The sequence below is a fragment of the Nonomuraea sp. NPDC050022 genome, from assembly GCF_044460705.1.
Lineage (GTDB): Bacteria > Actinomycetota > Actinomycetes > Streptosporangiales > Streptosporangiaceae > Nonomuraea.
This window is the reverse complement of record NZ_JBITKE010000006.1, coordinates 621,039-678,709: the sequence shown is the minus strand read 5'-3', so window position 1 is coordinate 678,709 and position 57,671 is coordinate 621,039. Positions and strand designations below refer to the sequence as shown.

40 protein-coding genes and 1 pseudogene (2 of these 41 cut by a window edge) are annotated in these 57,671 nt (G+C 69.0%); 22 read left to right on the top strand and 19 right to left on the bottom strand.

The annotated features are described in order from the left end of the window. Both ACIBO2_RS28905 and ACIBO2_RS28900 read left to right on the top strand, forming a co-directional pair. Positions 1-229 carry the final stretch of an alpha/beta fold hydrolase gene (locus tag ACIBO2_RS28905; protein ID WP_358555403.1) on the top strand. The gene continues 545 nt to the left of window position 1, outside the view, so the window shows 229 of its 774 coding nt (coding positions 546-774); its start codon lies off the left edge, out of view; its stop codon occupies positions 227-229. Between the two features lie 55 nt (positions 230-284). Further along, a complete protein-coding gene (locus tag ACIBO2_RS28900; RefSeq protein WP_358555400.1) occupies positions 285-722 on the top strand; it encodes an NUDIX domain-containing protein in 438 nt (145 codons plus the stop codon). Positions 723-2,257: 1,535 nt separating this feature from the next. Here ACIBO2_RS28900 and ACIBO2_RS28895 read toward each other — a convergent pair. After that, positions 2,258-2,686 carry an ATP-binding protein gene (locus tag ACIBO2_RS28895; RefSeq protein WP_358555397.1) on the bottom strand — a complete coding sequence of 143 codons (429 nt, stop codon included), beginning with the start codon at positions 2,684-2,686 and terminating at the stop codon, positions 2,258-2,260. A gap of 174 nt (positions 2,687-2,860) precedes the next feature. Between ACIBO2_RS28895 and ACIBO2_RS28890 the strand changes: the two genes are divergently transcribed. Together ACIBO2_RS28890 and ACIBO2_RS28885 are read left to right on the top strand one after the other, a co-directional pair. Then, on the top strand, positions 2,861-3,169 hold the full coding sequence (locus ACIBO2_RS28890) for a putative quinol monooxygenase (protein ID WP_397300771.1): 309 nt from the start codon (positions 2,861-2,863) through the stop codon (positions 3,167-3,169). A gap of 2 nt (positions 3,170-3,171) precedes the next feature. Further along, entirely contained in the window at positions 3,172-4,368 is a 1,197-nt protein-coding gene (locus tag ACIBO2_RS28885; RefSeq protein ID WP_358555498.1) for a helix-turn-helix transcriptional regulator, read from the top strand. 414 nt (positions 4,369-4,782) lie between these two features. Here the strand turns inward: ACIBO2_RS28885 and ACIBO2_RS28880 are convergent, their stop codons facing one another. The 3 genes from ACIBO2_RS28880 to ACIBO2_RS28870 all read right to left on the bottom strand — a co-directional run bounded on the left by ACIBO2_RS28880 (position 4,783) and on the right by ACIBO2_RS28870 (position 10,439). Further along, complete coding sequence (locus ACIBO2_RS28880; protein WP_397300769.1) at positions 4,783-5,028, bottom strand: hypothetical protein; 246 nt, start codon at positions 5,026-5,028, stop codon at positions 4,783-4,785. 634 nt (positions 5,029-5,662) lie between these two features. Beyond that, complete coding sequence (locus ACIBO2_RS28875) at positions 5,663-6,802, bottom strand: acyl-CoA dehydrogenase family protein (RefSeq protein ID WP_358555389.1); 1,140 nt, start codon at positions 6,800-6,802, stop codon at positions 5,663-5,665. Between the two features lie 37 nt (positions 6,803-6,839). Continuing rightward, positions 6,840-10,439, bottom strand: coding sequence for an indolepyruvate ferredoxin oxidoreductase family protein (locus ACIBO2_RS28870; protein WP_397300765.1), 3,600 nt, complete (start codon positions 10,437-10,439; stop codon positions 6,840-6,842). Positions 10,440-10,534: 95 nt separating this feature from the next. Here ACIBO2_RS28870 and ACIBO2_RS28865 point away from each other — a divergent pair, with 95 nt between their 5' ends. Together ACIBO2_RS28865 and ACIBO2_RS28860 are read left to right on the top strand one after the other, a co-directional pair. Further along, on the top strand, positions 10,535-11,011 hold the full coding sequence (locus tag ACIBO2_RS28865; protein WP_357952786.1) for an Lrp/AsnC family transcriptional regulator: 477 nt from the start codon (positions 10,535-10,537) through the stop codon (positions 11,009-11,011). 124 nt (positions 11,012-11,135) lie between these two features. Then, the gene (locus ACIBO2_RS28860) at positions 11,136-11,480 is read left to right on the top strand and encodes an Lsr2 family protein (RefSeq protein WP_214643165.1); all 345 of its coding nucleotides are present in this window, start codon (positions 11,136-11,138) and stop codon (positions 11,478-11,480) included. Positions 11,481-11,742: 262 nt separating this feature from the next. Here the strand turns inward: ACIBO2_RS28860 and ACIBO2_RS28855 are convergent, their stop codons facing one another. Continuing rightward, positions 11,743-12,732: a LacI family DNA-binding transcriptional regulator gene (locus ACIBO2_RS28855; protein ID WP_358555383.1), complete on the bottom strand. Its 990-nt coding sequence runs from the start codon at positions 12,730-12,732 to the stop codon at positions 11,743-11,745. A gap of 141 nt (positions 12,733-12,873) precedes the next feature. Here ACIBO2_RS28855 and ACIBO2_RS28850 point away from each other — a divergent pair, with 141 nt between their 5' ends. From ACIBO2_RS28850 to ACIBO2_RS28820, 7 genes and pseudogenes are all read left to right on the top strand, one after another. Further along, a complete protein-coding gene (locus tag ACIBO2_RS28850; protein WP_397300762.1) occupies positions 12,874-14,781 on the top strand; it encodes a glycoside hydrolase family 127 protein in 1,908 nt (635 codons plus the stop codon). Between the two features lie 12 nt (positions 14,782-14,793). After that, positions 14,794-16,161, top strand: coding sequence for an extracellular solute-binding protein (locus tag ACIBO2_RS28845; RefSeq protein WP_358555376.1), 1,368 nt, complete (start codon positions 14,794-14,796; stop codon positions 16,159-16,161). Beyond that, entirely contained in the window at positions 16,161-17,042 is an 882-nt protein-coding gene (locus tag ACIBO2_RS28840; RefSeq protein WP_358555373.1) for a sugar ABC transporter permease, read from the top strand. The genes ACIBO2_RS28845 and ACIBO2_RS28840 overlap by 1 nt, the downstream gene beginning before the upstream one ends. After that, positions 17,039-17,941: a carbohydrate ABC transporter permease gene (locus tag ACIBO2_RS28835; RefSeq protein ID WP_358555370.1), complete on the top strand. Its 903-nt coding sequence runs from the start codon at positions 17,039-17,041 to the stop codon at positions 17,939-17,941. Before ACIBO2_RS28840 ends, ACIBO2_RS28835 begins: the two co-directional genes overlap by 4 nt. Before the next feature lie 27 nt (positions 17,942-17,968). Continuing rightward, positions 17,969-19,882 (top strand): Ig domain-containing protein, encoded by a 1,914-nt coding sequence (locus tag ACIBO2_RS28830; protein WP_397300757.1) that lies wholly within the window; start codon positions 17,969-17,971, stop codon positions 19,880-19,882. 292 nt (positions 19,883-20,174) lie between these two features. Beyond that, positions 20,175-20,327, top strand: a pseudogene (locus tag ACIBO2_RS28825) (Ig domain-containing protein); the annotation flags it as partial. Positions 20,328-20,669: 342 nt separating this feature from the next. Next, a complete protein-coding gene (locus tag ACIBO2_RS28820; RefSeq protein WP_397300754.1) occupies positions 20,670-21,899 on the top strand; it encodes an RNA-guided endonuclease InsQ/TnpB family protein in 1,230 nt (409 codons plus the stop codon). Here ACIBO2_RS28820 and ACIBO2_RS28815 read toward each other — a convergent pair. Together ACIBO2_RS28815 and ACIBO2_RS28810 are read right to left on the bottom strand one after the other, a co-directional pair. Then, the gene (locus ACIBO2_RS28815) at positions 21,832-22,206 is read right to left on the bottom strand and encodes a hypothetical protein (protein ID WP_358555361.1); all 375 of its coding nucleotides are present in this window, start codon (positions 22,204-22,206) and stop codon (positions 21,832-21,834) included. The two genes, ACIBO2_RS28820 and ACIBO2_RS28815, sit on opposite strands and share 68 nt — an antisense overlap. Positions 22,207-22,231: 25 nt before the next feature. Beyond that, positions 22,232-23,620, bottom strand: a complete 1,389-nt coding sequence (locus ACIBO2_RS28810; protein WP_397300750.1) for a glycoside hydrolase family 43 protein — start codon at positions 23,618-23,620, stop codon at positions 22,232-22,234. A gap of 215 nt (positions 23,621-23,835) precedes the next feature. Here ACIBO2_RS28810 and ACIBO2_RS28805 point away from each other — a divergent pair, with 215 nt between their 5' ends. Beyond that, the gene (locus ACIBO2_RS28805; RefSeq protein ID WP_358555355.1) at positions 23,836-25,023 is read left to right on the top strand and encodes a cytochrome P450; all 1,188 of its coding nucleotides are present in this window, start codon (positions 23,836-23,838) and stop codon (positions 25,021-25,023) included. Positions 25,024-25,067: 44 nt separating this feature from the next. Next, positions 25,068-25,748, top strand: coding sequence for a TetR/AcrR family transcriptional regulator (locus tag ACIBO2_RS28800; RefSeq protein ID WP_397300746.1), 681 nt, complete (start codon positions 25,068-25,070; stop codon positions 25,746-25,748). A gap of 84 nt (positions 25,749-25,832) precedes the next feature. On the opposite strand, the gene ACIBO2_RS28795 is transcribed toward ACIBO2_RS28800, so the two are convergent. From ACIBO2_RS28795 to ACIBO2_RS28785, 3 genes are all read right to left on the bottom strand, one after another. Continuing rightward, positions 25,833-26,981 carry a LacI family DNA-binding transcriptional regulator gene (locus ACIBO2_RS28795; RefSeq protein WP_397300743.1) on the bottom strand — a complete coding sequence of 383 codons (1,149 nt, stop codon included), beginning with the start codon at positions 26,979-26,981 and terminating at the stop codon, positions 25,833-25,835. Next, positions 26,978-29,845: a glycoside hydrolase family 3 C-terminal domain-containing protein gene (locus tag ACIBO2_RS28790; RefSeq protein ID WP_397300740.1), complete on the bottom strand. Its 2,868-nt coding sequence runs from the start codon at positions 29,843-29,845 to the stop codon at positions 26,978-26,980. Before ACIBO2_RS28790 ends, ACIBO2_RS28795 begins: the two co-directional genes overlap by 4 nt. A 161-nt stretch (positions 29,846-30,006) precedes the next feature. Beyond that, a complete protein-coding gene (locus ACIBO2_RS28785) occupies positions 30,007-31,191 on the bottom strand; it encodes an ROK family transcriptional regulator (protein ID WP_358555344.1) in 1,185 nt (394 codons plus the stop codon). A 294-nt stretch (positions 31,192-31,485) separates the two neighbouring features. On the opposite strand from ACIBO2_RS28785, the gene ACIBO2_RS28780 reads away from it, so the two are divergent. Genes ACIBO2_RS28780 through ACIBO2_RS28770 form a run of 3 tightly spaced genes read left to right on the top strand, consistent with a single transcriptional unit; the run spans position 31,486 to position 35,043 of the window. Further along, complete coding sequence (locus tag ACIBO2_RS28780; protein ID WP_397300737.1) at positions 31,486-33,141, top strand: sugar ABC transporter substrate-binding protein; 1,656 nt, start codon at positions 31,486-31,488, stop codon at positions 33,139-33,141. Next, positions 33,128-34,150 (top strand): ABC transporter permease subunit, encoded by a 1,023-nt coding sequence (locus tag ACIBO2_RS28775; RefSeq protein WP_358555338.1) that lies wholly within the window; start codon positions 33,128-33,130, stop codon positions 34,148-34,150. Before ACIBO2_RS28780 ends, ACIBO2_RS28775 begins: the two co-directional genes overlap by 14 nt. Beyond that, complete coding sequence (locus ACIBO2_RS28770; RefSeq protein ID WP_358184503.1) at positions 34,147-35,043, top strand: carbohydrate ABC transporter permease; 897 nt, start codon at positions 34,147-34,149, stop codon at positions 35,041-35,043. The genes ACIBO2_RS28775 and ACIBO2_RS28770 overlap by 4 nt, the downstream gene beginning before the upstream one ends. Before the next feature lie 59 nt (positions 35,044-35,102). On the opposite strand, the gene ACIBO2_RS28765 is transcribed toward ACIBO2_RS28770, so the two are convergent. From ACIBO2_RS28765 to ACIBO2_RS28725, 9 genes are all read right to left on the bottom strand, one after another. After that, complete coding sequence (locus tag ACIBO2_RS28765) at positions 35,103-37,808, bottom strand: cellulose binding domain-containing protein (RefSeq protein ID WP_397300732.1); 2,706 nt, start codon at positions 37,806-37,808, stop codon at positions 35,103-35,105. A gap of 177 nt (positions 37,809-37,985) precedes the next feature. Next, entirely contained in the window at positions 37,986-40,919 is a 2,934-nt protein-coding gene (locus tag ACIBO2_RS28760; RefSeq protein ID WP_397300729.1) for a glycoside hydrolase family 3 C-terminal domain-containing protein, read from the bottom strand. 10 nt (positions 40,920-40,929) lie between these two features. Beyond that, positions 40,930-41,742 (bottom strand): carbohydrate ABC transporter permease, encoded by an 813-nt coding sequence (locus ACIBO2_RS28755; RefSeq protein WP_357952766.1) that lies wholly within the window; start codon positions 41,740-41,742, stop codon positions 40,930-40,932. Further along, positions 41,739-42,554, bottom strand: a complete 816-nt coding sequence (locus tag ACIBO2_RS28750; protein WP_358555326.1) for a sugar ABC transporter permease — start codon at positions 42,552-42,554, stop codon at positions 41,739-41,741. The genes ACIBO2_RS28755 and ACIBO2_RS28750 overlap by 4 nt, the downstream gene beginning before the upstream one ends. A gap of 85 nt (positions 42,555-42,639) precedes the next feature. Continuing rightward, a complete protein-coding gene (locus ACIBO2_RS28745; protein ID WP_358555323.1) occupies positions 42,640-43,947 on the bottom strand; it encodes an extracellular solute-binding protein in 1,308 nt (435 codons plus the stop codon). Then, on the bottom strand, positions 43,944-46,241 hold the full coding sequence (locus tag ACIBO2_RS28740; RefSeq protein ID WP_397300725.1) for a TIM-barrel domain-containing protein: 2,298 nt from the start codon (positions 46,239-46,241) through the stop codon (positions 43,944-43,946). The genes ACIBO2_RS28745 and ACIBO2_RS28740 overlap by 4 nt, the downstream gene beginning before the upstream one ends. A gap of 154 nt (positions 46,242-46,395) precedes the next feature. After that, entirely contained in the window at positions 46,396-47,331 is a 936-nt protein-coding gene (locus ACIBO2_RS28735; RefSeq protein ID WP_397300723.1) for a hypothetical protein, read from the bottom strand. A 251-nt stretch (positions 47,332-47,582) separates the two neighbouring features. Continuing rightward, positions 47,583-50,756, bottom strand: coding sequence for a S8 family serine peptidase (locus ACIBO2_RS28730; RefSeq protein WP_397300720.1), 3,174 nt, complete (start codon positions 50,754-50,756; stop codon positions 47,583-47,585). A gap of 511 nt (positions 50,757-51,267) precedes the next feature. After that, a complete protein-coding gene (locus ACIBO2_RS28725) occupies positions 51,268-52,278 on the bottom strand; it encodes a LacI family DNA-binding transcriptional regulator (protein ID WP_358557548.1) in 1,011 nt (336 codons plus the stop codon). A gap of 126 nt (positions 52,279-52,404) precedes the next feature. Here ACIBO2_RS28725 and ACIBO2_RS28720 point away from each other — a divergent pair, with 126 nt between their 5' ends. The 4 genes in view from ACIBO2_RS28720 to ACIBO2_RS28705 are tightly spaced (at most 36 nt apart) and all read left to right on the top strand, a layout consistent with a single transcriptional unit that may run on beyond the window. After that, positions 52,405-53,763: an ABC transporter substrate-binding protein gene (locus ACIBO2_RS28720; protein ID WP_397300716.1), complete on the top strand. Its 1,359-nt coding sequence runs from the start codon at positions 52,405-52,407 to the stop codon at positions 53,761-53,763. Next, positions 53,763-54,677, top strand: a complete 915-nt coding sequence (locus ACIBO2_RS28715; RefSeq protein WP_397300713.1) for a carbohydrate ABC transporter permease — start codon at positions 53,763-53,765, stop codon at positions 54,675-54,677. Before ACIBO2_RS28720 ends, ACIBO2_RS28715 begins: the two co-directional genes overlap by 1 nt. Further along, positions 54,674-55,516, top strand: coding sequence for a carbohydrate ABC transporter permease (locus ACIBO2_RS28710; protein ID WP_357952753.1), 843 nt, complete (start codon positions 54,674-54,676; stop codon positions 55,514-55,516). Before ACIBO2_RS28715 ends, ACIBO2_RS28710 begins: the two co-directional genes overlap by 4 nt. 36 nt (positions 55,517-55,552) lie before the next feature. After that, a protein-coding gene (locus ACIBO2_RS28705; protein ID WP_397300710.1) for a glycoside hydrolase family 2 protein crosses the window boundary here: on the top strand, positions 55,553-57,671 show its 5' portion. 11 nt of this gene lie beyond the right edge of the window; 2,119 of the gene's 2,130 nt are visible here — the first part of the coding sequence; the start codon lies at positions 55,553-55,555; its stop codon lies off the right edge, out of view.

Genomic DNA, 57,671 nt, shown 5'->3' with positions numbered 1-57,671 from the left:
TTCCGCGCTCCGCGATGCCAACGTTCCGTGCTTGCTGGTGCATGGGGACGCTGATGAAACCGCCTCAGTGGAATTGTCGCGAAAAGCGCACCAAGCAGCAGGACAGCCCTCGAAGCTAGTCATAATTCCAGGAGCAGGGCATAGTTTTGCTTACCCTCCCGATTCATTTAGGGTAGCGAGAGATGTGACGATGCAATGGCTTGAAAGAGAAGTTGGACGGGGTGGATGATGAAGGGTGGACCCATTAGCGACCCGTCTGAAGCATTGGCTGGAGCGGATAGGTAATGCAATATCCGATTGTCGCTGTTAATGCTGCTATTTTTTGCAGTCATCACCGCATTCTCCTTACGCTGCGCGCAGATAATCATTTGTGGTGCCTCCCAGGAGGAATTGTTGAGTATAATGAAACAGTCGAAGATGCATTGCGTCGAGAATTGCTTGAGGAAATAGGGGTTTCCTGCGCCCATTGGCGTCTAGTGGGCATTTACTCCTCAAACAATCTCAACGAAACTCAAGTGACTAGCCGTCCGAGCATCATTGTTCTGTTCAGGTGCAGTATAGGCGCACGAACTCCGACGACATCAGAGGAAGTGTTATCCTTCGCCTATTTCAATATTCGTGATCTCCCAGCTAATACAATCACGAGTCATGTCTCTCGAATACGTGATGCTGCCGGGAATGGGAGGCGTCGAGTAATTTTTCATGGCTATCGCGATAGATAATCGCTAACGGTGTGACGTCGATTGTGCAGAATACAGCTGTCTAGCAGCAGGACAGGCCGGCCGACGCTTCACAAGCCGATTCCGGAAAGTTATGGGAGTGGGGTTAAGCAATACGTCCTTATCGAGCAGGGCTCAGCCTCGAGGACTCACAAGAGGTTGAAGGCCTGAGGTATCACTGTGCGGTTGCGTGCTTACGGCGGGGTTCGGGAGTATGCCGGTGAGATGCTTTATCCGGATGGTGGTGGTCTGACCCCGGCGGCGCGAGCCAAGCGTGAACAGGTGCGTTTGGAGACTGCCGGGACCTTGGTGGCTAATTCTATTCAGGCGGCCAAGGTGAGTTTTCCAGTCCATGCCGTACTTGGCTCGGTCGGCGGCGGCCCACACCCTCTCTATCTGGTCGCGTCCGACATTCTTATGCTTTCTGGTCGCGAACGGCCAGGCCAACTGGGGCCGAAGCGTCTAAACCTGGGACGATCAGCTGGTGTGCTCCGTCGCCGTCAGTCATGCGGTAAGTTCGGAATGCGTTCTGAGCATCATTGAATCCATTTCATCATCCGTCGGAGGCGTGCGGGTCACCGCATGATCGGCTGTTGTCCGTGGACGTTGGCGCGTGGGCGGTGCTGGCCACGACCAGCCGGAGAGCCGCAGCGCGGCCAGCGATCACCCGAACGCGCGGCGGATCGCCGCAGGCGAGCCGCCTTTAATGACGTGTAGATAAGTTGCTTTCAGCGCTGTCCGGTAGTGGCTGTTCGTAGGTGTCTCAGTGCTGGCCGGGGTAGGGCTGGGCTATAGTCCAGGTGCGTTCGAAGCTGGTAAGGTAGACGGCTGCGGCGGATCCGGCCTTGGTGGTCATCTCGTCGGGCAGGCTCCGCCATGCCGGGCCGGACGACCGGAGTTAAGCCGTCGTTTGCGTGTACCTGTCTCCCGCTGACCTTCCGCGACCGCTGATTGCCCGACGTGCGACACACACGACGACTTGACCTCGGATGGCTGGTCTGGCGTTCCTTGTGGTGGCCAGTGAGGACGTGATCGCCCTTCCAGCTCAGCCATGCGCCCTCCTTATCTCCGAGGAGGGTCGGGGCGGAGCCCCGAGTCATCTGCTGCTCTTCTGCGGCTCTGTTGGCGGCATCGTCCGCCTCGCTAGTGCTCATGCTGGTCGTGGTTGTTCTTCGCCTACTTCTGCTGTCCGCCTGGAGACTGAGCGAGATGAGCCTTGATGATCTTGGATTGCGTTTGAGCGCATTGCTCAGGGTCGAGCCGCGTCTGCTCCTACCGTGCGCGACCTGAGAGTAGGGCCTGCCATGTGACCTCTCCCTCTCGCATGCTCATGCGATGGGTTTCGCAGATCTTCCCAGTGCTCGAGTCGGTGCGGCGGAGGAAGGTTTGGCCGCCGGCGGCGCACAGTTCGAAGGTGACGTCAGCGCAGTGGCAGGTCCAGGCGAGTGCTCTGTATCGCGGCTCGTTGCCAGGGCTGAGCCAGACCAGTCGGACGCAGCCCGGCTGCGGCGGTGGAAGGTGTGGGGCCAGGCAGTCGGTCATGCGGCCGGGTTCACGGATGTGAGAGGTATGAGTACCCAGACGGTGCGGCCGGCCTCGTCGCCGTGGACGCCCCAGCGGATGGCCAGGGTCTCCACCAGGTGCAGACCGCGCCCGCCCTGGTCGTCGTCTTCGGCCTGACGCAGGTGTGGAGTGGTGGGAGCGCCTTCGTCGAGGACGGCAAGGATCAAGAGGGTGCTTCCTGCGTGGATCGTGACGCCGAATCGTCCGCCGGGGTGTCCGCTGCGGGTGTGTCGGACGGCGTTGGTGGCCAGTTCGGAGACGATCAGTTGGGCGGTGTCGGCTTCGGGGCGGCCACCCAGGTAGCTGGCGACGAACTGGCGTGCCTGGCGGATCTGGTCTTTTGTGCCGGGGAAGTTGCGACACCACCGGTGGATCTCTCTGGGGCTGTTCAGCGCTGGGGACATTGCGACTTCCTCGCGTTCATGCAGGTCAGAGCACTGCCAACAGCTATCGGTACTAAAAGTACTGGTGCTATACTTCAAGTACAAGCGACTTGGTGTACTTGCACCGCACAATAAGTACTGGTCGAGCAAAGAGGCCGGTATCCCAGCCGTCGGCGGTGACCCAGGAGGGTGCATATGTTCGGACTAATGGTCCGTTTCACCTGCAAGGACGACGCGAGCGCGACGGCGTTCGACACGCTCGTCGGTGAGACAATCGAGGCGATCCGCCAGCACGAGCCCGGAACGATCGTGTACGCCTCGCACCGGGTGGACGGTCAGCCGCTCCAGCGGATCTTCTACGAGCTGTACCGGGACCGCGACGCCTTCGACGCCCACGAGCAGACCGAGCACACCAGGCACTTCCTGGCGGCTCGCGACGAGTTGCTGGCCTCGGTTGAAGTCGACTGGGTGGAACTGCAGAGCGGGAAGGGCACGACGCCGTGAGCATGGAGTATCAGCGGGCGCTCGGACGACGTATCGCTCAAGAGCGTAAGCGGCGCGGCCTGTCGCAGGCCGAGTTGGCGCGACTGGTGGATCGGTCGGTGGCGTGGATCTCGCAAGTGGAGCGGGGCGTGCGCAAGGTCGATCGCATGTCCGTGCTGGAGAAAGTCGCCGAGACGCTGGATGTGCCGCTGTCGGAACTGGCCGCCGAAGCGCCCCTGGTCGCCGCCACCAATGAGGAGATGCCGGGAACGGCCGGGCTGCGACTGGTGTTGTCCGGCGCCCACTCCTTGCAGGCCACGTTGCACACCACGCCCGCGCCGGCCACTGACCAGTTCAAGCCACAGGTAGATCACGCGTGGGAGCTGACGCATCAGAGCCGCTATGTCGAACTGACCGAGTTGCTGCGCGGCCTAGTGCCCACCTTGGAGAGCGCGGTGCGATCCGCGCCCGCCGAACGCCAGGCCGAGTTGTTCGAACTGCTGGCGGTGACCTATCAGGCATGCTCGGCATCGCTGGCCAAGCTGGGCGAGCCGGATGCGGCGTGGATCGCGGCGGATCGGGCCATCGGCGCGGCCGAGCGGGCAGGCAACCCGTTGCTGATGGCGGCGGGGGCGTTCCGGCTGGGGTTCGTGTTCCTGGGGGCGCGTCACTTCGATCAGGTGGAGGAGACAGCACGTACGGCTGCTGAGGCGCTGTGGCCCCTGACCGATCAGGGCAGCGTGGAAGCAATGTCGCTGTGGGGCGGGCTGACCTTGCAGCGGGCGGTGGCGGCCTCGCGGCTCAATCAGGCCGACGTGGCCTACGAGCACCTGTCGCGAGCCCGTGAGATGGCGGCGCGCGTTGGCGAGGGGCGCAACGACTACAACACTGAGTTCGGCCCGGCCAATGTGGCGCTGCATGAGGTGGCCGTAGCGGTGGAAGTGGGCGACGCCGGTCACGCGCTACGCGTCGGAGCCGCAGTAGACGCCTCGACGCTATCGGCAGAGCGGCGGGCGCGGCTGGCCGTTGATCTGGCTCGCGCGCATGCGCAGCGTCGTCAGGTTGATGAGGCGGTGGCCCAGCTCCTTGAAGCTGAGGCCATCACTCCGGAACAGATCCGTAACCACCGGATCGTGCGGCAACTCGCGTCGGATCTGTTGTCGATGCAGGATCCGGCGTCGACTGAACTGCGAGAACTGGCAGACCGAGTGGGTGCTTAGAAAACACCGCTGCGGCGGGCGGGCAAATCCACGAACGTCCAAGGTCTGGGAGTTGGCAGCGTCTGGCTCTACGACGCTCCTTGGAGAGCACGACCGTGGACTACACACAATCGCGAGTTCGCACCTGCCGTCCATCTCGGGTCGGCCAAGGTCGACAAGGGCTGTGCAGGCGAAGCCTGCCTGGATTGGCTCGCCAAGCAGGGCGTACGGGCCAGCTTTGCACGCGGTCCACGTTTTCGCGCACGCCCGCACAGTCTCGGTCTCGCCCACGGCGCCGGCGATACGGCCACCTGGTTTAGGAAGCCCGGCGTGGTGCACTTCCCCGAATGGCACCCGGACGAGCGCATGCCTGGCCCCTCGCCCCCGGGGAGGAACTCCCGCTCCGGCGTGGCCAGGAAGCCGTAGCGCGAGACGCTACTTGAGGATCTCGAGGTGGTAGTCCGACTTCTTGTGCGACCAGTGCTCACCCGTCATTTTGCGGCACCGCCAACTCCCCTGCCACTGCTTGCCCTCGACCATGCACTTGTTGTAGCCCGCAGTGGTGAGCGGATAGGCCGCGACGTATTCCCAGACGTCGGCGCTGGCCGGAGCCGGTACGAACGCGCCGGCGGCGGCCGCCGCCGACACCGCGACCGCCACATTCCTCACCTTGTTCCACATCCTGAAGCCACTCATCCTTTCTTGATTGCACAGAGAGCCTCGCAGCCGGGGCTTCCGTGTCTCTTCTCTGTTACTTCCGGCCGAGTTCCGTTGCGCGGATTCCCTTTCAGCTGTGCGGCCACGCGAGGGATCCTGGCCGTGACAAGCCCTCACGGATCTGTTGTCGATGCAGGATCCCGCGCCGACTGAGCTGCGGGAACTGGCAAACCGAGTGGGTGCCTAGAAAACACCGCTGCGGCGGGTGGCAAATCCACGAACGTCCAAGGCCTGGGATCTGGGCAGCGTCTGGCTCTACAACGCTCCTTGGAGAGCACGACCGTGGACTACACACAATCGCGAGTTCGCACCTGCTGTCTGTCTCGGGTCGGCCAAGGTCGACAAGGGCTGTGCAGGCGAAGCCTGCCCCGGGTAGGGCGTCCGAGCGCAGCGAGGCCCTTCAGGGGTCGGGGCTTTGGCCCGACTGGAATTGATGTCTGAGCCCTGAAGGCGCGAAGCGCCCACCAGCGAAGCCCGTTGTGCGCCGAAGGCGCCCCAAAAGAGCGCCCGGAGCGAAGCGGAGGCCCTTTTTGGCGGGGCGGGCATCAGACGGGCAACCACCGAATCGGGTAACGGGTGGGCGCGCGACAAGTCAGGGTCAGCGGGCCAGGTCGCGGCTGATGACCAGGCGTTGGATCTGGTTTGTGCCCTCGAAAATCTGCATAATCTTCGCCTCGCGCATATACCGCTCCACCCGAAACTCACGCGTGTACCCATACCCCCCGAACACCTGCACCGCATCCGTGGTGACCTTCATCGCGGCGTCCGTGGCCACCAGCTTCGCGACGCTGGCCTGTCGTCCGTACGGACGGCCGGCGTCGCGGCGGCGGGCGGCGTCCAGGTACGTGGCGCGGGCGCAGTCCACGGCCGCCGCCATGTCCGCGAGCAGGAACCCCAGGCCCTGGTGATCGATGATCTTGCGGCCGAACGTCTGGCGTTCCTTGGCATAGGCGACCGAGGCGTCCAGTGCGGCCTGGGCGAGGCCGGTCGCGCAGGCCGCGATGCCGAGGCGGCCGGAGTCCAGGGCGCTGAAGGCGATCGGCAGGCCCTGGCCCTCCTCGCCGAGCAGGCGGTCGGCCTCGATGACGGCGCCGTCCCAGTGCGCGCTGGTGGTGGGGATGGCATGCAGGCCCATCTTCTCCTCCGGGCGGCCGAAGGTCAGGCCGTCGGCCGCGCCGGGGGCCAGGAAGCAGGAGATGCCGCGGCTGCCCTGTCCCGTGCGGGCGAACAGGGCGTAGAAGTCGGCCTTGCCGCCGTGGGTGATCCACGCTTTGTTGCCGGTGATGCGGTAGCCGTTCTCGACCTTCTCCGCCTTGCAGGTGAGGGCGGCGGCGTCGGATCCGGCCTGGGGTTCGGACAGGCTGTAGCCGCCGACCAACCGGCCCGCCAGCATGTCGGGCAGCCAGCGTTCGCGCTGCTCGGGCGTGCCGTAGGTGGCCACGGGGAAGCAGGCCAGGGTGTGCACGCTGGTGGCCACCGCGACGGCGGCCCAGCGGGCCGCCAGTTCCTCCAGCACCTGCAGGTAGACCTCGTACGGCTGGCCGCCGCCGCCGAGCTCCTCCGGGTACGGCAGGCCGAGCAGTCCGGCGGCGCCGAGCGTGGCGAACAGGCCCTCCGGATAGGTCTCGGCGCGCTCATGCTCATCGACCCGGCTCGCCAGCTCTTTGTCGGCGATGTCCCGGGTGAGGGCGATGAGGTCCTCGGCGTCCTGGGTGGGCAGCAGGCGGTCGACGGTCACGTTCTCTCCAGAGGGCTGGGCAGCAAGCGGTCGACGGTCACGTTCTCTCCAGAGAGCGGGGTCCGGTGGGCTCGCTCAGCTGCGCGAGGGCGGTCCTGGCGCGATCGCGGAACTCCGCGACCCGCGCGAGCTTGATGTCCTCATACCCGCGAACCGCCTCCGGCAGCGCCGCGATCGCGGCCACGGCGTCGGCGGTCGCCGGGCTCAGCCGGGCGAGAGCGTCACGCATCAGGTCACGGTACTCGGTGATGATCGCCCGCTCGACGCGGCGTACTCCTGCGTACCCGAACACGTCGAACGGCGTACCCCGCAGGAACCTGGCGGCGCGCAGCACGCGGAAGACGACGTTCGCCGAGCGGCGCAGCCTGATCTTGCGTTTCATGCCCAGCGCCCGGAGCAGCGGCGGGTGCAGCAGCACCGACACGACGGCGTCAGCGCCGTACTCGCGCTCCCGTCTGGTTCGCTCGGCCGGGTCCAGGTGCAGCCGGGCGACCTCGTACTCGTCCTTGTAGGCCATGAGCTTGTGCAGCCCCTTGGCGTAGGCGAGGGCGATCGGCGCGGCGGCCTCCTCCCCCGCGCGGTCGGCGGCGAGCGCGGCCACGCGGCGCACGTCCTCGGCGTACCGCGTGGCGTAGGCCGCGTCGCGGTAGCCGGTCAGGTCGGCGATCCGCGTGGCCAGGGCCTGATCGAACGTCTCGGCCTGCGGAGCGGGAGTCTCCACGGCCGCCAGCACCGCCTGGCGGTCGGCGACGGCGGCCCGGCCCCAGCGGAACGCCGCGAGGTTCTGCTCGGCCGCGGCCCCGTTGAGCCGGATGGCCCGTTCGACGGCCTCGGCGGACACCGGCAGGCAGCCGTGCTGGTACGCGGCACCGACGAGCAGCATGTTGGCGGGCATGTGGTCGCCGAACAGCGCCTCGGCGAGCCCGTGGGCGTCGAGGTAGAGGTTGTCGGCGCTCCGGGTGGCCGACTCGACGCGGGTGATCGCGTCGGCGGGCGAGTCCGGTACGGTGACGCGGCCGGTCACCATGGCGGCGGTCGGCACGACGGCGCTGCTGACCACGGCGACGGTACGGTCCGGCGCGGCGACCGCCAGGTTCGTGTCGGCCGCCGCGCCGAGCAGGTCGAAGCCGATCAGTACGTCGGCGGTGCCGCGCGACGCCTTCGGGGAGCCGGCGATCGGGTGCGGGGAGATGCGGACGTCGCTGACCACCGGGCCGCCCTTCTGCGCCAGCCCGGTCTGTTCGAGGCCGGCCGCGTGCAGGCCGTCGAGGTGGGCCGCCATCTGCAGGATCTGCGAGACCGTCACGACGCCCGTGCCGCCGATGCCGGGCATCCGCAGCAACACCTCACGATCGGGGAAGCGAACGACCGGCTCGGTGAGTTCCACCGGAAGCTCCAGAACCGGCCGTGCACCGAGTGCTTGGATCGGCCGTGGTCCACGATCCGCCGAAAGCTCCGGGACCGGCCGTGGTCCACGATCCACCGGAAGCTCCGGGGCTGGCCGTGCCTTGCCCGGCTTGACCAGCAGGAATGACGGGCAGTCACCCTTGAGGCAGCTCAGGTCGGAGTTGCAGGACGGCTGGTGGATCCGGGTCTTGCGGCCGTACACGGTCTCCACGGGCTGCACCGACAGGCAGGTCGACACCTCGCCGCAGTCGCCGCAGCCCTCGCAGACCCGCTCGTTGACCACGACCTTCTCCACCGGTACGGGCAGTTTGCCGCGCTTGCGCAGGCGGCGTTCGTCGGCCGCGCACCGGTCGTCGTGGATGAGCACGCTCACCCCGTCGAGCTCGGCCAGCTCCTTCTCGGCCGCCGCCAGCCCGTCGCGGTGCCGTACGGTGGCGATCGGCGCGAGCCGGACACCCCGGTAGGTCTCCGGTTCGGGGGTGGTGATCACGATCCGGCGGACCCCCTCGGCGGCCAGCGACCGCGTCAGCGCGGGCACGTCGAGGCGGCCCTCCGCGCGCTGGCCGCCGGTCATGGCGACCGCGTCGTTGTAGAGCAGCTTGTACGTGATCCGCACCCCGGCCGCGACGGCGGCCCGGACGGCCAGCGAGCCGGAGTGGTGGAAGGTGCCGTCGCCGAGGTTCTGCACGAAGTGCCGGTCGTCGGTGAAGGGGGCCAGGCCGATCCACTGGGCGCCCTCGCCGCCCATCTGGGTGAGGCCGACCTGGTTGCCGCGGCCGGCGCCGTCCAGGGCGATCATGGCGTGGCAGCCGATGCCGACGCCGACCAGCGTGCTGTCCGACGTACGGGTGGAGGTGTTGTGCGGGCAGCCCGAGCAGAAGTACGGCGTGCGCGCGGCGACCAGCGGCAGCAGGCGGCGCGGCTGCGGCTTCCGGGCGGGAGCCAGGTGGACGGTGGTCCGTGGCAGCGTGTCGGCGAAGGTGGCCAGCGCCTTGGCCACGTCCTCCGCGCCGAGCGTGCCGCGGGGGGTGAGCAGCTCGCGCCCGACGACAGCGGGGGTGCTGCGGGCGGCGACGGGGGTGCTGGGGGCGGGGTCGCGGTCGGCGGGGGTGCGGGCGACGTCGTACAGCGCCTGCTTCAGCTGCCCCTCCAGGAACGGCACCTTGTCCTCCACCACGAGCACCCGGTCGAGGTCCGCGGTCATGGCGGCCAGGTCGGCGGGCGCCAGCGGGTACGGCATGCCGAGCCGGATCAGCCGCAGCCCCAGGTCCTCGATCGCGGTCTCGTCCAGCCCGAGGTCGGCCAGTGCCCGGCGTACCACCGCGAAGGACGCGCCGGAGGCGACGATGCCCAGGCGGGCGTGCGACGAGCCGGCCACCACCCGGTTCAGGCCGTGCGCGCGGGCGTAGTCGCGGGCCAGGTCGAGCCGCCGGGTCAGCATGTCGTGCTCGGCGTCCAGCGCGGCCGGGCCGACCAGGGCGGCCGGGGTGGGGCGGCTCGGGTGGTCCGGGGCGGGGATGCCGTCACGCAGCGAGCCGAGGTCGACGGTGGCCGACGCGTCCGCCAGGTCGGCGACGATCTTCAGGCCGGTCCACAGGCCGCTGGCGCGCGAGAGGGCGACCGCGTGCAGCCCGAACTCGATGATCTCCGCCACCGAGCCCGGCGCGAGCAGCGGCACGCACAGGCTCTGGCACATCGGCTCGCAGGTGCTGGGCACGGTCGAGGACTTGCTACCGGGGTCGTCGCCGATCCAGGCCACCGCGCCGCCGAGCGCGGCGGTGCCGGCCAGGTTGCCGTGCCGGATTGCGTCGGCGGCGCGGTCGAGGCCGGGGCTCTTGCCGTACCAGAAGCCGGTCACGCCGTCGTGGCGCCGGCCGGGCAGGCGCTCCAGGAGCTGGGTTCCCGCCACGGCGGTGGCGGCCAGTTCCTCGTTGAGCGCCGGACGGACGACGACGCCCGCGGGGTCGAGCAGCCGGGCGGCCCGGCCCATCTCCAGGTCGACGCCGGCCAGCGGCGAGCCCGGGTAGCCGGAGACGAACACGCGCGTGTCGAGCCCGCGGTCCTGGTCCAGGCGGCGCTGTTCGAGCGTCAGCCGGACGAGGGCCTGCAGGCCCGACATGAGCACGCGACCGTCCGCGGCCGTGTACTTGTCGTCGAGGGTGACGCTCATGCGGGCCTCCCTGGGGTTCGTGGAGACCCCAGCACAGCAACGCGGGCGGGCATCGCGCAAGTATCGACCAAGAAGACACGACAAAGACGCAAAACCTTTGCGACCTCGGCCTCTTTCGCTATGGTTCTTTCCATCAAAAACCGAGGAGTGGCCACGTGCCTGAAATAGATGACATTGATCATCGGGTGTTGCGCCTGCTGCGCGAGGACGGGCGCCGCACCTTCTCCGACATGGCGGGCACGATCGGCCTTTCCGTGGCCGCGGTCAAGCGCCGGGTGGACCGGCTCAAAGAGCTCGGCGTCATCACCGGTTTCAGCGTGCAGATCGACTACGCCAAGCTCGGATGGGGCATCGAGGCGTTCACCGAACTGCGTTACGCGGGCACGACACCGGTGAGCGAGATCGTCCGCACGGCGACCGACGTGGCGGAGGTTCAGGCCGTTTTCACCATCGCCGGCGACCCCGACGCGCTGATCCACGTACGGGTCCGCGACCTCGGTCATCTCCAGCAGGTCATCGATCACCTGCGCCGTGCCGGGAACGTCACGGGCACCAAAACGCTGTTGGTGCTGGGCTCGTGGACCCGCGACGCACTGACGCCGCGACCGCCCCGGATAGCGGGAATGAAATAGCTCGCTATGCAATTAGGCGAGCTTTCTTTGTCCTGGCTATCCACCGCCCCAGGGGTGCGCCGGACAACGGCACCATACGCTACAGTACTCATTGTCTTCTCGCCTCTGAATTCGGAGCACCAGCATGGCCAAGCAAATTCAAGAGATCTTCCTTGACGACCTCGACGGATCCGCCTTGTCGTCCGAGAACACAATCCGGTTCGGCCTCGACGGCTTTGCCTACGAGATCGACCTGTCGGATAAGAACGAGGAGAAGTTGCGCAAAGCCCTTGCCCCGTTCCTGGTCAAGGCGCGTCAGGTCCGCAAGGAGCGCGGTGGTAAGGTCCGTCGCGGAGTCGGCTCGGCACGCTCGGTCAGCCGCGACAAGTCCACCGAAATTCGCCAGTGGGCGAAGCAGGCGGGACTACCCGTGAGCGAGCGCGGACGTATCGCCGCGACCATCGTGGAGCAGTACGAGGCGGCTCACTGAGATTGCCGCTCCGGCAATCACCACGGCGATAATGACCGGCACCTCCTGAATTCGAAATGCGCCCGCCCATCGGCCTTTGGCCGCCGCGACGGCGGGTGCGCGGCGGGAGGATGGCGATCAGAGTCGGCCGGCTGCCTTTATGGCCGTACGGCCCGCCGGTCCAGGCGAGGGGACCGGTGGCGCGGCCGCCAGCCGACGTTGCCCAGACACTCCAGATTCGCTCCGAATGTCCGAGTGCCCCGACCGCTTGACCAAAGGCCCCTCAGGCGCGGGTCGACTCCCGCAGCACCAGGCTGCACGGCATCCGCCGTACCCCGCCCTGGTGCGGCACGCCGCCGATCACGTCCAGCAGGTGCGTGGCGGCCGCCCGCCCGATCTCACCGAGGTTCATGTCGACCGTGGTGAGCGGCGGCCGTGAGCCGAGCGCCATCGGCGCCCAGTTGTCGAAGCCCACGAGCGCCACGTCGTCGGGAATGCGCCGGCCACGATCCCTGAGCGTCTCGGCGACCCCCCTGGCGATCTGGTCGCTGCCGCAGAACACCGCGTCCACGTCCGGCTGGGTGCGGAGCAGGATGTCGGCGCCCTGCCGCCCCCACTCCTCCGACCACTCCCCGAACAGCGTCTCGCCCGCCGCCGTCGCCCCCGCCTCCGCCAGGGCGTCGGCGAACCCCGCCGCGCGCGTCCGCGCGGCCAGGAAGCGCTGCGGCCCGGTGATGTGGCCGATCCGCCGCCGCCCGGTGGCCAGCAGATGCCGTACGGCCAGGAGGCTCCCGCCCAGGTCGTCGGGGATCACCGAGAAGTCGGCAGGCTCGGTCGACTGGGTCATGGCGTAGACGACCGGGACGGGCAGGCCGGTGCCGATGCTCGGCCGGGGCTCGGTACGCCGGCCGGTGACGATGATGCCCTCCACCCGCCTGGCCAGGAGGCGCTCGACGTAGTGCTGCTCCCTGATCGGGTCGTCGCGCGTGTCGCACATGAACACCGAGATCTGACCGGCGCCCAGCGCGTCCTCGGCGCCGAGCATGACCGGGATGCTGAAGCGCCCGAAGCTGTCGCACGTCACCAGGCCGACGGTGAAGGTACGGCCGTGCAGCAGGCCCCGGGCGAGCGTGTTCGGCCGGAACTCCAGACGCTCGGCGGCGGCGATCACCCGCGCCCTGGTCTCCTCGCGCAGCCGGCCCTGGCCGTTGAGCGCCTTGGACGCCGTGCCGATCGACACTCCGGCGGCCGCGGCGACCTCACGGATGGTCACTGCGCGCTGGGAAAATTCAGACAACCGGTTTCCCTCCCTCGACATCCTGGTCACGGTCCAACTACCCAGAGGGTTGACCAGTGATGTGTAACACCTTACTGTTCGCCAAGGAAAGCCTATTCCCCATGTGCGAGGAGTTCGATGGACCAGGCCTGCGGCCCTGCCGTACCGACCGCAGCATCCAAGGCCGTGCAGCGGCCGCTGGGCATCCACGACGTCGTGATCACCGGTGGTCCGTTCGGGCGGTGGCAGAGCGTCAACCGCGCGGCGAGCATCCCGCTCGGGCTGGAGCAGATGGAAGAGGCGGGCAGCCTGCCCAACCTGCGGCTGGCCGGAGCCGGAGAAGCGGGCGAGGGCGAGTTCCGCGGCTACCGCTTCCAGGACTCCGACCTGTACAAGCAGCTCGAGGCCGTCGCCTGGGAACACGCCAGGCGCCCGTCTGCGGAGTATCCGCAGTTCGTGGAGCAGGCGGCCGAGGTGCTCAAGCGCGCCCAGCGGCCCGACGGCTACCTCAACTCCCACTACCAGGTCGTCAAGCCGGACAAGATCTACGCCGAGCTCGAGTACAGCCACGAGATGTACTGCGCGGGCCACCTGTTCCAAGCGGCCGTCGCCGCCACCCGCGCGGGCACCGGCAAGGAACTGCTGGAGGTCGCCCGGAAGTTCGCCGACCACCTGGCGGAGGTCTTCCTGCGCGGCGGCAACGACGGCATCGACGGGCACGCCGAGGTCGAAACGGCACTGGTGGAGCTCTACCGGGTCACCGGCGAGCGCTCCTACCTGGACCTGGCCGCGAAGCTGATCGACAACAGGGGCAAGGGGCTCATCCGCGACAGCGGGCTCGGCATCCTGTACGCCCAGGACCACCTGCCGGTCAGGGAGGCCGACACGGCGGTCGGCCACGCGGTGCGCCAGCTGTACCTGGAGGCGGGCATCGTCGACGTCTACCTGGAGACCGGCGACGAGTCGCTGCTGGAGTGCTCGATCCGGCGCTGGGAGGACCTGGTCGCCACCAAGACCCACCTGACCGGGGGCATGGGCAGCCGCCACTCCGACGAGGCGTTCGGCGACCGCTGGGAGCTGCCGCCGGACCGCGCCTACAACGAGAGCTGCGCGGCCATCGCCAGCATCCACTGGAACTGGCGGCTGCTCCTGGCCACCGGCCACGGCCGCTATGCCGACCTGATCGAGCGCACGCTCTACAACGCCTTCGCCGCCTCGACGTCGGCGGACGGCATCCGTTTCTTCTATGTCAACCCGCTCCAGCGCAGGGACGACCACGTCGAAGGAGCCTACGCCGGTCGGCGGCGCGAGTGGTTCGCCTGCGCCTGCTGCCCGCCGAACATCATGCGGCTCGTCTCCTCCCTCGGCGGCCACGTCGCGACGTCCGCCGAGAACACCCTGCTCGTCCACCAGTACATGCCGGGGACCATCACCGACGGCGAGCTCACGCTGGCCGTCGCCACCGACTACCCCTGGGACGGCCGCGTCACGTTCACCGTGGAGCGCGCGCCCGGCACCCCGTGGTCGCTGGCGCTGCGGGTGCCCGCGTGGAGCGCCTCCACCACGGTGACGGTCGACGGCGAGTCGGCGGCGGCCGTGCCCGACGAGCGCGGCTACGTCGTGCTGACCCGCGAGTGGCGGGCGGGCGACACCGTCGAGCTGGAGCTGGACATGGCGCCCCGGCTCGTCCACCCGCACCGCCGCGTCGACGCCGTCAGGGGATGCGTCGCCGTCGAGCGCGGACCGCTCGTCTACTGCTTCGAGCAGGCCGACCAGGCCGAAGGCGTGGACCTTCCGGACCTGGCGCTGCCCGCGGGCGCCGAACTGCGCGTCCTGGACAAGGACGACCTCGACGGCGTCGGGCGCACCGTCCTGATCGAGGCCGACGCCCAAGTCGTTTGCCAGCCGGTGGGCGGCCTGCCGTACACCACCACACCCCCCGGGGAGCTCTCGACCGGCTCCCGCGTGACCGCCACGGCGATCCCCTACTACCAGTGGGACAACCGCGACGGCCGCGGGATGCGGGTCTGGATCCCCCTCGCGTAAAGGAATCACCCCATGAATAGACGTGACCTCTTCAAGATCGGCGGTCTCGCGGCGCTCGGCGCGGCGGCGTCCGCGTGTGGGAGCGGCGGCGGCGGATCGGCCGGCGCCAAACAACTGCAGTTCATGTACTGGGGCTCCACCTTCGAGCAGAAGGCCGTGGAGAAGATGCTCAGGCAGTTCGAGCAGAAGAAGCCGGGCGTGAAGGTCAAGGCGCTGTTCACCCCCGACGAGTACGACGTCAAGCTCAACACCCTGGTGGCCAGCGGCCGGGTGCCGGACGTCGGCTACGTGCCGATGGCCATGTCCTTCCGCTTGGCCGAGCAGGGCAAGTTGGTCGACCTGTTCCCCTACTTGAAGAAGTATCCGCAGCTGGCCGGCTATCTGCCCGATGCCTACCTCTGGTACGGCCAGGACAAGTTGCACGGCGTGGCCACGGCCAACGAGGTCGAGCTGCTCTGGTACAGCAAGCAGGCCATCGCCGATGCCGGTATCGCTCCCCCACCGGCCGACGCCGCCTCCGCCTGGACGTGGGACCAGATGGTGCAAAACGCCTACAAACTCACCATCGACCAGAACGGCAAGCATCCCGACGAGTCGGGCTTCGACCCCAAACAGATCAAGCAGTTCGGCATCTCCAGCAGCATCACCTACGGCGCGGCCTGGTACGGCTTCCTGCGCGGCAACGGCGGCGACTTCGCCGACGAGGCCGGCAAGCGTTGCCTGCTCGACTCGCCCGAGGCGATCAAGGTGTTCCAGAACCTCCAGGACCTCATCTACAAGCACCGGGTCATGCCCGGCCCAGGCCAGCTCGCCGCCACCGGCGACGACGTGCCCGGCACGAACATCCTGCTCAAGACCAAGCGCGTGGCCATGGTGGTCGACGGCCACTGGTCACTGCTCGACATGAACGAGAGCAAGACCGACTTCGGCCTCGGTGTGCTGCCCAAATACGCGGAGCCGTTCACCGCCACCCAGGTGGCGGGCGCGTCGGCGGTGTTCGCCGGGACCAAGCATGTAGAGGAGGCCGTCGAGCTGTTCGCCTTCCACAACGACCCGCGCTACGTCGACCTGTACAAGCAGGGCCTGTGGATGCCGCAGGAGAAGAAGTACTACGAGGACCAGGCGTCCATCGACTCCTGGATCAAGAACGACCAGCACCCGCCGGAGTTCAGGACCGCGGTCGTCGACTTCGCGCGCGACCACGGCGTGCCTGTGTTCGGCAACCGGGTCAAGAACATGTCCGTGATCAGCAGCGACGTGCTCGCCCCCGCCCTGCAGGAGATCGAGTCCGGCAAGCGCCCGGCGGGTGAGATCCTCAAGGCGGTCGCGCCGAAGATCACCGGGATGCTGCAGGGCTGGCAGCACACGCAGGCGCTCTGATGCGCAGGTTCGAGACGCGGTGGGGCATCCTCATGGCGTTGCCGGCCATCCTCGGGTTCGCCATCTTCACCATCGGCCCGATGGTCGCCTCGTTCTTCTTCAGCCTGACCGACTGGCAGATCGGCGGCAGCCCGTCGTTCGTCGGCCTGGACAACTACAGCAGGATGGTCAACGACGAGCTGTTCTGGAAGTCGCTGAGCGCCACGACGTACTACACGCTCGGCGCGGTGCCGCTCACGCTGATCGTCAGCTTCGCGGTCGCCATGCTGCTCAACCAGAAGGCGCGCGGCCTGTCGCTCTGGCGGACGATCTTCTACCTGCCGACGCTGGTCCCGGCGATCGCCAACGTGGTGCTCTGGATCTGGATCTTCAATCCGGACTTCGGGCTGCTCAACTCGCTGCTGCGCCAGGCCGGGCTGCCGACCTCCCAGTGGGTCTACAGCGAGGAGATGGCGATCCCGTCGCTGATCATCATGAGCACCTGGGGCTTCGGCAACACCATGGTGATCTTCCTGGCCGGACTGCAGGGCGTGCCGCGCCACCTGTACGAGGCGGTGTCGATCGACGGGGGCGGCCCGTTGCGCCGCTTCTGGCATGTGACGCTGCCGATGATGACACCCACCATCTTCTACAACCTGGTGGTGGGCGTGGTCGGCACCTTCCAGGTGTTCAACCAGGCGTACGTGATGACCGAGGGCGGGCCCAACCACGCCACGCTCTTCTACGTCTACTACCTCTTCCGCAAGGCCTTCACCGAGAGCGAGATGGGCTACGCCAGCGCGCTCGCCTGGGTGCTTTTCATGATCATCATGGTGGTGACGTTCCTGATGTTCCGCAACGCCCGCCGCTGGGTCTACTACGAGATGGCAGGTGCCCGATGACCACGCTGGCGGCGCGGGAGAGGACCCGCGCGAAGGGCGTGGCGCCGACCCAGGGCCTGCGGCGGCCGCGCAGGTACGGCAGGGCGCTGCTGTACGTGGCGCTGGCCGCGGGCGCGATCCCGACGCTGCTGCCGTTCGTCTGGCTGGTGCGCAGCGCGCTGATGACCGACAGCCAGATGTTCGTCGCGCCGCCGGAGTGGATCCCGCGCCCGTTCCAGTGGTCGAACTTCGGCGAGGCACTCACCGCCCAGCCGTTCGGCCTCTACCTTCTCAACACGGTGATCATCGCGGTGATCTGCGTGCTCGGCACGGTGTTCACCTGCTCGGTGGCCGCCTTCAGCTTCTCCCGGCTGCGGTGGAAGGGGCGCAACATCGTCTTCGCGCTGCTGCTGACCGGCGTCATGCTGCCGTACGCGGTGACGATCATCCCGACGTTCGTCATGTGGCAGGAGCTGGGCGCGCTGAACACCTTCGTCCCGCTCACCGTGCCCGCCTGGTTCGCCGGGGCGGGCGGCGGGGTGTTCAACGTGTTCCTGCTGCGGCAGTTCTTCCTGACGATCCCCTTCGAGCTCGACGAGGCCGCCTACATCGACGGGGCCTCGCCGTGGCGGGTGTACTGGACGATCGTCATGCCGCTGTCCAAGCCGGCCATCATCGTGGTCACCATCTTCACCTTCATCGGCACCTGGAACGACTTCCTCGGCCCGCTGCTCTACCTGCAGGACGAGGAGAAGTACACGCTCTCGCTCGGGCTGGCCTCGTTCCAGAGCGTCTTCATCACGCAGTGGGGCTACCTGATGGCGGCCTCGGCGGCCGTCATCGTGCCCATCGTGGCCCTGTTCTTCTTCCTCCAGCGCTACTTCATCGAGGGAGTCACGCTCACCGGCATCAAGAACTGAGTTTTACGAACAGAAAGGTGTCAGATCATGAAGCGATTAACCGTCGCGCTCCTGCTGCTGAGCTCCTTGTTCGTCGGAGTGCAGCCCGCCCACGCCCTGTCGGCGGCCCAGGTCATCGACATGTTCGGCAGAACCGTCAACACCTACGGCGTCAAGCTGGTCGACTGGGAGGGGTACCTGGCCAACCCGTATATCCAGCTGACCGTTAAACCCCCGCAGGACGCCCAGTTCCCCGTCACGATCGACCTCAAGGCCGAGGGCACCTCCCGGCTGATGATGGACCTGCCCAGCCAGCTGACCGCGACGGGCGCCACCAAGACGCTGACGTTCGCGAACGCGTCGGAGCAGAAGACGTTCAAGCTGGAGATCGCCTCCAAGCGCGGCGCGGGCCAGGACGAGATGCACACGCTGCGGCTGGCGATCAGGGACGGCAGCGGCGCGACGTTCCAGCAGTCGATGCCGATCAGGGTCCAGCAGGACGAGAAGACCGCCCTGCAGCCGACGATCCCGATCAACTTCGACTACCGCTATGACACGGTCACCGGTTACTTCGCCAACCCGGCCTTCAGGACCGCCGCCGAGGAGGCTGTCAAGGACTGGTTCAGGTTCTTCGACGTGACGCCCTTCGACACGGTGGCGGCCGGGGCGGAGAACAACCACCTGCCGGGCAACGACTGGCAGAACGAGATCACGGTCACCAACAACGCCGCCTACAACGGCATGTACGTCTTCTTCCGGGGCATCCAGTCGCCCTACTCGACCGGCTACCCCGCCGCCAACGGCAAGTACTTCACCAGGAACGGCGCACAGGTTGCGGGCCCCCTCCACCGCTCCACCGCGATGATCTTCGAGTATGACGAGGCGAACAAGCAGCTGTTCACCTCCCTGGCCGACGAGGACTGGTACAAGACGGACATCGCCGGCTCGGTGCTCGACGTGGAGGGCCTGGTCATGCACGAGTACGGCCACGCCGTGGCCTTCCACAGCGACTGGGCCGGGATGCGCTCCTACGTGAGCGGCGGCGGCAACGACCCGGACGTCGTCGACTACATGGGCTACGCCGTGCCGCTCGACAGCAGCTACCACATCCCCGGCGACCAGCGTAACTGGGACCGGCTGAGCGGGCAGAGCGGCGGTTGGACGCACTACTTCCCGACCCGCAGGTGGATGCTCACCAAGCTCGCCCTGCTGGTGGCCGAGAACGCGGGCTGGAAGCTGAACCGCAACCTGACCCCGTTCCTCAAGCCCTCCATCACCACCACCTCCCTGCCGCAGGCCACGCCCGGCCAGAGCTACCAGCAGACGCTCGCCGCCAAGGGCGGGGTCCCGTTCTACGACTGGCAGGTGACCAGCGGCTCGTTGCCCGCCGGGCTCAGCCTCGACCGCTTCACCGGCGCGATCAGCGGCACGCCCACCACGGCCGGGACCTCGACCTTCACCGTGCAGCTGCGTGACTACGACAGCAGGAGCACGCCGGTGACCAAGTCGTTCCAGCTCCAGGTCGGCGGCGGCGGTCCCACGCCCGTCAACCTGGCCACGAGCGCGACGCCATCCGCGTCGTACACCTCGCCCTGGGAGAGCATCGCGGCGATCAATGACGGCATCGACCCGCCGAGCTCCAACGACACCGTCAACCGGCGCTGGGGCACCTGGCCCAACACCGGCGCGCAGTGGGCCGAGCTGACCTGGCCGGCCGCGCAGACGATCCGGTCGGCGGACGTGTACTTCTTCGACGACAACGACGGCGTGCGCCTGCCTGCCTCCTGGAAGCTCCAGTACTGGAACGGCACCGCGTACGTCGACATCCCGGGCACCTACCCGACCGCGCTCAACGCCTACAACCACGTGACGTTCACCGGTGTGAACACCACCAAGCTCAGGGTCGCGCTCCAGAGCGGCCAAGCCTCCGTCGGACTGCTGGACGTGAAGGCATTCGCTTGATGAGAAAGAACGCTTAGCGAAAAGAACGTTTGGTGAAAAGAACGTTGGTGAAAAGAACGCCGTTGTTACCGTCCTGGCCGGGCTCGTGGGCGCGCTCTCCATGCCCACCCCCGGCCTGGCGGCCCGCCGAGCGGCCCCGGCCCTGGACGTGTTCGACGCTGACACAAGCTTACGCTGCTGATCGTGGAGAACGCCGGCTGGAAGCTGAACAGGGAGCTGACCCCGTTCCTCAAGCCCTCGATCGAGACCGCCTCGGTCAAGGCCGACAAGGCGGGCGCCGCCTACGACCAGCGGCTCCAGGTCAGGGGGCGTGCCCTTCTACGACTGGCAGGTCACCGGCGGCGCGCTGCCCGAGGGGCTGACGCTCGACCGATTCACCGGCGCGATCACTGGCACGCCCGTGAAGGCGGGCACGTCGGCCTTCACCGTCCAGCTCAGGGACTAATACGAAAAGCTGAGCACGCCGGTAACCCGTAGTACTCGCTCACCGTCAACACCTGAGAAGCGCCATCAGCGCCCGTGGAGGGCGGCGGCGCCGGTGGCCGCCGCCCTCCACGGTCCTACAGCCCGTAGCGGCTCCTCAAGTGCCGCCACCAGTCGCGGAACATCCACGGTCGATCTCGATGATCGAAGTGGCGCTGCCGCTTTCATCTGAATGGTGGAGCGGAGACTCGGTCTTTCAGGGTCGGGAGGAAGCGACATCCCTCTTTCGAAAACAGCATGGAAAGGCTCGATCACGTTCGGTAATATGTGCGGTGGGTGAGGACGGGGTGACAGGAGGTGCGCGATGGCGATCCGCCGCTCCACCACCAAACGCCACGGCCTGCCCACGATCGTGCAACTGCGGCTCACACCCGCCCCGGCTCAGGCCGACGCGCTGGCCGCGGCAGTGCAAGTGTGCAATCAGGCGGCCACCGTCGTCTCCCGCCTGGCCTGGCACCACCGCACGTTCGCGGTGGTGGAGCTGCATCGGCTGGCCTACTACGAGGTGCGGGCGCAACTGGCCGGGCTGGGGGCGCAGGCGGCCGTACGCTCGATCGCCCGAGTCGCTGGCGCCTACGCCAACCGGCGCGCCACCAAGAAACGCGCCCACATCTTCCGCCCACACGGCGCCGTCCCCTACGACGCCCGGCTGATGAGCTTCAACCGGGACGCCCGGACCGTGTCGCTGTGGACCCCCACCGGCCGCGTCACCATCCCCTACACCGGCCGCCCAGAAGACCTCAAAGCCATCGACACGCTGCCGCTCGGCGAGGCAGACCTGATCTACCGGCGCGGCGTGTGGCTGCTGCAGGTCGCCCTCACCCTGCCCCAACCGGCGGTGCGCGAGCCGGTCGGCGGCTTCGTCGGAGTGGATCAGGGGGTGGCGAACCTGGCGGTCACCTCCGATCGGGTGGTGCTGCCCGGCCCGGCCCTGCCGGGGCCGATCGGCGGCAACGGCCACGTCCGCACCCTGCGGGAGCGGCGGCATCGCCAACGCCGTCGGTTGCAGAAGAAGGGCACGTCGGCGGCGCGGCGGGTGCTGCGCCGTCTGTCCGGTCGTGAGCACCGGATGATGACCGACCTCAACCACCAAATCAGTAAGTTTGTGGTGCGTGAAGCCGAACGCACCGGCCGCGGTGTCGCCCTGGAGGATCTTCAGGGCATCCGCGATCGGGTAAGGGCTCATCGGTTCCAGCGGCGCACCCTGCACGGCTGGGCGTTCGCCCAGCAGATCGCCTTCACCCGCTACAAGGCCGCCCGCGCCGGAGTCGCCTTCCTGCTGGTCGACCCCGCGTATACGTCGCAGGCCTGTCCGGACTGCGGGCATATCAGCAGGGCGAACAGGCCGGCGCGGGGCCGGTTCGTCTGCACCAGGTGTGGCCTCGCTGGGCACGCCGACCACATCGCAGCCCGCAACATCGCCACACGCGGCAGCGCGGGCTGGGCTGCTGTCAACCAGCCACACGCTACCGGCCTCCCTTCACCCAGACGGGACCGCGAGAGCAAACCACCAGCTTCAACCGGCGGTAGTTGACCAGGAAGCAGCACACCCCCGTGGGAGTCCAGTTGTAGAAGTCATCCAGATCGAACGAATGGCCCATCTCGTGCAGCAGGATGTGCATGTTGTCGGTGTTGAGGTTGCCCATGTAGTACTCACTGCCGACGCGCTGGCCCGAGTCGCTGGCCGCGCCGCTGCCGAAGCCGGCCGTCAGCCACAGCGACATACCGTGGAGATGGGACGCGCCGCCGGGGCAGTTCGGGCTTTGAGGGGCACAGTGGCGTACTGGCAGGGGTCGACCGGCCATCACGTCCATCCACTTCTGGAGAAGAAGCAGTTTCATTGCACCTCCAGTGCTGGTGAGAGGGTCACGCCTGCGTGGTCCACTCCAGGACGCCGGTCGAGAAGCCGATCTTCGAGGTGACGCTCAGCCGGAGCCTGGTCGTCGAGACCGCCGTGAACGTCGTGGTGTTGAAGGTGTTGGCCGCCGTTCCGCAGGCCGACTGTCCGGGCACGTCCACGTACGCGCTGCCGTTCCAGTACTGGACCTTGCACGAGGCGGGCAGGTCGATGCCCTGGTCATCGTCGAACCAGTAGACGCCGACCCGGTTGACGGTCTGCGCGGACGGCCACTGGTACTCCAGCCACTCGGTGCCCTGGTGGCTCCAGTTGCCGTAGGCGCCGTGGCTGTGGTCGGCCGAGTTGGCCGGGGTGAAGCCGTCGTTGACCGCGCCGAGGGTCTCCCACGGCGAGACGTAGGAGGTGGAGGCCGTCGCGCTGAGCGCCAGGTTGTTCGGGTTGGCGGGACCCGTCGTCTGCACGACCTTCTGCATGGTGCCGTCGGCGTTCCAATAGAGCTTGTCGAGCGTCACCGAGCGTCGGAAGTCGCCGCCTCCCGGGCTGCCCGCGTTGTGGTAGACCATGTACCACTGGCCCTTGAACTCGATGATCGCCGGGTGGTTGGTCGTCGAGGAGACCTGGTCGAGCACCACTCCCCTATGCGTCCACGGTCCCAGCGGATTGCTCGCGGTGGCGTAGCGGATGCACGCGTAACCGGGCGCGGAACAGGCCGAGTCGTTGGCGGAGTAGGCGAGGTAGTAGGTGCCGTTGCGCTTGAACATCCAGGGGGCCTCCCAGAAGTTCGACACGCCGCTCGGGGTGACCACGCCGCCGTCGAGGTTGATCATGTCGGGCTTGAGCTTGGCGGCGCGCAGGCCGTAGTAGGAGCCCCAGTAGATGTAGGCCTGGCCGTCGTCGTCGGTGAAGACGGTCGGGTCGATGTTGAGCGGCGAGGAGCCCGGGGTGCTGTCGCTGATCAGCGGGCCGCCCTTGGCGTCGTGGAAGGGGCCGAGCGGGCTGTCGCCGACCGCCACGCCGATGTCCATCCAGCCGGCGCCGTTGCCGTTGACGGGGGCGTACCAGTAGTACTTGCCGTTGCGCGGCTCGACCTCGCCCGCCCACGCGTCGGCGCCCGCCCACGGGAAATCTGAGAGGTTCAGCTTCGCGCCCTGGTCCGTCCAGGTCGTCGCGTCGCCGGAAGTGAAGACGTGCCAGTCCCGCATGACGAAGTTCGTGCCGCCGGCGGGCGCCTCGTCGTGGCCCGTGTAGAGGTACATCGTGTCGCCGACCACCAGCGCGGCCGGATCGGCGGTATAGATGGAGGTGGTGATCGGCGCGGCGGCGGGCGCCGGGACCGCGGTGACGACGACCAACCCGGCGGCGGCCGCGGCCAGGGTCATGGTTTTCAGACGTCTCATGTCAGGGCACTCCTCGTCTAAGCTAGCGATTGCTTGGTTAGCGCTAACATTTTGGACCCCGAATCTGTGCGGTAGGCGGGGCGTCGTCGAGTGTTAGCGATACCACCAAGGTCGTCAAGACCCAATGTTTACCGGGATGGTCTTGCGGCTAATCGATAGGTTGCTATCGTTTCTTGTCAGGGTATTTCGTGACGACCGGTCATCCTGGGGGATATATGAGCGACATCTCAACGCTGCCTCTGTACATGCGGCGGACAGAGTTCAGTCCCGCCGCCGAGCTGGCGGAGGTGCGGGAGAAGGAAGGGATCACCCGCGTCACCACCTCGTTCGGCATCGACGCCTGGCTGGTGACCCGCTACGCCGACACGCGTGCGGTGCTGGGCGACGCCGAGCGGTTCAGCAACGCCCGCCAGACCATCTTCCAGCCGCCGGGCGCGACGGAGGAGGAGCTCAAGGTGCTCCGCGCCGGCAACCTGCTCTCCTTCGACCCGCCCGAGCACAGCCGGCTGCGCCGGTTCCTGACGCCGGAGTTCACCATCCGCCGGATGAAGCGGCTGGAACCGCGGATCAAGGACATCGTCGAGGAGCACCTCGACGCCATGGAGCGCGCGGGCTCACCTGTCGACCTGGTGTCGTCGTTCGCGCTGCCGATCCCGTCGCTGGTGATCTGCGAGCTGCTGGGCGTGCCGTACGCCGACCGCGCGGACTTCCAGCGCAGGACCGGCCGGCTGCTCGACGTGTCGCTGCCCATGGACGAGCGCCTCAAGCTGCAGCAGGAGTCGCGCGCGTACATGACCGAGCTGGTCGAGGGCATCCAGGCCGACCCCGGCGAGGAACTGCTGGGCATGCTCGTACGTGAGCACGGCGACGACCTGACCACGAACGAGCTGATCGGCATCGGCAACCTCCTGCTGATCGCCGGGCACGAGACCACCTCCAACATGCTCGGCCTGGGCACGCTGGCCCTGCTCCGGCAGCCGGACCAGCTGGACCTGCTCAAGAAGGAGCCCGAGCGGATCGAGGCCACCGTTGAGGAGCTGATGCGCTGGCTCAGCATTCTCCATGCCAGCATCGGCAGGGTGTGCACCACGGAGACCGAGGTGGCCGGTCAGAAGATCCAGCCCGGCGACCTGGTGATGTGCTCGCTGCCCCTCGCCAACCGCGACCCCGCCTTCATGGACGAGGCCGACGAGCTGGACATCACCCGCGGCGCGCCCGGCCACCTCGCCTTCGGCCACGGCGTGCACCACTGCCTGGGCGCGCCGCTGGCCCGGATGGAGATGCGGATCGCCTTCCAGGCCCTCTTCCAGCGCTTCCCCGGACTGCGCACCGTCGCGCCGATCGCGGACTTCCGCTCCTTCCATGTCGTGTACGGGCTGGCCTCGCTCGAGGTGGCCTGGTAACGCTGCCATGGAGTGACGGCGTGGATGCTGCTAGCGTTCGGCATGTGCCAGAGCAGCGACGTCGTGCGGACGCACTGCGTAACTCCGACAGGATCGTCAGGGCGGCGATCACCGCCCTGCACGAGTCGGGCACGGCCGTCCCGCTGGAGGAGATCGCCCGCCGCGCCGGAGTCGGCATCGCCACCGTCTACCGGCGCTTCGGCGACCGCGACGGCGTGATCCTGGCCTGCTTCGAGACCTACTTCGCCGAGGAGATCGAGCCGGTCCTCCAGGCCGCCCGCGTGGCCGCCGACCCCAGGCAGGGGCTGGCCGACGCGCTGACGGCCGTGGTCGACACGCTGTCCGGCCACCGGGCGCTCCTGTCGGCCGCGAAGGAGGCCGGGGCGTTCACGATCGGCATCGCCGAGCGGTTCATGGGACCGCTCGGCGACGTGCTGACCGCCGCGCGGGAGCGCGGGCTGGTCCGTGACGACCTGCTGGTCCGCGACCTGGCGGCGATCGTGGTGATGGCGCTGGCGACGACCGTCCACCACGGGGCCGACTCCGTCCGCCACGGGACCGACGCCGATGACGGCGCCGACCGGCGGCGCTACCTGGCGCTCCTCCTCGACGGCACCCGCCCGTCGGCCGTCCCGCTCCCCAGGCCGTCCGCCGTCGGCCTCTTCGCTCGCGAGTCGACGGACCACTGCCCCGCCAAGGGCGCCACACGCCACCACCACCGCTGACCCGAGAGCCTGGCTCTGCGGGTCAGCGCTCGCGCGGACGTTCAGCGTGGGACCCGCCGTCCGGTCAGACGCTCGCGCGGACGGTCACGTGCTCGCGCGAACCGTCAGGCGAGGCACCAGCAGGGTCGCGGGTGGCACCGCACGGCCCGCTAGCTTGTCCATCAGCAGCCCGACGGCCTCCCTGCCGACCTCCTCGGCCGGGATCAGCACCGAGGTCAGCCGGGCGGGCTCGGCCACGTCGTCCGGGCAGATCGCCATCACCGCGAGGTCCTGCGGCACCTTGCGGCCCAGCTGCCGCAGCGAGCTCAGCACATGGTTGACGGCTGCCTCGTTGTGCACGACCAGTCCCGACAGACCGGGCCGGGCCGCCAGCAGCCCGCTCACGGTGGCGTGGACCTCCTCGAAGCTCTCCTCGCACGGCAGGGCCGTACCGTCGAGCCCGTGCTCGGCCAGGGCGGCGGTGAAGCCTTCGAGCGTACGGCGGGCGAAGCCGGTTCCCCGCTCGTAGACCACCGCCGGCGCCCCGAGCAGGACCACCTCGTGGTGCCCGCGCTCGGCCAGGTGCGCCACGCACAGCGCCCCGGCGGCGGCGAAGTCGAGGTCGACGCAGGTCACCCCGGCGGCGTCGGCGGGGAAGCCGATCAGCACGCTGGGCTCGGCGAGCCGACGCAGCAGCGGGACCCTGGGGTCGTCGAGCTCGACGTCCATCAGCACCAGGCCGTCGACCAGCGCGCTGGCCGCGGCCCGGCGCAGCCCGTCGAGGCCCTCGTCGGCCGTCATGAGCAGCACGTCGTGGTCGAAGTGGCGCGCCGCGGTCACCACCGAGGTGGCGAAGCGCATCAGCACGGGCACGTGCATGCCGGCCCGCAGGGGCAGCACCAGCGCGATCACGTTGGCCCGCTTGCTGGCCAGCGCCCTGGCGCCGGCGTTGGGGTGGTAGCCGAGAGTCCGCACGCTGTCGAGCACCCGCCGCCGGGTGTCGGCCGAGATCGCCCGCTTGCCGCTGAGCACATAGGAGACCGTGCTCACCGCCACACCCGCGTGCCGCGCCACCTCGACAATGGTGACCGCCCGGCCGGTCGCGTGCCCGTCCTCAGCGCGCGCCTCCTCACCGCGCGCCTCCTCACCGTGCGCGTCCGCCGCTCCCCCGTCCGATGGGCGGCCGTCCGGCAGGTCGCGGTCCGGCGCGTGGCCGTCTACCAGGTGGCCGTCCGTTATGTGGTGTTCCGTCATGTGGTGGTCCGTCCGGTGTCGGCGTGGTCTCGGTCCATGCGGCCTCGCCCAGTTCGTCCTCGGTCGGCGCGTACGGCGCCGGGCGATCGGGGGGCGGCCCGACCCGTGCCGGTCAGTTCCAGCCTGCCCAGCGTGATGCCCACGTTCTCGAACACGACATAAAGATCGTGCACCCCCGAGGCTTCCGCAAGCTCGCCCGAGGACGCCGCCGGAGCGTAACGCCCGGCCGGCGGCACGGGGATGGCGCCCAGTGTGGGGCCGTGCAGGAGGTCGTCCAGCCGGAGCGTGACGACCCCGCCCTCGGTGCTCGCCGCCTCGATCAGGCACGACGCGGCCCCGGTGAGCTCGACGTCGCGGAACAGGATCCACGCCCCCTCGGCCTCGGAGCGCACCGCGTCGCCCGAGACCTTGGCCGCGTCGACGAAGGCGACCGCGTCGTAGGCGTCGTGGTCCGCCGCGGCCATCCCGCCCCGCCGGGGCGGGATGGTCTCGCCCTCGACGTGGAAGGCCGCGCTCAGCCGCAGGTCGGTCGCGCTGCGGCCGACCATGAGCTGGTGCGGCGCGTCCTCGACGGCGAAGGCGCCGCGCGTCACGTCCCAGAAGGCCAGGTCCCGTACGGGGAAGGTGAGCGTGACGGCCCGGCTCTCACCGGGCGCCAGCCGTACCCGCTCGAAGCCCCGCAACCGGCGCAGCGGCTGCTTGGCCCGGGAACGCCGCTGGTGGGTGTAGAACTGCACGACCTCGGTTCCGACCCGCGAGCCGGTGTTGGTGACCGTGACCGTGGCGGCGATGATCTCCCCGTCGACCGCGACGGCGAGGCCGGAGTAGTCGAACACGGTGTAGCTGAGGCCGTGGCCGAAGGGGTAGAGGGGAGTGCCCCGGTAATAGAGATAGGTGGCGTCCGTGGCGATGATGTCGTAGTCGAGCAGGTCGGGCAGCTCGCTGGCCGAGCGGTACCAGGTCTGGGTGAGCCGCCCCTGCGGGTCGGCGTCGCCGAACAGCACGTCGGCCAGCGCGTGGCCGTACTCCTGGCCGCCGTGCGAGGACCACAGCACCGCGGGCATGTCCGGGTCCGACCAGGTGACGGGGTAGCCGCTGGTGATCACCATGACCGTGCGCGGGTTGGCCGCCCGTACCGCCCGGACGACCGCGTCCTGGGCGGGGGCCAGGTCCAGGTCCGTGCGGTCCTCGGTCTCGCGGCCGTTGACCAGCGGATGGTCGCCCACGACCACGACCGCCACGTCCGCGGTGGCCGCCAGCGCGGCCGCCGCCGCGGCGCCGCTCTCGACGACCTCCACCGTCAGCCACGTGGCGGCGTCGGCGTCGTCCACCAGCCGGAAGACCCCGTCGGAGGACAGGCCGATGTAGCGGCCCGTGGAGATGTGGCGCAGGACGACGGCGCCGCGGGTGCGCTGTTCCAGCCGGAAGGTCTGGCGCACCTCCCAGCCGTTCGGGCCGGGCTGGTCGTTGACCAGGACGCCGTCGTCGTCCACGGACAGGAAGCGGCCGGTGGCGACCGCGCGGAAGGCGATGGCCCCGCCGCCCCAGTCGAACAGGTCGAAGCGGTCCCCCGGCGTCCCGATGCCCAGGGGTCCGCCGTCGAGCCCGGCCACCACCGGGCCCGCGTCGGCGGTCAGCGTGACGCGGTCGACGGCCTCGCAGAAGACGGTCTCGCAGCGTTCGGCCAGACCGGCGCGGGCGGTCACCTCGTACGGCAGCGTGCCGCTGTACCAGTCCTCCAGCAGGGTGTCGCCGAGCTGGCCGAGCACCGCGATGCGGCGGCAGGCGGCCGGCGCCAGGGGCAGCAGGCCGTCGTTCTTCAGTAGCACGATCGAGCGGGCGGCCGCCTCGCGGGCCAGCGCCTGGTGCTCGGGGCAGTTGACGACCGCCTCGGTGATGTCGTCGTACGGCGTGGCGGGGTCGAACTCGCCGAGCCGGAAGCGGATCGACAGCGTGTGGCGTACGGCGGTGTCGAGGTCGGCCTCGGTCAGCAGGCCGCGTTCCAGCGCCTCGCGCAGGTGGCCGAGGGTGGCCTCGGCCCGGTCGTCGTCCTGGGTGAAGCTGTCGAGCCCGGCCCGTACGGCGTGCGCGTACGCCTCGGCCGGGTCGTCGTAGTAGCCCTGCAGCCCGGTGAGGTTGCCGGGGGCGTAGGCGTCGCTGACCACGAGCAGGTCGTCCGGCGCCCAGGCCCGCAGCACCTGCCCGATCAGCGGGCTGAGGTGCGCCGGGCGGCCGTTGACCAGGTTGTAGGAGGGCATGACCGCGACGGCGGCGCCGCTCTCCAGGGCGGGCCGGTAGGCGGGCAGCTCGTACTCGTGCAGGACCCGCGGCGGCAGGTTGCTGGAGGTGACGCAGCGGTAGGTCTCGTTGTTGTAGCCGAGGAAGTGCTTGAGGGTAGGCGCCGTCCGCATTACGGGAGCGCTCCCACGAAGCCCGCGCGCGTAGGCCGTGGCCATGACGCCGGTCAGCAACGGATCTTCGGAGTAGCCCTCCTCGTTGCGGCCCCAGCGCGGATCGCGCAGCAGGTTGACCACGGGGGCCCACACGTTGCGGCCGGCGCCGGACGGGTCCTTGTGGTGGAAGGCCAGGACCTCCTCGCCCGCCGCCTCCCCCACCCTGCGGACCAGCTCCGGGTCCCAGGTCGAGGCCAGGCCCACGGCCTGCGGGAACACCGTCGCCGGACCCAGCCAGGCCAGGCCGTGCAGGGCCTCGGTGCCGGTACGGAAGGCGCCCACGCCGAGCCGCTCGACCGGCGCCTGGTACTGGTGCAGCAGCGCGAGCTTCTCGGTCACGGTCAGCCGGGCCTGCAGATCGGCGATCCGCTCGGCGAGGGGGAGGTCCGGGTCGCGGAACGGTTCGTTCATGGGGCCACCTTCTGAAAGCGTCGAAACGCTTCGACTAGCGGGGGGAGCGCGCTTCGGGTCTCTGTCGAAGCGCTTCGATAGCCGGTCCAGAAAAACCCCGCCCGTTACACGAGTGTTTCGAACGGAGTTCTTCTGAAGGGTGCACGCGTGCGCGAGCGGGGTCAAGAGATTCGCGGCAATCTTCCTGAATCGATGGAGTCGAGCACCCGGGCGGCTCCGCCGAGCGCGGCCGCGTCGTAGCCGAGGGACGAGATCACCACCTGGCAGCCGCCGGCCTCCGGCGCGATGGTGCGCTCGCGTACCTCGGCCTCCACGGCGGGCAGCAGCCAGGGCGCCAGCGGCACGTAGTAGCCCCCGAGGATCACCACCTGAGGGTTGAGCAGGTTGGCCAGGATGGCCACCCCGCGACCGAGGTCGCGGCCCACGCCGCGGAGCAGGCCCAGGGTATGGGCGTCGCCCGCGCGGGCTCGCCGGACGACCTCCTCGATCTCCAGCTCCACCTCGACCGGCGAGGGCGAGAGGTGCTCCAGGACCGCGCCGATGCCGGCCACCGCTTCCAGGCAGCCGGTCCGGCCGCACCGGCACTCCGGCCCCAGCGGGTCGATCTGGATGTGGCCGATCTCGCCGCTGTAGCCGCGCCCGCCCCGGCGCAGCCGCCCGTCCAGGATCACGCCGGCGCCCACACCCATCTCGCCGGTGAGGTAGACCAGGTCGGTGACCGCCCCATGGGGGCCGAACCGGTGCTCGGCCAGGGCGCCGAGGTTGGCGTCGTTGTCGGCCTGGATGGGGAAGCCGGGATCGCGCAGCGCCTTGGCGAGGTCGCCGCTGACATCGGTGTCGAGCCAGCCCAGGTTGGGCGCGACCCGCACGACGCCCTGCTCGTCGACCAGGCCCGGCACGGCCACGGTCAGGCCGAGGATCTGCTTGTCCTCCTTGGCCATGCGGTTGACCACCCGCCTGACGATCGCGGCGACGGCGGCCACCGAGCCGGGGAAGGCGCGCCGCCAGGACAGCAGCCGCTCCCCCGCCAGGTCGACGGCGACGGCCGTCACGTAGTCGACGTTGATCTCCAGCCCGATCGCCGCGTACGGCGAGCCGTCCAGCACCAGCATCGTGGCCGGCCTCCCCACCCGGTTCTCGGTCAGGCCGGTCTCGCGGACGAGCCGCCTGTCGATCAGGTCGGCGACCAGACTCGACACGGTCGCCTTGTTCAGGCCCGTGGAGGCCGCGATGTCGGCCCGCGAGCACGGCGCGTGCTCGCGGACGAAACGCAGCACGACGGCCAGGTTGGTGGCCCGCACGTCGGCGAAGTCGGCCGGCTGCGGGTCGGTCGATGAGGTGATCAAAGTCTGTCCCGTCCGTCAGGCCGTCGCGGGCGATCATGCCGCGGTACCAGTGTGCGCTGTCCCCCAGTGTCCCCGTGCCGTCGCCGAGAGCCGCGCGGACCCCCGGGAACGGCGGGGAGGGAGCCGTCAGCGAATCTCATCTCACTCCCGACATCAATCTGTGACCGGTGGCACACCTTGTGGTCAGCGTCGCCTCGGGTTTAGTTTGTTTGGTCATTAGACGAACTAATTCTAGCTCGTAGACCTCCCGTTCGGACACCCCTTACCCTGCTCCGACCAACGAAGGGAGCCGTCGTGACACCGTCGATGACTCGCCGTGGATTTCTCGGCCTGGCCGGTCTGACCACCCTCGCCGCCTGCTCCGCCCCGACCGGGACGCGGCCCGGCTCGAGCGGCGCGACCGCGGCCGCCGCGGACAAGCTCGCCCAGCTCACGCCTGCGTACGTCGAGTTCGCCGGCGTCAAGCCCGACCTGGCCGGCACGGTCTCCAACCTGCCGGGCGTGCCGGGCATCGCCGGTGGCTTCACCACCTACCCGGCCACCCCCACCGCGGCGCTCACCCAGAAGGCGGGCAAGGGCGGCACCTACAAGGCGATGACCCCGCTGTGGGGCCCACCGCCGCCCGGACTGCCGGGCAACACCTACTTCCAGGCGGTCAACGCCGACATCGGCGCGACGGTCGAGTTCCAGATCGCCGACGGCACCACCTACGCCGACAAGGCGATCGCCCGGCTGGCCTCCGGCGACCTGCCCGACATCTTCGCCCTCCCGAGCTGGGAGATCGACAAGATGGCGGACTTCAACACCGCCGTGGACAAGGCGTTCGAGGACCTCACGCCGTACCTCCAGGGCGACAAGGTGAAGCCGTACCCGCTGCTGGCCAACCTGCCGACCCCCGCGTGGGAGTGGTCGGTGTGGAACGGCAAGCTGATGGCGATCCCCTACCCCACCGAGCCCTTCCCGTACGGCCTGCTCTACCGCAAGGACCTGTTCGACAAGAACGGCTGGAACCAGAACCCCAAGACCGCTGACGAGCTCTACCAGCTCGGCAAGACGATCACCGACGCGAAGGCCAAGCGCTGGGCGTTCGGCGACATCCACGAGATGGCCTGGCCCATCTTCGGCGTCCCGCAGGAATGGCGGTACGCGGGCGGCAAGCTGACGCACAAGTACGAGACGCCGGAGTTCGAGGAAATGCTGGCGTGGATGCGCAAGCTCTTCGCCGAGGGGCTGATCCATCCGAGCGTCGCCGGCAGCAAGGGCGCCAACGAGAAGGACCTGATCGGCGCGGGCCAGATCACCATCTACCGGGACGGCATCGGTGCCTGGAAGGAGCTGCTCCAGCAGCACACCGGCAAGAACCCCGACTTCGCGCTGGGCGTCTTCCCGCTGTTCGCGCATGACGGCGGCACGCCGATCATGTATCACAACAACGCGGCGGGCATGTTCACCTTCATCAAGAAGGGGCTGCCGAAGGAGAAGATGGAGGAGATCCTGTCCATCCTCAACTGGTGCGCCGCACCGTACGGGACCAAGGAGTACGAGCTCTCCAACTTCGGGATCAAGGGCAAGCACTTCACCCTCGATGCCAAGGGCATCCCGCAGAGCACCGACCTGGGCCGCAAGGAGGTCGCCTACACCTACGGCTTCCTGGGCGGCCGTCCCCTCTACGTGGACTGGCCCTTCCCCGAAGCGGCCAAGGCCAACATCGACTGGCAGAACGCCTCCTTCAAGTACATCGAGAAGACGCCGTTCGACGGGATCAGGATCCAGCGGCCGTCGAAGTACGCGGGCCTGCAGGTGCCCACCGAGGACAAGTTCACCGACATCATGCGCGGGCGCCGCCCGGTCAGCGACGCCAAGCAGATCGCGGCGGAGTGGCGGCGCGACGGCGGCGACGAGGCGCGCGCGTTCTACATGAAAGTCCTTCGGGACAATGGCCGCGCCTGACCACATCGCGGTCGAGCGGGCCACGGACGCCGGGCCGGCGGGAGACCTGCCCTCTCCCGCCGGCTCGGGCATCACCCGGACACGGGTCCGGATCAAGCAGGGCTCGCTGCGGGCCCGGTTCCGGCGCGACTGGCAGCTGCTGCTGATGACCGTGCCGGCGATCGGGCTGCTGCTCCTGTTCCACTACGTGCCGCTGCTCGGCAACGTGATCGCCTTCCAGGACTACTCCCCCTACGTCGGCGTCAAGGACAGCCCGTGGGTCGGGATGTCGAACTTCCAGTGGCTGATGTTCGACCAGAGCTTCTGGGACGCGACGCTCAACACGCTGTCGATCACCACGTTCCAGCTGATCTTCTACTTCCCGCTGCCGATCCTGCTGGCCATCCTGCTCGACAGCGTCGTACGGCCGCGCCTGCGGCTGTTCATCCAGGGCATCGTGTACATGCCGCACTTCTTCTCCTGGGTCCTGGTCGTCACCCTGTTCCAGCAGATGTTCGGCGGCGCGGGACTGCTCGCGCAGATCCTGCGCGACCACGGCTTCGCGGGCGTGGACATCATGACGAATCCGGACACTTTCATTCTGCTGGTCACCGCGGAGACGGTCTGGAAGGACGCCGGCTGGGGGACGATCATCTTCCTCGCGGCGCTGGCCGCCATCAACCCCCACCTCTACGAGGCCGCCGCCGTGGACGGCGCCTCCCGCTGGCGGCGGCTGTGGCACATCACGCTGCCCGGCCTGCGCCCGGTGTTCGTGCTGCTGCTGATCCTGCGGCTGGGCGACGCGCTCAACGTCGGCTTCGAGCAGTTCTTCCTGCAGCGCGACGCCGTCGGCCGCGACGCCGCCGAGGTGCTCGACACGTTCATGTACTGGCGCACGCTGCTGACCGGCGAGTGGAGCTACGGCGCGGCGGCGGGCCTGGTCAAGGGCGTGGCCGGGCTGATCCTCATCCTCATAGCCAACAAGGTCGCCCATCGTTTCGGCGAGCAGGGAATCTACAAACGATCATGACTATGCCTGTCTGGGCCGAGCGGCCCACCCGGTTCGGCGCGAGCGTCAAGGGGCTGGTGCTGGCCCTCATCGTGGCCGCCGTGCTGTTCCCGATCTACATGGTCGTGCTGACCAGCCTGTCCACGCAGGAGGCGGTGTCGAAGGCGGGTGGCCTGGTCACCGTGCCGGGCGAGCTGTCCTTCGCCGCCTACGAGCAGTTGTTCGCGGGCGGGGTGGTGACCCGGTCGATCGGGGTGAGCCTCGGGGTGACCGTCGTCGGGACCCTGCTCAGCCTCACGGTCACCGTCCTGGCGGCCTACGGGCTGTCGCGGCCCGGCTCGCTGCTGCACCGGCCGATGCTGTTCCTCGTGCTGCTGACCTTCCTGTTCGGGCCGGGCATGATCCCGAGCTACCTGCTGGTCAGCTCGCTGGGGCTGATCGACTCGTACTGGGCACTGATCCTGCCGACCGCCGTCACCGCCTTCAACCTGGTCGTCATGCGGGCCTTCTTCATGAACATCCCGGAGGAGGTCACCGACAGCGCGCGGATCGACGGGGCGAGCGAGTTCCGCATCCTGTGGCGGATCGTGCTGCCCATGTCCAAGGGCGTCACGGCGGTGATCGGGCTGTTCTACGCGGTCGGCTACTGGAACGCCTTCTTCAACGCCACCCTCTACCTCAACGACAGCACCAAGTGGCCGCTGCAGGTGGTCCTGCGGCAGTTCGTGCTTCAGGGGCAGTCGATGTTCGTCGGGCAGACGGGCGACACCGCGGTCGGCGGGCACGCGCTGCCGCCGAGCCTGGCGATCCAGATGGCCATCGTGACGCTGGCGCTGATCCCGGTGCTGGTGATCTACCCGTTCGTGCAGAAGCACTTCACGAAGGGCGTCATCATCGGCGCCGTCAAGGGCTGACGAAGGCCGCCAAGGGCTGACCGAGGGAGGGGCCTCTCCCTCGGTCGGCCCTCCTGTCGTCAGGCGGGGGTGCAGGTGACCGTGGCGGGCGGGTCGTTGCTGCTCGTCCAGTTGCCGGTGAAGCCGAACGTGGTGCTCGCGCCCGGATCCAGCGCGCCGTTGTAGCTGACGTTGGTGACCTTGACGGCGGCGCCGGTCTGGGTGTGGGCGCCGTTCCAGAGCTGGGTGATGGTCTGGCCGTTGGGGAAGCTCCAGCCGACCGTCCACCCGGTGATGGCGACGGTGCCGGAGTTCTTCACCGTCACCCCGGCCTGGAAGCCGCCCTGCCACTGGCCGGTGGACGCGTAGGTCGCCGCGCACGACTTGCCCGGAACCGGCGTCGGCGTGGGCGTCGGGGTGGGCGTGGGAGTCGGGGTCGGGGTGGGCGTCGGCGTCGGAGTCGGGGTGGGGGTCGGGTTGGGGCCGGTACGGTCGCCGTAGATGATGCCGCGGCCGTTGGTGCCGAGATAGACGCGGCCGTACACGCGGGGGTCACCGGTGAGCGCCTCGCCCATGTTGGCGTACTGGTGCCGGTCGTCGTTGATCCGCACCCACGAGGCGCCCGCGTCGTCGGAGCGGAACAACCCGTGCACGCCGTCGATCTGGCCGACCAGGTAGATCGCCATGTACGAGCCACCGGGCGCCGCCTTGCCGAAGCCGACGTTCTCGGCCGCGGTGACGTTGGCGAGCTTGGTGAAGGTGGCGCCGGAGTCGGTCGAGCGCCACACGCCGTAGGTGCCCGCGGGGTCGTACTTGCCGGTCGACGGGGCGCCGCCGACGAGCCAGATGTGGCCCTCCTTGCCGGGTACGACCTTGAACTTGACGGTGGCGGTGCCGGTGGGCAGCCCGGTGGCGGCGGACTGGGCGAAGGTGGCGCCCGCGTTGGTGCTGACGTAGAACTTGCCGCCGGAGTAGCCGTAGAACTTGTTCGGGTTGACCCGGTCGGAGCGCACCTGCGCCTGGGCCGGGATGCCGGTGGAGGCGGTCCACGAGCTGCCCGAGTCGGTCGAGCGGCTCACCGCCCCGCCGGTCGGCGACCACACCGTGGTGCCGGCGTTGGCCGAGATCGCGACGCTGCCGCCCTGGGTGACCCCGCCCGGCTCACTGCTGGCCTGCCACCAGTTGGCGCCGCCGTTGGAGGAGAACCCGATGCGGGTCACCCCGGCCGTGTCGTTGTCGCCGGCGCGGACCATGTTCGACGGGCTGAGCTCGGCGTAGTCCATGCTCCGGGTGGTGACGAGATTGGGCTGGGTGTACATCATCGGCGGCACCGCGTCGAGGTTGCTGTGCACGAAGCCGCCGATGTCGCCGACCGCCGAGAGCAGGGGCGCCCCGGTCGGCGGGCTGATCAGGTCGAGGACCGCGGTCTCCTCCAGCCCCTCGATGAACGGCTTGATGGTGATCTTGCCGCCGGCGGCGTCCCACTGCTTGAGGTTGGCGGTGCCGTAGATGGTGGCGCCGGTGCCGTACAGCAGCCGGTTGGAGTCGAACGGGTCGATCTCCATCGCCTCGGTCATCCAGCCGAGCTTGGGCGTGATCTCCGGGGGCTGCGGGTTGCCCATGGCCAGCCACGGATGGGAGGAGACGTCCTGGGTGTAGCGGAAGGTCCGGTTGGGGTAGCCGTTCCAGTCCCAGATCCGCGTCCAGGTGGCGCCGCTGTCGGTGCTGCGGAACATGATGTTGTCCGGCCACCACGACACCTGGCTGGCGACCATGATCGTGCTCGGGTTCTGGCGGTCGATGGTCATGCCGCTGAAGCCGTAGTAGCGGTCGGCGTCGGGGGTCGGGGTGATCTCGGTCCAGGTGCCGGTGGCTGTGGCGTAGCGCCACACCTCGCCGTCCTCGCCCACGTACGGCCCGCCGGTGTTGCCGGTGGCCAGGTAGAGGTAGCCGTTGACGGGGTCGAGCACGCCCTTGTGCGGGATGTAGCCGGTCGGCTGGCCGGCCACCCGGCTCCAGGTGGCGCCGCCGTCGGTGGAGCGGTAGACGTTGTTGTCCTTGTCCGCCACCCCGGCGTAGATCGTCTTGGTGGCGGTGCCGGCCGAGCCGGTGCGCGGGTCGAAGGTGATCCAGGGGATGCCCTGGGTCATCGTGTTGTAGTTGTTCTGGGTGTCGTTCGGGTCCTGGGCGAAGTTGCCGACGTTCGGGAAGCTCGTGACCTTGGCCCAGGTGACCCCGTAGTCGGTGCTCTTCCACAGGCCGTTCTTGTTGGCGGTGCCGTAGAAGAGGATGTTGTTCTTGTTCGGGTCGATGACCAGGCGCTCGCCCATGCCGCGGCCCGGCATGTTGCCGAAGCCCTTGAACGGCAGCTCGGTGGCGGCCCAGGTGTTGCCCCGGTCGGTGGAGCGCAGGATGGCGCCGTTGTTGGCGTCCCAGTCGTTGGTGTACATGCCGGTGGCGACGTAGACCCGGTTCGGGTCGACGGGGTCGGTGGCGACGCTGACGCCGCCGACCCAGCTCCACTTGTCCCAGCCGATGCCGTCGAGCAGCGGCGTCCACTTGGTCTTGTCCCAGCGATAGACGCCGCCGATGTCGGTCCTGGCGTAGATGAGGTCCTTTTCCTTCTGGTTGAAGACGATGCCGGGGACGAAGCCGCCGCCGCCGATCTTCACTCCCTTGAAGGCGTACGGATCGGCGGCGACGGCGCCGACCGGCGCCATCCGCACCACCGCCATCGCCACGACGACGGCAGCCACCGCGAGCAGGCTGAACAACCTTCTTCGCATGAGCGGTTTCCCTCTCCGGGGCCGAAGGCCCCACAGCAGCAGATGACCGCCATGCACGACCGGGTACAGGACCCTGCCGTCGCCGCTCCAGCGCACATGGTCGCGAGGTCCCCGAACCCTCACTCAGAGGCTCACACAGCCTCTGAGTGAGGTCAATAGTTTGGTTATTAACCAAACTTACTTGGTGAGGGTCAGATCCTTGATCCGCAGGTCGCCCTTGAAGACCAGGTAGAGGTCCCGGATCCCACCGGCGCCGGACAGCGTCGCCGACGCGGTGCCGTACTGGTAGATCCCGCCGGTGGCCGGGACCGCGACGGTGGCCAGCAGCGCGCCCGACGGGGAGCCCGCGCGGACCTCGAAGGAGCCGCCCGCCACCGAGGACACGCCCGCGGTGATGCCGGTGAGTCCCCCGCGCAGGTCGGCGTCGGCGAACTTCACCCAGTCACCCGTGACCGCCCCGATCGCCTCGCCGCTCGCCTTCGAGGTGTCGACCAGGTCCACGCCGGAGTAGTCGTCGAAGTCGATCGCCCGGGTGCTCCTGGTCAGGTCGCGGGGCGGGATCCGCTCGCCGCTCACCTGGAAGGTCGCGCGCTGCCTGATGGCCGAGGAGGAGCCACCGACCAGGACGTCGTGGGTGGCCGTCTCCACGGTCCACTTGCCGCGGGTGACGTCCCACAGGGCCAGGTCGGCCTTCTTGACGGTCAGCTTCACCGTACGGCTCTGGCCGGGGCGCAGCGTGAGGCGGGTGAAGCCGCGCAGCTGCTTGACCGGCTGGGTGACGCGCGAGCTCTGCTGGTGGGTGTAGAGCTGGACGACCTCGTCGCCGGCCCGCGACCCGGTGTTGGTGACCTTGACGGTGACGTCGTAGGAGTCGCCGCGCGGGGTCACCTTCAGGCCCTGGTAGCCGAAGGTGGTGTAGCTGAGGCCGTGGCCGAAGGCGTAGCGCGGGTCGCCCCGGTGATAGAGGTAGGTCATCCCGGTCTTGGTGAGGTCGTAGTCCAGGATGTCCGGCAGGTCGTCGGAGCGGTACCAGGTCTGGGTGAGCCGGCCCGCCGGGTTGCGGTCGCCGAAGAGCACGTCGGCCACGGCGTGCCCGGTCTCGGCGCCCGCGTGAGTGGTCCAGAGCAGGGCCGGGGTGTCCACGTTCATGGTGGTCGGGTAGCTGTCCTCCAGGACGACCACGGTGTTGGGGTTGGCCGCCCGCACGGCCTTGATCAGCTCCTGCTGGCCCTGGCCGAGCGCGAGGGTGGAGCGGTCGTGGCTCTCGCGGCCGTAGACGAACGGGTTGCTGCCGACCACGACCACCGCCGCGTCGGCGCCCTTGGCCGCAGCCGCCGCGGTCTTGGCGCCGCTCTGGACGACCTCCCTGGCGAAGTGCGCCGCGGCGGCCTTCGTCCCGGTGCCGAGCGTGCCGTCCGCGCCGACGGTCACGTAGTGCTCGGGGAAGGGCCACCAGCCCTCGTTGACCTCGTAGCCGACGTACTGGATCAGGTACGTGCCGTCCGCCTGGCCCTCCAGCCGGAACTGCTGCTGGACGTACCAGCCGCCCGGGACGTCGGCGTTGGTGACGTACGGCCCGAAGTTGCCGGTGAGCAGCTTGCCGTTGCCCACGTTGCGCAGGGTCGAGACGTCGCCGGTCCAGTCGGTCTGGTCCCAGGTCGAGGCGCCGCCGGGCGCGGTGTCGGAGACGACGACGTTCTGGCCCGTGGTGCCGGTCGCGGTGACGTACTTGCCGCTGGCCAGGTCCTTGAGCGCGATCCGGTCCAGCGCGTCGGCGCCGGTCACCGCCGCCCGCGCGCCGAGCCGCTCCTTGATGCCGGCCAGCGGGGTCACCTTGTACGGCATGGTGCCGCCGTACCAGTCGCTGAAGAGGGTGTCCTGCAGCGGCCCGAGCACCGCGACCTTCTTCAGTCCCGGCGAGAGCGGCAGCGTCTTGCCGGAGTTCTCCAGCAGGACCATCGCCTCGCCGGCGGTCTGCCGGTTGAGCCGCTGGTTCGCCGCCGAGTTGATCACGTCCTTGGTGATCTTCGCGTACGGTCCGCCGTCGGGGTCGAGCTGGCCGAGCCGGATCCTGATCGACAGCACGTGCCGCACGGCCCGGTCGATGTCGGCCTCGGTGATCAGCCCTTGGGAGAGGGCGGACTTGATGTTCGCGGTCATGAGGGAGGGGTTGTCGTCGTTGACGGTGAAGCTGTCCAGGCCCGCCTTGAGCGTCGCGGCGACGGCCTCGGGCTTGGTGTCGTAGTAGTGCTCGTACTCCTGCAGCGCGTCCGGCGCCCAGGCATCGCTCACGTTGTAGAGGTCTTTGGCCGTCCACGAGCGGACGACCGTGTCGAGGTCGGGGTTGACGGTGTTCGGCCGTCCGTTGACCAGGTTGTAGGAGGCCATCACGCCGGTGGCGGCGTCGTTGGCGATGGCCGGCTTGAACGCGGCCTCGTCGTACTCGTGCTTGATCCTCGGCCGCAGGTTGGAGGAGGTGAGGCTGCGCAGATACTCGTTGTTGTTGGCCAGGTAGTGCTTGAGTACCGGGGCGGTCTTGAGGTAGAGGGGGTCGTCGCCGGACAGGCCCTTGCCGTAGGCGGTGGAGATGGCGCCGGTCAGCAGCGGGTCCTCCGAGTAGCCCTCCTCGTTGCGGCCCCAGCGCGGATCGCGCAGCAGGTTGACCACCGGCGCCCACACCTGGGTGCCCCACAGGACCGGGTCGATCGCGTTGTAGCCGCGTACCTCGTCGCCCACGGCCGAGCCGACCCGCTTGATCAGCTCCGGATCCCAGGTGCTGGCCAGGCCGACGGCCTGGGGGAAGACGGTGCCGCTGGCCAGCTTCTGCTTCCAGGCGTCGTTGTGGTCGTTGGACCAGGCGACGCCGTGCAGCGCCTCGGTCCCGGCCTTGAAGTACGGCAGGCCGAGCCTGGGGATCGCCGGCTGCGACTGGTGCAGCAGCGAGATCTTCTCGTCGAGGGTGAGCCGGCCCAGGAGGTCGCCGACGCGCTGGTCGAGCGGCACGGCCGGGTCCTGGTACGGCAGGGCCGCCGCGGCATGGACGGGCACGGCGTTGACGGGCGCCGCGCCCATGGTGACCGCCAGCAAGGCGGCCGCCAGGAATCGCTTCATTCGGGAGCTCCTACTTGATGGCGCCGACCGTGATGCCCCTGGTCAGCGTCCGCTGGAAAATGAGGAAGAACGCGACGGCCGGGACGATGCCGAGCAGCGCCGAGGCGCTGGACATGGTGGCGTCCATGTACTTCTCGCCCTGCAGCACGCCGAGGGCGACCGGCACCGTCTGGGTGTCGTTGGAGACCAGGAAAATGAGCGGAAGGAAGAACTCGTTCCAGGTCCAGATGAAGAAGAAGATCACCAGGACCGACAGCGTGGGCCTGCTGATCGGGACGACGATCCGCCACAGCGCCAGGAAGCGCCCCGCGCCGTCCATCCGCGCCGCCTCGAGGATCTCCTTGGGGAACTGCCCGAGCACGGCGCTGAGCAGGTAGGTGCCGAAGGCGGCCTGGATGACGGTGAACACGATGATCACCGACAGCTTGGAGTCGTACAGGCCGGCCGCCTTGGCCAGGTAGTAGAGCGGGTAGGCCAGCGCCTCCTGCGGCAGCGTGTTGGCCACCAGGAACAGCACGAGGATCCACAGCCGGCCGCGTACCCGGCCGATGCCGAGGGCGTAGGCGTTGAGCACCGACAGCAGCACGGCGAGCACGGCGACGGAGCCGCTGATCACCAGGCTGTTGAGGAGCTTCTCGCCGAAGTCGACCCGGGTCCAGAACGCGATGATCCCGTCCAGGTTCAGGCCCTGCGGCGGGCTCAGCGGGCTGCCCGCCGAATACTCGGCGGGCGTCTTGAAGGCGTTGAAGGTGACGATGACGAACGGGAACAGCATGACGGCGGCGAGCACCGTCAGCGCGGCCAGGATCGGGTAGCGTCTCACGGCTTCCGCTCCTGGAGGAACAGGAAGGCCGAGGTCACCACGACGATGATCAGCGCCAGGACGGTGGCGATGGCCGAGCCGTAGCCGATGTTGGCCTTCTGGAAGAAGTTCAGGTAGGAGAAGTACGAAGGCACCATCGTGGCGTTGCCCGGCCCTCCCCTGGTGAGCACGAAGATCGGCCCGAACACCTTGAGCGCGGCGATCGTGCAGGTCAGCAGCACGACGAAGATCTCAGGACGGATCTGCGGGATCGTGATGTGCCAGAACCGGCGCCACCACGAGGCCCCGTCGATCTCGGCCGCCTCGTGCAGGGCCGGGTCGGCCCGCTGCAGCCCGGCCATGAAGATGACGACCGGGTAGCCGAGCTGGAACCACACCATCACCGCCATCACCGTGGCCAGCGCGTAGTCGGGATCGCCGAGCCAGTTGACCTTCAGCCCGAAGATCTGGTTGACCGCGCCGTAGGTCGGGTGCAGCATCCAGCCCCACACCACCCCGGCCACCGCGACGGGCAGCACCTGCGGCAGGTAGTAGGCCGCCCGCAGGGCCGAGGCCGTACGGGGGCCGAACCTCTTGCCGATGTAGTCGAACAGCGCGGCGGCCAGCACCAACCCGATCACCGTGGGGATGATCGCCATCGCGACGATCAGCCCCACGTTGTTGCGGAAGGACGTCCAGAACCGCTCGTCCGCGAACAGGCGGACATAGTTCTGTGTACCGATCCAGGTAGGTGTGCCCACCCCCGACCAGCGGGTGAAGCTCGTCGCGACATTCATCACGAACGGCACGACGATGACCGCGGTGAACAGCACCGCGCTGGGGATCAGGTACGGCCAGTAGCCACGCTCTGTTCTGGTTGCCGACGCTCTGGTTACCGACGCTCTGGTTGCCGACGCTCTAGTTGCCAAGGTCGGCGAGGTTCTCGTTGTACGGCTGGGCGATCTCGTCGAGGACCTTCGCCGGGGGCTTGCTGCCGTTGATGAGGTTCTGGACGCCGGCCACGAGGACGTCGTAGTAGCCGGGAGCCGGCCAGTCGGGGTAGAAGGCCAGCTGGTCCTGCGAGGTGAGCTTGTTGAAGTTGTCGATGAGCTCCTTGCTCTTGGGGTCGGTGATGGCGGCCGGGTCGGCCGCGACGGGGACGCCGCCGGAGTTGCCGAGCAGGTTCTGGATCTCCTTGCTCATCGTGATGTCGATGAAGTCGTAGGCCAGGTCCTTGTTCTTGGACTTCTCGGGGACGACCCAGATGTTGCCGCTGGAGCCGGGGGCGAGCTGGTTGCCGGGCCACAGGAACGAGCCCCACTCGAACTTCTTGATCTCCGTCTGGAACCGGCCGTACCACCAGCTGCCGGACACCATGATCGGGAACTTGCCGCCGATGAACGCGGTGGCCATGTCCTCGGCCTTGATCCCGGCCGAGTCCTTGGCGATGTAGCCCTTCTTCACCCAGTCGGCCAGCGTGTCGGCGGCGTAGGTGAGCTCGGGGCCGTGGAAGTCGACCTTGCCCTTGTAGAGCTCGTAGGAGTCGACCCACGCCCGGTTGGCCTTGCTCAGCGCGAGCAGGTAGAAGATCTGCTGGGCCGGGTATTCGGCCCCGGCGGTCGAGATGGGCGTGACGCCGGCCTTGGCGAACTTGTCCAGCGCCGCGGTGAACTCCTCGAACGTGGTCGGCACCGTGACGCCGTTCTTCTCGAACAGCTTCTTGTTGTAGTAGACCATCACGTACTCGCCGTAGTTCGGCACACCGAACCACTTGCCGGAGCCCATGATGCCCCGGTCGTCATACTTGGCGGTGGTCTGCAGGCTGGCCGACAGCAGCTTGTCCCAGCCGCGCTTGGTCGCCTGCTCCGTCAGATCCGTCAGCAGGCCCTGCTTGGACAGCAGCCCGGCGGTGGCGTTGCCCTTGTTGTACTCCATGACGTCGGGCGCCTCGTCGGAGTTGAGCACCATGCTGGCCGTCTTCTGGATCTGCTCGAAGCCCTTCTCCTCGAACTTCACCGTCACGCCCGGGTGGGTCGACTCGAACTTCTTGATCGCCGCCGCCCAGGCCTTGCCCATCGCGCCTTCGGCGCTCTCGTAGTGCCACAGTTTGAGCACGCGCGGCTGGCCGCTCGCGGCGGGCTGCTGCCCGTCCGAGCCGGAGCCGCAGGCGGTCAGGGTCAATGCCGCGACGGCGAGCGCCGCCGCGGCACTTCTCAGCTTGATCATGGTGTCTCCTGGGAGGTGATGACCGCCCGGACCGGGGCGCCCGCCACCGGGGCGAACTCGACCCCGGCGACCCGCTTCGGACCGGTGACGGTGACGTGCAGGGTGTCGCCGTCGCGGGTGGCCTCGACGAGGGTCTCGCCGTCGAGGTCGTGGACCGTGCTACGGCTGTCGCCGCCCCCGAAGGCGACAAGGGTGATCTCCGAGGGGACGTCCACGGTGTCCCCAGGCGTGGTGACCGGGATGAGCGCGCCGTACCGGACGAACAGCGGGATCTGCTCCAGCGGCGCCGAGACGGCGCGGTAGCGCCCGCCCTCCAGCAGCTCCCCGGTCCAGTAGTCGACCCACCGGCCCTCGGGCAGGTACACCTGCCGGGTGCCGTCGGGCGTGGTCATGGGCGCGACCAGCAGGTCGCGGCCGAGCAGATACTCCAGGTCGGCCCGCCAGGCGACGGGGTCGCCCGGATGGTCGACGCACAGCGCCCGCATCATCGGCGCGCCGGTCCGCGCGGCGTCCACGGCCGCCGAGTAGAGGTAGGGCATGAGCCGGTACCTCAGCCGCAGCGCGGCCACCGCCTCGGCCTCCACCTCGGGGAACTCCCACGGCTCACGACTGGTGGTGCCGTGCAGCCGCAGCAGCGGGGACAGCGCGCCGAACTGGGTCCAGCGGACGTAGAGGTCGTCGGCCGGGCGGCCGGTGAAGCCGCCCGCGTCGTGGCTCCAGAACGGCACGCCCGACAGGCCGTGGGCCAGGCCGCCGCGCAGCGTGCTGCCCATCGCCGGGTAGCTGGTGAAGGTGTCGCCGCTCCACTGGGCCGAGTGCCGCTGGCCGCCCAGGAACGACGAGCGGGCCCAGACCAGGCCGTGCCCGTGGACCTCACGGGTCACCTCGGCGACGGCGTCGTTGAACAGCAGCGTGTAGACGTTGTGCAGGTCGGTGCCGGTCATGCCGTTGAAGGCCGTCGCGTCGTGCGGCACGCCCTCGGCGAAGTCGGTCTTGAACGCCTGCGCGCCCTGCTGGAGCAGCGGGCGCAGCAGCCCTTGGAACCAGGCGACGGCGGCCGGGTTGGTGAAGTCGACGATGCCGCAGGCCGGGTAGGACCCGTGCCAGCAGTCGGCGACGTACGCCTCCCCATCATGATTTTTCAGGAAATATCCGGCTTCGGCGGCTTGGGGGAAAGCTGGGCTCAGGTGGGAGATGTAGGGGTTCATCCAGAGGCAGACCTTGAAGCCCATCCCGTCGAGCTCGGCGAGCATTCCGGCCGGGTCGGGGAAGCGGGCCTCGTCCCAGCGCAGGTCCGACCAGTGGCCGTCGGTCTGCCAGTAGGTGTCCAGGTGCAGCACGTCGCACGGGATACCGCGCTCGCGGATCTTCCGGGCCCGCGTCATGACCCGCTCCTGGCTGTCCACGAAGAAGCCCGAGGAGATCCAGGTGCCGAACGCCCACTTCGGCGGCAGGGTCGGGCGGCAGGTCAGCCGGTCGTAGCGGTCGAGGATCTCCGGCGGCGTCGGCCCGGCGAGCACGTAGTAGTCGATCAGGTCGTCGGGGACGACGATCTGCACGACGCTGTGCGTGGACTGGCAGACGTCGAACTCCGTCGGCGCCCCGCTGCCGACGACGATGCCGTATCCCCTGCTCGACTGGTAGAAGGGCACGTTCTTGTAGGCGCGCTGCGACTCGGCGCCGAAGGCGTCGAAGTTCCACATGACGGGCCGCTGGCCGCGCTTGTCGAGCGGGGTGAACGACTCCCCGAACCCGGCGAACGCCTCGTCGGCCGGCGCGGCGAAGCTCTCGTGGTAGGCCACCGTGACGCCGTCGGCGTGGGAGCGGCCGAACGGCAGCGTACGCAGCCGCCCGCTGATGTCGGTGTGCCCCCGGTCCTGCTCCACCAGCGTGGCGCCCGCCGCGTCGGTGAACCGCAGCCGCCACGGGTCCAGGGTGATCTCCGCACGCAATGAGCCCGCGTCGATGGTCAGCCCGCCGGGCCGGGTCTCCACCCGGGCTCCCGCGTACGTGCCCGGTGTCACCAGGGAGGCCGCCCGGGCCGAGCGGGTGCGGGCGTCCACGTCCTGGCCGAGCCGGACCCGGATCACTCCCTCGCCCGCCACCCGCACCTGTACGACCAGACTCTCCTCCGCCGAGGTGATGCCCTTCAACGTCACTCCCGAGTCGTCCACGGCCACCGGCTCGGCGGCGGTCAACGCGGACAGGCCCTGTTCGCCCCGTATGCGGACCGGCAGCTCCGGCGGGTCGGCGACAAAGTACTCGTGCGCGACCAGGGGCGGGCGGTAGGGCATGAAGGCTCCTTCAAGTGACCGGCACGGCTCGCGAGTTAGTTTTCCGTCCCAACCAACAAACGTCAACGGTCGCACATTAGTTTAGATGCCAGCCAAACAAAGGATGATGGCTTGACGGTGCCGGGGAGCGCGCGGGGCCTCGCCTCAGGCGCGGTCAGAGTCTCCGGATGCAGGTGACCGACGGGTAGGGATCGGGGCCGTGGGGCAGCTCGTACATCGTGGTCGAGCTGGTCACCGAGTAGTCGGCCGGCCGCCGGCACTCGAACTCGATGCTGACGTGCCCGACGACCTTCCCCCACGCCTTCTTCGCCTTGCAGGACACCTCCTTCAGCCCACCGACGATGGAGGTCTCGGTGCCGAAGACCGTCTTGCGCTTCTTGGTCTTGGGCGCGGTCAGGCAGCTCGCGAGCGCGTACCGCGGACCGACCTCCTTGGCGTCCTCCCCCGGACCGACGCACACGTAAGAGCCCTGCCACTTGTAGGCGTAGGACCAGATCTTGCGCGTGCACGCCTTCTTCGTCTTGGTGAAGGACCTGATCCGGCCGGGGCCGTGGGCGTCGTAACAGGCCCGCTCCTCGACGGTGACGACGGGATCGTCCTGGATGAGCGTGCAGTCGCCGACGCGCAGGAGCCCGCCGCCCTTGCCGACGTCCCCCGGGTGCGGGGCGCGGCGGTTACGCAGGCAGGCCGTGCGCGGCTCCTGACCGGCCGGGGTGTCCAGCAGCCCGTCGCTGTCCTTCGGGCACTCCACCGGCCCGTTGCCCTGGTAGACGAGCTTGGTGATCTGGGCCCCGGCCGTCACGAAGGCGCAGTCGACCAGCGCGGGGACCTGGCTGTCCGGTTTGGGCACCTGAACGTCGAGGCAGCGCCCGGCCGCCCAAGGGGTCGGCTGGGAGGTCGGCTGGGAGGTCGGCTGGGAGGTCGGCTGGCTGGTCGGCTGGCTGGGGGAAGGCGGCGAGTTCGGCGCGAGCGAGCCGGGGGCGGAGGAGGGCGGGGGCGTCTGCGTCGGCGGGGTGTCACCGTCGCAGGACGACACGGTCACGACGACCGCCGCCACCAGGGCCGTCACCGTCCATAACCTGCTGCTCACGTCCCGCCACCCCCGCCAGATCGCCGTCGGGGAGATCTTCATCCACGACCCGTCGCCTGACAAGAGACCGCCCGCGGTCCGCCCGCTGAAGCGGCGGCGGGTTCCCAGGCCCGGCGACGAGGGGCCGAGCCTGGGGGGTGGTCGCCGGTCACCCAGGCCCGGCCGATGAGGGGCCGGGCCTGGGTGGTGTGGTCGCCGGTCACCCAAGCCCGGCCGATGAGGGGCCGAGCCTGGGTGGGTGTGATCGCCGGTCAGCCGATGGCGTACGCGCGGGTGATCGTCTGGGTCAGACCGATGCCCTCCGTGTCGGTCACCACCGCGCGGAGCGAGACGAACCCGGCCTCACCCGGGTTCGGCACCATGGCGGACCAGCCCGAGCCGGTACGGACGACCGGGATCTTGCGCCAGTTCGCGCCGTCGTCGACGGACATCTCCAGCCGGACCGACTTCGCCTTCACCGGCGCGGACCCGGCGTTGCGCTCGATCCGGATGGGCAGGCGGGTCACGCTGCCCGGCTTGGCGCGGTTCGAGGTGTCCAGGCCCTCGGGGTCGTACCGGACCGCGGTCAGCGGCAGCGGCTGCGCCTTGGCCGTGGTCGCGGACGGGAAGGTCCAAACGGACTCCACCCCGGTGGACAGCGCCGAGTGCGGGACCTGCCTGCGCATCGACGCGGTCAGCGTGTACGAACCGCGCCCGGAGGGAAGGTCGGCGCGCAGCCGGCATCCGTCCTGCTCGTAGACCCAGCAGCCGGCGAGGTCGGCGGTGGCCAGCACCTGCCCGTCCTTGGCGAGGGTGGCGACGCCGGTGGCGGCGGTGTCCGACCCCGTCCGGCCCGCGCCCCCGTCGGAGAACAGCCCCACTCCCGAGAAGGTCAGCTTGTCGCCGGTACGGTCGCCGCCCGGCAGCAGGAACGCCGGCCCGATGACCGCGGCGTTCCAGACCTCGCTGGTCTGGCCGCGCTTCAGGGCCTTGCCGCCGTCGAACATCAGTGAGGTGCCGACCTGGAGCCCGCTCTCGTAGGTCAGCCCGGGGGTGCGGTACTGGATGAGCGTGCCGGGCAGGGTGATGTCGCCGACCAGCGGCCCCAAGGTCGAGCCGGGGAAATCAGGGTTACGCAGTCCGGACATCGGCGTGCCCGTGGCCGCCGCTCCCGCGGCCCGGTAGGTCGCGGTGACCTTCGCCAGATCCTTCTGCCGGAAGTTGTGGGCAGGATCCTCGGGGAGGCCGTCGGTGCGGTGGTCGACGATGTGGTAGGCGTACGGGCTGGGAGAGGCGTCCTTGCTGAGCCACGTGGTCTCCACACCGTAGGTCAGACCTGCCTGACGGCTGGGAACGACGAAGAGGTTGTCGTTGACGTCGCCATTCGTCGACCACCAGGAGTTCCAGGCGCCGTGGGTCACCCCGAGGGCGTAACCGCGCTGACGTTCGGCGCTCGGATCGTCAAGCGTGATCTTGGCCGCTTTGCCCTGGCGCGCGTCCACCGTCAGCTTCTGGTCGCCGCCGTCGATCTTCAGCGCGGGGTCGGCGATCGTCATCACCCACTTCCCGTCGACCTTCTCCGCGATCTCGGTGTAGACGCTCCAGTCGCCCTCGGGCAGTCGTACCTTGGCCACACCGTCCCGGAAGGCCGGCTGGTGGAGGGCTCCGGTCTTCGCGTCGTAGATCTGGCTCTGCATGGGGTTGATGGGCCGGCCCTGCTTGCCGACGACGGTGAGCGTGACGTCGTAGGACTCGGGCTCGACGTAGGCGCCGGCCAGCGTGCGGACCACCGTCTCGCCCGACCTGGCGGTGACCGTTCCCGGGTAGTCGCCCGGCGCCTTGCCACCGGCGTCGATGGTGAGCGTGACCGAGGCCGTGCCCTTGGCCGGGACCGTGACCTGATCGGCCGGCAGCTTCAGCACCTCGCCCTGAGCCGACAGGTCGAGGGTGACCGAAGCGTCGCTGGCGTTGGCGTACGTGATCGTTTTGGTGGTGACCCGCTCGCCGGCGGCGTTCCAGGGGAAGGCCGCCCAAAGGTTGCCCGGCGCGACCGTGACCTGCTGTTTCAGCACGCGTACCAGGTCGATCAGCCCGGCTCCCTGCTGATAGAGCGTCGCGTCCTGAGCGGGCGCGGCGCTGCCGATCAGCGCGGCCTTGAGCTGCGCGCCGGTCCACTCCGGGTGGCGCTGAGCCAGGATCGCCGCTGCTCCCGCCACGTGCGGGCTGGCCATCGAGGTGCCGCTGAGCGGCCGGTGGAGGCCGTCGGCGGTGCCCGCCGCGGCCGCGGCGACGATGTTCACGCCCGGCGCGGTCACCTCGGGTTTGATCGCGTGGTCGCTCACCCTCGGCCCCGGGCTGGAGAATTCGGCCAGGCGGCCCTTCTTGTCCACCGCGCCCACGGTCAGCGCCGCCTCAGCGCTACCGGGACTGGTAACCCTGCCGCTGGCGCCGCCATTTCCCGCCGCCGCGACGAACAGCGTGCCGGTCCGCTCAGAAAGCGTGTTGACGGCCTGCTCCAGGGGGTCCAGATCGAGGCTGTCGGTGTCGCCGAAGCTCATGTTGACGACCTTGGCCTTGACTTCGACGGCCGCCCACTCCATGCCGGCGAGGATGGCCGAATCGGTCGGACCCGCGGGGCCGCCCACTTTCCCGATGGCCAGCGTCGCCTCCGGTGCCACGCCCCGATACTTCTGGTCCCTTCCCGCCACGATCGAGGCGACATGAGTGCCGTGGCCGAGGGAGTCGCGGATGTCGGGTTCGTCGCTGAAGTTGCGCTCCTGCTGAACCGCGTCCTTCAGGTCCGGATGGTCGGGGTCGTAGCCGGAGTCAAGGACCGCGACGGTGACGCCCTTGCCCGTCATGCCCTGCTGCCACGCCTGCGGGGCGCCGATCTGCTTGACGCTCTCGTCCAGCGAGAACGACCTGCGGCCGTCCAGCCACAGCTTGGTACGGCCCGCCGTCAGGGCGCGGGCGCCGCCGCCCGTCAGGTCCTTCCAGGTCTGGGCGGCGTTCGCCTTCGGCACGCGCGCCGCGCTCATCCCGAGGCTGGATAACTGGCGGACCCGCTGGGCGCCCTGCGGTGCGACGGCCTGCCCGGCGGTCCCTTGCGAGATCACGGGTATGTCGGGGGTGTCGGCGTCGCCGTACTTCCAGGCCAGGAGCTGGGTGACGTCGAACAGTCGCCGGTCCAGCACACCCTGGGCGATCAGCGGCGTGGCGTCGGCGGGTATCACGTACAGGTGGCCTCCGAGCACCTGGCTCGTGAAGTCCGCCCGCCTGCCGGGACCGGGCACCACACGGTGCCCCGGCCCGGTGACCACGACCCGGTCACCGGTGATCAGGGTCACCCCGTTCTCCTGCCGAGGCGGGGCCGGCTGGGCCCACGCCGGCGTGACGCCGATTGCTCCCGCCGCGAGGGCGGCGATGAGCGACTTGCCTAAGTTCACGGTCTACCTCATAGACGTAGGTTGATGATCTTCTCCTCTACTATTCACCGAAAGGCGCATTCATCTTCCTGATCACAAAATTTCGTGCCGCCTGGTGACGCACAGCGAGACGCCCGGCGAGGAGCTTTCCCTGCCGAGCGTCCTTCGTTGGGGTGGAGCGTTGATCTCAACGGCGATGGCGGCGACGGCGGCGCGCGAGCGCCGCACCACTGCTGTCACTACTGGACAGACCCGGAGGCGCAGGAACCGGCGGGCGGCTCATGCCGAACAAGCACAGGATAGACATGGTGTTCTCCGTGGGATTCTGGTGTCAGCGGGGGCGGGTGCTGCCCCCGCTCTCCACGTTAGAACACCCCGTGCGCCCCCATCCTGCCCGCCGAAAGGGCTTCTGACCTGGATTTTCCTCTCCCGCACCCATGCTGAGAACCAAGCCCCGGCGCCGTCCACCGCGCTTTGCGCCGCGGATATGTCGTTGTGGCGTTCCGGCCCTGTTAGGAAAGACTCCGCCCGCTCAGAGAGCGGTGCTCTCCCGGACGATGAGGCGGTGGGGGACGACGATCTCCGACGGCGTGGGCGCCGAGCCGTTGATCGTCTCGATGAGGACGCCCACCGCCAGCCGGGCGATCTCCGCCTTGTCCGGGGCGACCGTGGTGAGGCTGGGCGTGCTGTACTGGCCCTCCTCGATGTCGTCGATGCCGACCACCGCGACGTCGTCCGGGATGCGGCGCCCGGCCCTGTTCAGGGCGCGCATCGCGCCGAGGGCGAGCAGGTCGTTGTAGCAGAACACGGCGTCGGGCGGGTCGGGCAGCGCGAGCAGCCGCTCCATCGCCTCCAGGCCCAGACGCCGGTGGAAGCGCGGGGTCGGGACGATGAGCCGCTCATCGACATCAAGTCCCATCCGGGCGTGCGCCTGACGGTAGCCGGACGTACGCAGCTGCGCGGTCTCGCCGGTCGCGTACGGCTGGTCGCCGATGGCGGCGACGCGGCGGCGGCCCTGCTCCAGCAGGTGCCCGGTGGCCGTACGGGCGGCGGCGACGTTGTCGATGGCGACGTGGTGGAAGCTGCCGTTGAAGATGTGCTCGCCGAGCAGCACGATCGGGACCCGGTTGCCCCGGCCGCGCAGCTCCTCGGCGGAGATGGCCAGCGGGCTCAGCAGCAGGCCGTCGAACATGCTGGCCCGCGAGTCACGGGCCAGCAGCTCACGCTCCCGCTCGGCGTCGCCGTCGGTCTGGTCGACCATCACGACGTAGCCGTGCGCCCGGGCCGCGGTGATCACCTCGCGCACCAGCTCGGCGAAGTAGGGGACGTCCAGCTCGGGGACGACCAGGCCGATCATCCCCGTGCGGCCCTGCTTGAGGTTGCGGGCGATCAGGTTGGGCCGGTAACCCACCTCGTCCAGCACGACCTGCACCCGGGCCCGCAGCTCGTCGGAGACCGGCGCGTAGCCGTTGACCACGTTGGACACCGTGCGGATCGAGACGTTCGCCCGCTTGGCGACGTCACGCAACGTTGGACGGGCCATGTTCCTCCTCTGCGGTTAGTGTGATCATAACTCACTCTTGCATCGTTGCAGAGGAGTATGCATGATGTCTGCATCGTTGCAGAGTATTTCCGCCGGCTGTGCCGTACCCCCGTCCGAGGAGTAGAGATGTCCACACCCGCCATGGCCCGCCGCGGCTTCCTCAAGGGAGCGCTCGGAATCGGCGCGCTGGCCGCGGCCGGCGCCTGCGCTCCCGGCGGCACCAGCGCGGCTCCGAGCAAGCTGGCCAAGCCCACCGTCACGGCGTCCACGTCCGCCAAGGGCGAGATCACGATCTGGAACCGGTCCGGTGACCTGTTCAAGGTGTTCGACGCGGCGATCGGCAAGTTCCGGGAGGCCTATCCCGGGGTCAAGGTGAACCACCTGGCCGTCGACATCGACGCCAAGCTGGCCAACACCCTGATCAGCGGCACCGACGTACCGGACGGCAGCTTCTGGGACGACGCCAAGATCGGCGGTCAGTCCGAGCACCTGTACGACCTGACCGACCTGATCGCCCCCTACCGCGACAAGGTCGCCCCGTACAAGCTGTCCGTCAACACCGTCGGCGGCAAGATCTTCGGCGTGCCGTGGGACCTGGACCCCGGCCTGCTCTGGTACCGCGAGGACATCCTCCAGGACGCCGGCGTCGACCCGGCCGGGATCGGCACCTACGACGACCTGCTGACCGCGGCCCGGATGATCAAGGAGAAGGACCCGAAGTCCAAGCCCATCCACTTGGACAAGAATCCGTTCCTCGGCCAGCTCTGGCTGGAGATGCTGGCCAACCAGCAGGGCACGAGCCTGGCCGACGCGCAGGGCAAGCTCCGGCTGGAGTCGGCCGAGTACCGGCGGACCCTGACCTGGATCCAGGACGCGGTCAAGGGCGACCTGGTCACCCACGCGCCCTACCTGGAAGCGGCCGACATCAACACCCTCGACAGCGGGCAGCAGGTGTTCGTCCCGTGGGCGATCTGGTGGTCGTTCGCGCCGCAGCAGCTGCTCAAGGCCACCAAGGGCAAGTGGCGGGCCGCGCCCCTGCCCGCGTGGACGCCCGGCGGCGCCCGCAGCGGCGCCATGGGCGGCAGCAGCTTCGTCATCCCCGCCAAGGCGAAGAACCCCGACCTGGCCTGGCTGCTGTATGAGTTCCTGTGCTTCACCGAGCCCGGCTGCACGGCCGTCTACGGCCCCAACAGCATCTACCCCGGTGGCCTGTCCACCTCCGTGCCCTCCTTCACCCCGGCGCTGAAGCCGGACAAGCCGCTGTTCAAGCCGATCGACGCGCTCGGCGGCCAGGACCTGTGGAAGGTCGCCGTCGAGGCCGCCGCCACCATCCCGGCCGCCGCGCCGATCCCCGTGTGGTGGGCCCAGTCCGTGGACTATCTCGGTGACAACACCCAGCGCCTGATCGAGGGGAAGATGTCCCCCGACGACGTGATCGCCGAGTCGGCCAAGAAGATCCAGCGCAACCTGATCGACCGGGCCTGATGTCGACTCTCGCCGCCACGACGGCCGGGCGGGCCGCCACCGGCTCGCGGCGCCTGCCCCGGCTCTCGCCGTACCTGTTCATCGCGCCGTTCTTCGCGGTCTTCGCGGCCTTCGGCGTCTACCCGCTGATCTACGCGCTGCGCCTCAGTCTCACCCGCTGGCGCGGCGCGGGCGAGGCCACCTGGGTCGGCGTGGGCAACTACGTCTACCTGCTGACCAACCCCGACTTCTGGGCCTCGCTCGGCAACAGCGCGGTGATGTGGCTGCTGATCGTGCCGGTCCAGGTCATCGCCGGGCTGGGCGCGGCGGTGCTGCTGGCCAACGCGCGGCTGCGGCTGCGCGGGCTGTTCAGGGTCGCCTTCATCGCGCCGTTCGTGACGCCGCTGGTGGCCATGGCGCAGGTGTGGATCGTGGTGTTCGACGAGGACTACGGGCTGGTCAACCACGTGCTCGGGCTGGTGGGCCTGCCCGCCGTCGGCTGGCTGACCTCCACCGCGTGGGCCAAGCCGACGCTCGCGCTGCTGTTCCTGTGGAAGACCACCGGCTTCGCGATCATCATCCTGCTCGCCGGGCTCCAGGCCGTACCGGGTGCCGTGTACGAGGCCGCCTCGATCGACGGCGCCTCGCGGTGGCGGCAGTTCTGGTCGCTGACCGTGCCGCTCGTCCGGCGCAGCATCGCCTTCCTGGTGGTCGTGCAGACGCTGGCGGTCTTCCAGATGTTCGCCGAGCCGTACGTGGTCACCGAGGGCGGCCCCTACGGCTCCACCACCACGGCCGGCCTCTACCTCTATGACCACATCTCGGCATCCGACCTGGGCACCGGTGCCGCCAACTCCTTCCTGCTGGTGCTGCTGGTGTTCGGCCTCTCGCTGGGCGCGGTCCGGCTGCTGCGCCCGAAAGAGGAGGTCTCATGAAGCAGGCCAGGCCCGGTCCGGTGCAGTACGTGGTGCTCGCGCTGCTCGCCGTCGCGTTCCTGTACCCGATCTGGTGGGCGCTCAGCTCCTCGCTCAAGCCAGCCGCCGAGATCATCACCAGCCCGCTGTCGGTGGGCGGCCCGACGCTGGACAACTATCGGGCCATGTTCGCCGACGTGCCGATCGGCACCGGCTTCGTGAACACCGCGCTGGTCCTGGCGGTCAAGGGCGCGATGACGATGGTGTTCTGCCCGCTGGCCGGCTACGCCTTCGCCAAGTACACCTTCCCCGGCAAGAACGCGCTGTTCGGGGTGGTGATGCTCACGCTGATGCTGCCGACCCTGGTGCTGATCATCCCGCTGCTGCTGGAGATGAGCTCGCTGGGCTGGGTCAACACCTACCAGGCGCTGATCCTGCCGGGCAGCGTCGACGCCTTCAGCATCTTCTGGATGCGCCAGGTCATCGCCGCCATCCCGGACGAACTGCTCGACGCCGGGCGGGTGGACGGCGCGAGCGAGTTCGGGGTCTTCGCCCGGGTCGTCATCCCGGTGATCCGGCCCGGCCTGGCCGCGCTGGCCGTGCTGACCACCATGAACATCTACAACGACTTCGTCTGGCCGGTCGTCGCCGTCAACGACACCGCGCACCAGACGGTCCAGGTGGTGCTGTCGACCCTGGCGCAGAACGTCACCGGCAACCGCGTCGGCGCCGACTTCGCCACGGTCTGGGGTGAGCTGCTCGCCGCCGGCAGCATCGCCATGCTGCCGCTGCTGGTGATCTTCATCCTGCTGCAGCGCCACTTCATCAGCGGAATCCTCGCCGGCAGCGTCAAAGGCTGACCGCGCACACCTTCTCATGATCGGAGCACCCTTCCAATGACGCCGCGTGCGGAATACCCGCGCCCCCACTTCGACCGGTCGCACACCTGGTCGAGCCTGAACGGCGACTGGGACTTCCGGGCCGACGCCGACCAGCACTGGGACCGGACCATCAGCGTGCCGTTCGCCTGGGAGACCCCGGCCTCCGGCATCGAGGCCCACTGGCTGCCGGTCGCCTGGTACCGCCGCCGGATCACCGTCCCCGCCGGCTGGGCGGGGCAGCGGATCGTCCTGCACTTCGGGGCCGTGCACCACGAGGCCACCGTCTGGGTCAACGGCACCGAGGTGGCCCGCCACGTGGGCGGCTACACGCCGTTCGAGGCGGACATCACCGACGCGCTGCGCGAGGGCGAGCAGGAGATCCTGGTACGGGTCTCCTCCCCCGCCGACAAGCGGGAGATCGCGCACGGCAAGCAGCGCAGCATCCCGCGCGACGACTTCGACGGCGTGTGCTTCACTCCTTCGTCGGGCATCTGGCAGAGCGTCTGGCTGGAGGCGCGGCCCGCCACCCACGTGGCCGCGCTGAAGCTGCGCCCGGCCGAGGGGCTGGACGGCATCGAGGTCGAGGCCCGCGTCGAGGGCCCGGCTCCGGCGACACTCCGGCTGACCGTGCGCGGCCACGGAACGACGGTGGAGATCCCGGTCTCCGACGGCGCCGCGCCGCAGGCCGATGGCGACGCCGGTCACGCCGCACCGCAGGCCGATGGCGGTGTGGCGCGGGCCGTGCCGCAGGCCGGAGGCCGTGTCGTGCGAACCGTGCTGCAAATCGCCGAGCCGCGCCTGTGGTCGCCCGAGGACCCGCACCTGTACCACGTGGACGCCGAACTGGTCTCGGCCGACGGCACCGACCGGGTCGCCGGCTACACCGGGCTGCGCCGGATCGAGGTGTCCGGTGAGGACCTGTACCTCAACGGCCAGCGCCTGTTCGTGCGCGGCGTGCTCGACCAGGGCTACTGGCCGCGTACCGGCATCACCGCGCCCGACGACGCCGCGCTGCGCCGCGACCTCGAACTGGCCGCCGCGGCGGGCTACAACCTGGTGCGTAAGCATCTCAAGCTGGAGGATCCGCGCTTCGTTCACCATGCCGACACGCTCGGCATGCTCCTCTGGGCCGAACCCGCCGCCACCGGCCGGTTCTCGGCGGAGTCGGTCGCCGCCTTCGAGGCGCAGATCGCCCCGATGACCGAGCGCGACGGCAACTCCCCCGCGATCGTCATCTGGGGCCTGTACAACGAGGAGTGGGGCCTGGACTGGGACATTCCCGGCGACCCGGCCAAGCAGGAGGCCGCGGCCCGCGCGTACGACCTGCTCAAGGCCCTCGACCCGACCCGGCCCGCGGTCGAAAACTCCGGCTGGGCGCACGTGAAGACGGACCTGCTCGACTGGCACTACTACGACGAGTCGGCCGCCTCCTGGGGCCGGACGATCGCCGCGCTGCTGAACGGCGACCAGGACGACTTCCCCGTCCCGCTCGGCCCCGACTACGTGGTCCGCAAGAAGCTGACCGGGTCGCCGTCGCAGCCGCTGCGCGGTCTGCCCAACCTGAACAGCGAGTACGGGACCGGCTTCACCAGTGTGCAGCGCGGCTGGCAGCTGCGCTGGCAGACCCAGGAGATGCGCCGCCACGACCGGCTGGCCGGCTACGTCTACACCGAGATGTACGACATCGAGCACGAGTCGGCCGGGCTGCTGGACTTCGAGCGCCGCCCCAAGGACCTGGCCGGGGTGGATCCGGCGCACGTCAACGCCACGACGACGCTCGTCCTGGATGTGGTCCCGGTCGCCCCCGGCCGTGACCTGCTCAGCGAGACCGGGCGGGTCACGGTCCCGGTCCGGATCTCCCATCACGGAACGGACTCCGTCAGCGGCCACCTGCACACCGCCTGGTCCCCCGTCTTCGGGCCCGCGCCCGCGCGAGCGGGAACGGCCGGGGAGCGGGCCGAGGCCAAACCGTTCCTGCTCGGCGCGCCCGCCGAGGTGCACGCCGAACTGCCCGACGGCTGGACCAGCGGCCGCCTGCACATCGCCCTCGTGTCCGACGACGGCATCGTCCTGGCCCGCTCCGCAGTCGATGTGGACACCCACATCGCCCCGGTCATCGGCGACGACCCCCAGG

Bases quoted from the DNA above. Each gene is read 5' to 3' on its own strand.
- ACIBO2_RS28845 (WP_358555376.1), top strand. From the start codon at position 14,794: ATGAATAGACGTGACCTCTTCAAGATCGGCGGTCTCGCGGCGCTCGGC.
- ACIBO2_RS28820 (WP_397300754.1), top strand. From the start codon at position 20,670: ATGGCGATCCGCCGCTCCACCACCAAACGCCACGGCCTGCCCACGATC.
- ACIBO2_RS28885 (WP_358555498.1), top strand. From the start codon at position 3,172: ATGGAGTATCAGCGGGCGCTCGGACGACGTATCGCTCAAGAGCGTAAG.
- ACIBO2_RS28850 (WP_397300762.1), top strand. From the start codon at position 12,874: ATGGACCAGGCCTGCGGCCCTGCCGTACCGACCGCAGCATCCAAGGCC.
- ACIBO2_RS28710 (WP_357952753.1), top strand. From the start codon at position 54,674: ATGAAGCAGGCCAGGCCCGGTCCGGTGCAGTACGTGGTGCTCGCGCTG.
- ACIBO2_RS28795 (WP_397300743.1), bottom strand. From the start codon at position 26,981: ATGACGGAACACCACATAACGGACGGCCACCTGGTAGACGGCCACGCG.
- ACIBO2_RS28830 (WP_397300757.1), top strand. From the start codon at position 17,969: ATGAAGCGATTAACCGTCGCGCTCCTGCTGCTGAGCTCCTTGTTCGTC.
- ACIBO2_RS28895 (WP_358555397.1), bottom strand. From the start codon at position 2,686: ATGTCCCCAGCGCTGAACAGCCCCAGAGAGATCCACCGGTGGTGTCGC.
- ACIBO2_RS28760 (WP_397300729.1), bottom strand. From the start codon at position 40,919: ATGAAGCGATTCCTGGCGGCCGCCTTGCTGGCGGTCACCATGGGCGCG.
- ACIBO2_RS28860 (WP_214643165.1), top strand. From the start codon at position 11,136: ATGGCCAAGCAAATTCAAGAGATCTTCCTTGACGACCTCGACGGATCC.
- ACIBO2_RS28810 (WP_397300750.1), bottom strand. From the start codon at position 23,620: ATGAGACGTCTGAAAACCATGACCCTGGCCGCGGCCGCCGCCGGGTTG.
- ACIBO2_RS28815 (WP_358555361.1), bottom strand. From the start codon at position 22,206: ATGAAACTGCTTCTTCTCCAGAAGTGGATGGACGTGATGGCCGGTCGA.
- ACIBO2_RS28770 (WP_358184503.1), top strand. From the start codon at position 34,147: ATGACTATGCCTGTCTGGGCCGAGCGGCCCACCCGGTTCGGCGCGAGC.
- ACIBO2_RS28745 (WP_358555323.1), bottom strand. From the start codon at position 43,947: ATGATCAAGCTGAGAAGTGCCGCGGCGGCGCTCGCCGTCGCGGCATTG.
- ACIBO2_RS28775 (WP_358555338.1), top strand. From the start codon at position 33,128: ATGGCCGCGCCTGACCACATCGCGGTCGAGCGGGCCACGGACGCCGGG.
- ACIBO2_RS28890 (WP_397300771.1), top strand. From the start codon at position 2,861: ATGTTCGGACTAATGGTCCGTTTCACCTGCAAGGACGACGCGAGCGCG.
- ACIBO2_RS28725 (WP_358557548.1), bottom strand. From the start codon at position 52,278: ATGGCCCGTCCAACGTTGCGTGACGTCGCCAAGCGGGCGAACGTCTCG.
- ACIBO2_RS28715 (WP_397300713.1), top strand. From the start codon at position 53,763: ATGTCGACTCTCGCCGCCACGACGGCCGGGCGGGCCGCCACCGGCTCG.
- ACIBO2_RS28720 (WP_397300716.1), top strand. From the start codon at position 52,405: ATGTCCACACCCGCCATGGCCCGCCGCGGCTTCCTCAAGGGAGCGCTC.
- ACIBO2_RS28900 (WP_358555400.1), top strand. From the start codon at position 285: ATGCAATATCCGATTGTCGCTGTTAATGCTGCTATTTTTTGCAGTCAT.
- ACIBO2_RS28740 (WP_397300725.1), bottom strand. From the start codon at position 46,241: ATGCCCTACCGCCCGCCCCTGGTCGCGCACGAGTACTTTGTCGCCGAC.
- ACIBO2_RS28790 (WP_397300740.1), bottom strand. From the start codon at position 29,845: ATGAACGAACCGTTCCGCGACCCGGACCTCCCCCTCGCCGAGCGGATC.
- ACIBO2_RS28765 (WP_397300732.1), bottom strand. From the start codon at position 37,808: ATGCGAAGAAGGTTGTTCAGCCTGCTCGCGGTGGCTGCCGTCGTCGTG.
- ACIBO2_RS28805 (WP_358555355.1), top strand. From the start codon at position 23,836: ATGAGCGACATCTCAACGCTGCCTCTGTACATGCGGCGGACAGAGTTC.
- ACIBO2_RS28840 (WP_358555373.1), top strand. From the start codon at position 16,161: ATGCGCAGGTTCGAGACGCGGTGGGGCATCCTCATGGCGTTGCCGGCC.
- ACIBO2_RS28880 (WP_397300769.1), bottom strand. From the start codon at position 5,028: ATGTGGAACAAGGTGAGGAATGTGGCGGTCGCGGTGTCGGCGGCGGCC.
- ACIBO2_RS28835 (WP_358555370.1), top strand. From the start codon at position 17,039: ATGACCACGCTGGCGGCGCGGGAGAGGACCCGCGCGAAGGGCGTGGCG.